The organism is Thorsellia anophelis DSM 18579, assembly GCF_900111395.1.
GTDB lineage: Bacteria > Pseudomonadota > Gammaproteobacteria > Enterobacterales > Thorselliaceae > Thorsellia > Thorsellia anophelis.
The window spans coordinates 57,672-115,342 of record NZ_FOHV01000006.1; the positions used below are offsets into that span (position 1 = coordinate 57,672).

Genomic DNA, 57,671 nt, shown 5'->3' on the forward strand with positions numbered 1-57,671 from the left:
CTTTTTTTGCTTGATCCTGTCCTATTACATAACTATCTAAATGCGCGCGTATTTCGTGCGGTGTTGGCAGTGGCTTTTGTGTTTCTTCTGCAACTGATTCTTGGATATCTTGACCAAGTATATCCATACACAAATCTACGCATTCATTACATATATAAACTGAAGGGCCAGCAATTAGCTTTCTAACTTCATTTTTACTTTTCCCACAAAAGGAACAAAACAACATTTTTGCCCCATTATCTTTTCCATCTTTTTTATCTTCTGACATGCTAAAAGCCTCTAAATATAGGTCTATTGTTTAACTGTACGGATACCTAATCTGGTATGTATCAATACATTTATTCTGGTCTTTTGGCAAGAACTGAATCTACCAACCCATAAGCAACAGCTTCATCTGCACTCATAAAATTATCTCTTTCAGTATCTTTTTCAATCTCTTCAATTGGCTTACCTGTGTGATGAGCCATTAATGAGTTCATTTTATGTTTTACTTTCATCATTTCTTGTGCATGTATTTGGATATCAGTTGCTTGGCCTTGATATCCACCAAGAGGTTGATGAATCATCACTCTGGCATTTGGTAAACAGTGACGTTTACCCGTTGCGCCGGCTGTTAATAAAAATGCTCCCATTGAACATGCCTGCCCCATACAAATGGTGCTAACATCTGGTTTGATAAATTGCATCGTATCATAGATAGACATCCCCGCAGTGATAACACCACCTGGAGAGTTAATATAAAGATAGATGTCTTTCTCAGAATTTTCAGCTTCTAAAAATAATAATTGGGCAACAATCAAATTTGCCATATGATCTTCAACCTGGCCAGTTAAGAAGATAATTCTCTCCTTAAGCAATCTAGAATAAATATCAAATGAACGCTCGCCACGCGCTGTTTGTTCGATGACCATAGGGACAAGAGCCATTTGTTCAGATAATGGGTTACGAAAAGATGACATAATTAATTCCTTAACTGTTAATAGTTTACGATCACAATCTATCCACTTAGAAGATAACTCATTAGAAATGAATGTTCAATGATTGAAGATAAAGTGGACAAATTAAATAGCAGTGGCAAGTAGTGTATATCGATTCAGTATAATTTTCTTCTTTTCTTTACATATTTAAATAGCAACCTGAAAACTCACTGTTAGATTGTCATATTTATGATATTCTCTAAAAATGAAAAAAGCCCGCTTTTAAATGCGGGCAGAAAAGTATCACTACTTAATCTTTAAAACTTACATCCCCATATTTGGATTTTGTTTTAATAATTCAGAAAATGAAGATGGAACTTCTGTAACTTGAGCTTTTGCCTCAATAGCATCAACTGCTTGCTGTTCAAGCGCTATATTACGAATTTCATTCATCAAATCTTTATTTTTTTGATAATGTTTTATCACATCAGCTGGATTCTCATAGGCTGATGCGATTTCAGTTACCATTGTATTGACTAAATTCTCATCTACTGTTAGTTCAAATTCTTTAATCGCTTCAGTTAACAAAATACCAATGCTTGCACGGCGCTTAGCTTGTTCAGTAAATAACGAATCCGGTAGGCTTGCAGGATCCATTTTCATATTACCAAATCTTTCCATTGCTTGTTTTCTAACACTGTCAATTTGTCTTTGTAAAACAGCCTTTGGAATCGAGAAACTATGATTTTCAAGTAAGCCATCAAAGATCTGTGTTTTCACATTATTTCTAATCACAGCTTTAAGTTCACGAGCCATATTTTTAGCTACTTCAACGCGTAAAGATTCAATAGTGCCATCTTTCACACCAAAACGTTTAATAAACTGTGCTGTTAACTCTGGCAATTCACGCTCTTCAACTTTTATCAGTGTTGTGTCAAACTTAGCTGCTTTACCTTTTAAGTTTTCAGCTTGGTAATCCTCAGGGAACGTCACATTGATTTCAAATTTATCACCTGCTTTTTTACCAACAATTTGCGATTCAAAGCCAGGAATCATGCGGTTTTCACCCATAAGTAAAATGAAACCTTCTGCTTTACCGCCTTCAAATTTTTCCCCATCCACTTCACCTACAAAATCAATTGTGACTCTAGAAGTGTCTGTTGCGGCTGCATCAATTTCTTTCCAAGTAGACTGCTGTTTACGTAAAGTATTTAACATATCGTCTACATCAGACTCAAGTACTTCAGCTACTTTCTTTTCTATTTTAATTGTATCTAAATTTTGAAGTTTAACTTCTGGGTAAACTTCAAATTCAACATCAAATTGCGCATCTTTATCTGATTCAAATTTTTGAACCATAAAAGAAGGATCGCCTGCTGGTAAAATGTTTTCTTTAGCAATATATTCTGCATAAGCCCTATACATTAACTTCCCAAATGTATCTTGCAATATAGAGGCACCATATTGTTGCTCAACAATATTTAAAGGTACTTTACCCTTACGAAATCCGTTAACACGTACTGTTTTAGAAGCTTTAATTAACTCAGCCTTCATCGCTGTTGCGATACTTTCAGCTGAAACCGCTAGGGATACACGGCGTAACAATTCATTTGTTTGATTTTCGCTTTCATTAGCAACTGCAGTAGTGTTTTCATCAGCAACTTGCATGATCTTTCCTCAAAAAGTTAATAATTAGTCAGTAAGTATAATAGAGCATTAACATCAATTACATAAAATTGAAAATGCATGAGTTAAAAACAACATCAGCATGCTTTTACAAGAAAAAAACAGCTCTTCGTTTTTAATATAATTAATCTAGGGGCAGAAGTATAGCGATTTAACATGAAATAGTCGAGAATCAATTTAAATCGCGCACTGTTTTTTTCCATGATTCAATTAAATTTCACTTATTCAGTAACTTTATCTGGCAAGTAACCTTGCCAGATAAGAAAAACTCACCTTATTTTGTTATTTTTTTGTATTTCATTCTTTTAGGCTCTAGTGCATCTGCACCAAGGGTACGTTTTTTATACTCTTCATATTCTGTAAAGTTTCCTTCAAAGAATTCAACCTTCCCTTCATCTTGATAATCGATGATATGGGTTGCTACTCTATCTAAAAACCAACGGTCATGTGATATAACCATCGCACAACCAGGAAATTCTAAAAGTGCATTTTCTAGCGCCCTAAGCGTTTCAACATCAAGATCATTAGTAGGTTCATCTAACAGGAGTAAATTCCCTCCAACTTGAAGTAATTTTGCTAGATGTAGACGGCCACGTTCACCACCTGAAAGTTCACCCACACGTTTTCCTTGATCAACACCTTTAAAATTAAAGCGTCCAACATAAGCACGACTTGGAATTTCAAAATTACCAATTTTCATGATATCAAGGCCGCCTGACACTTCTTCCCAGACTGTTTTTTTACCATCCATTTCATCTCTGAATTGATCTACAGAGGCAACAACAACAGTCTCTCCAAGTTCAATTGTTCCACTATCAGGTTTTTCTTGTGATGTGATCATCCTAAATAATGTTGATTTACCCGCACCATTTGGCCCAATGATACCAACAATCGCACCTTTTGGAACTGAAAATGAAAGATTATCAATCAGCACTTTATCTCCATACGATTTAGAGAGTTGATTAACCTCTAGCACTTTATCCCCCAAACGAGGTCCTGGTGGAATAAAGAGTTCACTAGTTTCATTTCTTTTTTGATACTCAATACTGTTAAGCTCTTCAAATCTTGCCAACCGTGCTTTACCTTTTGATTGACGGCCTTTAGCACCTTGCCTTACCCATTCAAGCTCTTTCTCAACAGATTTTCTATGAGCAGCTTCAGCAGAAGCCTCTTGAGAAAGTCGTTTTTCTTTTTGCTCTAACCAAGAAGAGTAGTTACCTTCCCATGGAATCCCCTCACCACGATCTAACTCTAAAATCCAGCCTGCTACATTATCTAGGAAATATCTATCATGCGTAATTGCAACAACGGTGCCTTCGAAATCATGAAGAAAGCGCTCTAACCAAGCAACCGATTCAGCATCTAAATGATTTGTTGGTTCATCTAATAAAAGCATATCTGGTTTTTCAAGCAACAAACGACACAATGCAACCCTTCGACGTTCTCCACCTGATAAATTTGCAATTTTAGCATCCCATGATGGTAATCTTAGTGCATCTGCCGCTCTTTCTAATTGAGCTTCTAGATTATGACCATCATACGCTTGAATAATGGATTCTAAACCTTCCTGTTCTTTAGCTAATTTATCAAAATCAGCATCTGGATCAGCATAAAGGGCGTAAACTTCATCCAGGCGCTTTATCGCATTGACTACTTCAGCTACCGCTTCTTCAACTGATTCTCTAACGGTGTGTTCTAAATTTAGTTTTGGCTCTTGTTCTAAATAACCAATTTTAAGGCCTGGTTGAGGGCGTGCTTCCCCTTCAAACTCTTTATCCACTCCAGCCATAATTCTCAGCAGTGTAGATTTACCAGCGCCATTAAGACCTAAAACCCCTATTTTAACGCCCGCAAAAAAACTTAATGATATATTCTTTAGTATGTGCTTTTTTGGGGGGACGACTTTACCTAATCGGTGCATCGTAAAAACGAATTGCGACATTGAAACCTCACTTGGAAAAGAAAAAACACAGACTCACCACAAAAATATACTTTTTATAGTCAGTTTGCCTGTGTCAGTTAAAAATTTTCACTAAGTCTAGCGTGTCAAAAAAAAATGTAAAGCAAATTAGCTATTATTGATTAATATAGAAAGTATTTTGGAGTTTAAGTATAAAATAAACAATAGATTTATTACATGCCAATTTGTTAACCATTAAAGTTCCACGATAAAAGGATAAATTAACCTATTTTTTTTAAATTTATCACCTTAACAGAACACACCTTAACTAAATGATAAATAAATAATTAATATAATAATAACACTAAGCTAATTTGAATATCATTAACACATCCCACACAAATTTATTCACTTATTGTTAAAACCTTTTGATTGACACACTGGTATAAAGCGTTATGTAAAGGCATGTTAATATTAAGTTGCTCCGCTACACGTAAAATATATCCTGTAATATAGTCAATTTCAGTCGGTCTTTCACCTACATAATCTTGATACATTGATGAGTAATTATTGGAAGTTTTTTCAATAACATCTAAAGCATTCTCAAATAGGTCAACTCGTTCATCACTAAAAAGTTCTCCTACCCTAGTCAGCTTTTCAAATAATAATGTTAACTCTAAAGCAAGCCCTTCTATCTCAGCTCGATAATTCAAAAGCTCACCATTTTTGCATTGGTATTTTACTGTCAAAGGGTTGATGAGTGCATTAATTGCTAATTTATGCCATTGTTGGCTTTTAATATTATCTGTCCATTTAACATGGGGAAGTGACTTATTAAGAGTTTTTAGTAAATTACTATCTAGAGGATGTGATGAATATTTTCCATTATTTATAACAGGTAATTGACCTATATGAGTTATGCCGCTTGCAGCGTGAATAACGGTTTTACCTTCGATATAAGCTGCTTGTGTTGTAATACCATAGTAGATTTGATGTTGGCGATCTGGAAATAGAGCACTAATTTTTTCACTTATTCCCATCCCATTATGCAAAACAATAATTGGAGTATTTTTTTTAATAAAAGGAAGGCTCTCTTGTAGTGCTGATACAATAGAAAATGCTTTTAAGGTCAGAAGAACAATTTCTGCTTTCTGTAATTCAACTAAATCATTTGCCTTACATGTTACTTCTGTTTGAATCTTACCTAAATCGCAAATAGTATAAGAAATCTGACTTGCATTCTTATCTTTTATCCAGGAATGGATAAAATGGTCTTTTAACGCGAAATAGTGCAACCATATTTTACCAAGCGCTCCTGCACCAATTACTGTAATTTCCAATTGACTCCACCTTTAGCTACATAATTAGCGAGTATTTAATTGCACTAAAATCATTTTATTCAAATAATCCAGCTATCAAAGAGTTATTTTGCAATCAACAAAATTTAGTGTGTAAAGTTGACAAGATATTATACAAATAAGTGCGCCTGTTCTATTTTGTAACATGCTGACTTTTATTAGTAATTCAAACAGATCAAAATACCTGAAGTTACCTTTAAAAACAAAATAATTTGCTTGCTTTAGGGAATAATAACTATTAAAAATATTGAATACAAATGATTTTAACTATTAAAATCACTCAAACTTGTAAATTAAATACAATGAACTAGCACTAATCGACACATATTGTTACAATGAGCGTTAGAATAGCTTACGAGCTTCAATAACTTTTACAATTCAACCTATTTAATATATTAATATTCAGCAAATAATTACATCCGAGGATAAATTTATGCATACTTATTTCAAAAACCAGAAAGGAATCATAGCTTGTTTTGCGATGCTATTTCTCTCTCAATTTGCATATAGTGCTCCGACAACGCTTGGATATTACCAAGCAGGTCCTAATGAATTTCTTCCGGATACTAGACCTGCATGGGTAGGTCAAGGTAATGAAATACTTCAGAATAGCCCATTTACTAATCCAGATATTTTTTGCAAACTCCAAGGTGATGGATTTAGAACTTTTTCTTTAGGCGAATTTCAAGGAAGTTATAGATATTGGAACCTTTTTGGGAACTCGACTGCTTATAACCCTCAACATTGGAGCAAGTATTATAATAATGACATTACACAACCCCGTCTTCCAAACATGGCAACATTAACAACAAGACAAGTGGGTGCTTTATTTAATGAATGGGGAGATTTAAATCAATATGGTAATGGGTGGGATAAACCGAATTACTGGGCAGTAGATACAACAACTGTACCGCAACGGCAAGCTTTAACAAATACAGGTACCGGGGTAGGTGGTTCAGGAAATACTGCTTATGGTGCTGTTTGTGTTTCTGACTTAATTCCAATCAAGGCCTTAAATAATACACCAACATAAATTCAATTATTTAATTCAAATTATACAAATATTGTAACCTATGCTTTACCACACAAAATTATTATTTGTATTTTCCATAAAAGGTGACCTATCAAACGGTCACCAAATTTTGGTATAAATTATCCAATTTTTCACTCACAATTCCTAACTTATATTTTCCTTTTTTGTTAGATTCAATTACTCATAATCTATGTTTCAAAATAGTAGGTTAAACTTAATTTGATATGAACACCTCTTATTTAGCATGCTTTTTTGATTCAAAATACTAGCTGATTTTGTTGTTCTAGTATAAGACTGTCACATTAATTACACTAGCAGTGTTCTTAACTAGCTTTTAAAGCAAAATTACTTTAAATTTCTAAATTGTTTTTCAATATCATAAGCATTTGAAGTAACAAAACGTTCAATCTCATTTAAACGTTTTTTACTGGTTTGCAATTCTGCCTCTGCATTGTTTAACACACTTTTAAAGGGCTTTTTTCCATGCAGGCTAGCTTCATGGCCTGGTGCATCTTCAAGCACATACATCAAAATTAAATAAATTACTGTTGTAATAAAGAAAAAGCCAAAAAATAGAAATAACACAGCAATTAGTCTTACCAGTTTTGGCGAGACGCCTAAGAATCTTGCCACACCGGCACAGACTCCCCCAATAATGCCTTCATTACTGACCCTATAGAGTTTCTTACTCATAATTTCCTCCGCCAATTTCTTATGTTACTGTCCAAGAATGTTTCAATCTGAAAGATTTGATTGTCTAACTTCATAATACTATTTGATAACCGCTCTAATTCGTTCATTGCGCTTCTACTATCTGTTGGCACACTGAAAATGTCATCTTCACGAATTCTTGTAAAATGTGCCTCCGGAAAATCTTTTGCAATAATTGACTGCAAAGTCATTACCCGAGCTGCCGTTTCTCGGCGCTGCTTTTCAAGTCGCTTAAGGGCCTCTATATCTGAATCGTTAATATAACTTTCGCTATTTTTACTACTTTTCATACCAAAAATTAACGTTAACGGTATAACCACAAAAATGAGTATTGGTACTAATATCACAACCAAGATTACGCTAAAAATTGCCATAAGCCCTCCGTTCTAATGATAATTAATTTATGACTCTTAATGCGTGCTTACGCACGCATTAAGTTGGGCTTATACGCCTTGCATTTTTTTCTTTAACTCTGCAAGTTCATTTTCTATTTCTTCATTTGCTTGTAGTTCAGCAAATTCCGTTTTCAGATCTTTAGTTTTACCAAAGTTCATTGCTTCAGCTTCTGCATTCATATGATCAATTCGACGCTCTAATTGCTCAAAACGAGCCATAGCAGCTTCAGTTTTACCACTATCTAAACGTTTCCTTGCCTCAAGTGAATTACTTGCTACTTCTTGGCGTAGTGTTAACGTTTGTTGACGCGTTCTGGTTTCGGTCAATTTTTTCTCAAGTTCACTAATTTCACCTTTCATACGTTCAAGCGACTCTTCTAAATTAGCTAAATCTTTTTTAAGTACATTGACTAATTCAATAATACTTTGTTTTTCTAACAATGCTGCGCGGGCAAGATCTTCTTTATCGCGACGCAGCGCTAATTCAGCTTTTGACTGCCATTCAGCAGCTTGAGCTTCACCCTCTTCAATTTTGCGCTCAATTTGTTTTCTTTCAGCAAGTGCTCTTGCTGATGTTGTTCTAATCTCTACTAATGTATCTTCCATTTCTTGAATCATTAGACGCAGCATTTTTTCTGGATCTTCTGCTTTGTCTAATAATGTTGTGATATTCGAATTAATGATATCAGTAAAACGTGAAAATATGCCCATGATAGACTCCTTAAGATTGTTTTAAATTAGCTATGGCTAGCATCATACTTGTATTTGGCAATATTATTTTTGCCCAGTTATTTTATTGATGTCAAAAAGCGCTTTGCTGACACTAATCTTATATCAAAGATCGTGCCAACTTTTTTTTAAATCAGTTTCATCAATCACCTTAAAAAATAAATTCATTAACAATCAAATTAATAGCTGATTATCACAAGAGGATAAAAATTTAATCATATCGTTTAGCTCACTTTTTAAAGTACATATCCCTATTTCACTCTCTCGCATATTGGTAATTTAAACCATTAATTGGCTAAAATAGCCATTTTATGGTATATTTAAAATATATTACCACCCAAATAATGCAATGCTTCATTATGATGTTCGTGGATTCTCTTTATGAGGATGCTTCTACTCATATTCACACAGGATTTGACTCAAGGCTGACAAATGAATTTTAATGACTCTTTAATTGGTGAAGATAACGCGTTTTTAGCAGCGATAGAACAAACGTCTAAAGCTGCTTCTTTGACTAAGCCTGTATTAATTATTGGAGAACGTGGTACAGGTAAAGAACTCATTGCACAAAGACTTCACTACCTATCTAAGCGTTGGCAAGGGCCTTTTATTACACTTAATTGTGCTGCATTGAGTGAACAATTACTAGATTCAGAATTATTTGGACATGAAGCTGGTGCATTTACCGGGGCCCAAAAACGCCATCAAGGTCGATTTGAACGAGCCGATGGCGGCACGCTTTTTTTAGATGAGCTAGGTAATGCGCCAATGCTAGTTCAAGAGAAATTACTTAGAGTAATTGAATATGGCCAGCTAGAACGAGTTGGAGGCAGTCAGCAACTTAAATTTAATGTACGGCTTGTGTGCGCAACAAATGAAGATCTGCCAAAACAAGCTAAACTTGGGTATTTTAGGGCAGATTTACTCGATAGATTAGCATTCGATGTCATTCATCTACCGCCTTTAAGAGAACGCAGATCAGATATATTGCTTCTAGCTAATCATTTTGCAATTGCTATGTGCCGTGAATTAAGCTGGTCATTTTTTCCAGGATTAACCCAAAATGCAATAAATGAGCTACTTGGCTATGACTGGCCTGGTAATATTAGAGAACTAAAAAATGCCATTGAGCGATCTATTTATCGTCATGAAAATCAAGCAAGCCCTATTGATAATATTATTATTGATCCCTTTAAGCCACTTAAAACAAGTGTAATAAGAGAATTTGAAGCATCAACTAATCTAGACCAGCCCAACCTAGAACCAACAACGACACTCCATGAATCTAATGTTATATGTGAATCTAAACATCAATCATCCATACCCAATATATATGAAAAGAATACTGAGCGCCCCAAACAACTTCCTATTAACCTTAAAGATCACTTAGAGAAAATCAGATCTGAATATGTAGAGCTAGCCTTACAAACAGCGAAATACCATCATAAGGAAGCGGCGCAATTACTTGGTTTGACTTATGACCAGTTTAGAACTATTATCAGGAAAAAAATATAATCGCCGTATATTATTTAGCTAATCTAGTTGTTAATCATGATATTATCTAGCTGAGATTGCTCCCGGGTAAGCAATCTGCAATTTAGTATCAGATTAATCGCAATCAATTAGTTCTAGAGAATCTAGTATAAAATCTACTGGAGATAATTATGTTCAGTCAAGAAGATAGAGATGCATTGATGACCCTAAAGTACGTTGGGGAAAAGGTTATTGATAGACTTGAAGAAATTGGTTTTAGCAGTTTTGAACAATTAGCTGCATCTGATGTACAGTCCATTTTGAACGATGTTTCAGCTGCACTAAACAGCACTTGCTGGAAAAATAGTCCCCAAGCTAAAATGTCAATCACTAATATAATTGAGTATGCTAAACAAAATATTGATACACAAATCAAAGATATGTTATGAATATATTCACACCATTTAAATATCTGACATGATATTATTGCTGATACAACCTATAAGCCCATCTAAAGCTACTTAATTGATAAGCACCATCTGATTTTTTCGTTAAACAGTGATATAATAAGAAAATAGAATATAGCCATTTATTGTCTATATTAACTTGTTCCATTACTCACACGGCTAGTTTAAATAATGAGTATTAGCCAGCGTGTACTAGAAAACGATGTACAATTTAATATTCAACAAGGTAGATTGAAGTAATAATCTGATAATCTTAATCATAATTTTTGAAAATTACTTTGGTTTGTAAGTATTCTACTGCCTGAATTATAGTTAAATTTCTATTAGGAGTTATAAATGCCTTCATTTGATATTGTGTCGGAAATTGATTTACAAGAAGTACGTAATGGTGTTGAAAATGCCTTGCGTGAGGTCACCAATCGTTTTGATTTTAGAGGTGTGCTTGCACAAATCGAATTAAATGATAAAGATAAAACCATTAAAATTACAAGTGAGTCTGATTTCCAAGTAAAACAGCTTATTGATGTCTTAAAAGATAAACTACTAAAACGCGGAATTGAAGGCACAGCCTTAGAAATCCCTGAAGATTCAGTCCATAGTGGTAAAACTTTTAGCATAGAAGCTAAATTAAAACAAGGCATTGACACCCCAACAGCTAAGCTGCTCGTTAAAACTATCAAAGAGAGTAAAATTAAAGTACAAACTCAAATCCAAGGTGAGCAAGTGCGTGTAACAGGCAAGGCAAGAGATGATTTACAGGCAACCATTGCACTGATTAAACAAGCTGACCTAGGTCAACCATTTCAATATATTAATTTTAGAGATTAATCCATAGAACCTCACCATTAGCCTGCTTAACGAGATTTTGATTTTAATATTATTAATACAAAATCTCGTACTTATATAGAGTAAAACTATAAAAACTAGCCCTTTTATTTATACCAAATCCCACGCATTAAATTTATATTTTATTTTTTTAAATTACGTATTTAAATGAGATAATCTCATTTAATTGTATCGCCTGAAATATCAAATCAACACCAAAACAAGTAATTCACTTGAGTTAGTCCCTATTGTTAGCTCATAATAGCGAAATAACTTACTCTGACAGTTACTTTCATCCTAATATTTGATACTGATTAATCCAATTTTTATTTTATCCTTTAAGGAGGGTAATTCATGGCGAAAAATTATAAAAACATTGCATCTTCCATTCTCGACCATATTGGTGGGGCTGCGAATATCAGTAGTCTCGTACATTGTGCTACTCGGTTGCGTTTTAGCTTAAAAAACCAATCAGCTGCTGATATAGAAGCCATTAAAGCTATTGACGGTGTCTTAACGGTTGTTGTATCAGGTGGACAATTTCAAGTTATCATCGGTAATGAAGTCCCTGAAGTCTTTGCTTCGATTAACCTACTCATCAACTCTAATAGTCCAGGATTAGAAAAACATGCCAGCCAACCTACCGATGCGGATAAAAAAACCATTATGGGTAGACTAGTGGAAACAATCTCAGGAATCTTCGCTCCTACTCTAGGCGCTATGTGCGGTGCAGGGTTGATTAAAGGATTGATTGCTATTTTACTCATGACAAAAGTTTTAGACGAAACGTCAGGTACGTATATTATCTTATATGCTCTATCCGATGCGCTCTTTTATTTCTTGCCAATCTTACTTGGATATTCAGCAGCTAAAACCTTTGGTGGAAATGTATTTGTCTCAATGGTTTTAGGTGGCGCTCTAATACACCCTGCCATTAGAGATGTAGTAAGCGCTGGTGACCCAAAACAATTTATGATGTTTAATCTGACGCTGATTGATTACGGTTCTTCTGTACTTCCGATAATTTTTGCCGCTTATTTGAGCTCACATGTTGAACGTATACTAAATCAGATTTTACCTGCAGCAATTAAAAACTTCGTTGGTCCTATGCTGGCGATTTTAATTGTAGGACCGTTGGTGTTTTTATTAATTGGCCCAACCGCAGACTTCTCAAGTTTTTACTTAGCGACTAAATATCAAGCTCTTTATGCTTTAAATCCAACTATTGGCGGCGCAGTAATTGGTGCATTATGGCAGCCTCTTGTGATATTCGGCCTACATTGGGGCTTTATTCCAATTATTATTAATGACTATGCCACGGTCAAAACTAGTTTCTTAGATCCTATGACTCAAATCGCTGTGATGGGCCAAACTGGTGCTGCTTTTGGCATTTTAGTTAAAATGCTTCTTAATCGCGATACTAAGAATGCTGGTCTAACAGCATCTTCAACAGTTTCAGGTGTATTTGGCGTAACAGAACCAATTATTTATGGTTTAACCTTACCAAGAAAATCCCCGTTTATTATGGGCATTATAGGTAGTGCTGCAGGTGGGGCTGTCGCTGGCACGCTGGGTGTTAAAGGATACACGTTTGGCGCACTAGGAATATTTTTCTTAGCCTCAACCATCCCAGAAGAAGGCATTGGTGCCAGTTTTTATGCTGCTGTATTTGGTATTATCACGGCTTTTTCAATCAGTGCTATATTGACCATACTCACATACCGCCATAAAAAATCATAACTGGGTATATTATTTTATAATTAAGGACTTGACGATGAATAACAACACTAAATTGCGTATTTCAGATAGGGATTTTTCTAAACGTTTTCCTAAAAATTTTTTATGGGGAGGGGCAACAGCCGCTAATCAAATTGAAGGCGCGTATCTTACAGATAATAAAGGGCTGACTATTGCTGATATATTACCTGGTGGAAAAATAAGACTTGAGTGGTTAATGGAAGAAAGGCCACTTGAAATTTTAGCTGATACTCATACCTATCCAAACCACGTGGGAATTGATCACTATACCCATTATAAAGAAGATATTGCGCTATTTGCTGAAATGGGATTTCAGTGCTATCGTTTTTCTATCTCTTGGGCTCGCATATTTCCCACAGGAGAAGAACAACAGCCAAATGAAGCCGGATTAGCTTTTTATGATAGCTTAATAGATGAAATGCTAAAGTATGGTATTGAACCAGTTGTAACAATCTCTCATTTTGAAATGCCGTTACACTTAGCTAAAAAGTATAAAGGCTGGCAATCTAGAGAATTAATCTCACTGTTTGAACGTTACTGTGACGTACTTTTTACTCGGTTTGGTGATCGAGTAAAATATTGGATGACGTTTAATGAAATCAATAGTGCATTTATGATGCCATTGATGAGTCTTGGATTTTCAACAAGTGGCAATAATTTTCAAAACCCCAAAATATTCCAAGCGCTCCACCATCAATTTGTAGCAAGCAGCCTTGCTGTTAAATTAGCTAAACAAAAAATGCCTGAGTGTCAAATTGGTTGTATGATGATTGCAGCACCCTTTTATCCTTATAGCTGCGATCCTAAAGATATTCTGTATGCTTATGAAATCGAGAGAATTTGGAATTACTTTTGCTCTGATGTACAAGTACGCGGTAAATATCCGGCATTTATTGAACGTCATCTGTTTGAAAATGGTATTGATATTGATATTAAACCAGGTGATTTAGCTTTATTAGCTGAACATACCGTCGATTATATTGCTCTGAGTTATTATAATAGTTGCACTGAAAAATACCCAACAGGTAATGAAAATCGTGTTGGTGGTAATATGATGAGCGGAGTTGAAAATCCCTACCTGCCGACCAGTGAATGGGGATGGGAAATTGATCCAACTGGTCTTAGGGTCAGTTTAAATCAAATTTATAACCGCTATGAAAAACCATTATTTATCGTGGAAAATGGCCTAGGTGCTGTTGATACGGTTAATCCTGATGGTTCGATTGAAGATGATTACCGTATTTCATACCTACACTCCCATCTTATTGCAGCCAGTGAATCTATCAAAGATGGTGTGGATTTGATGGGCTACACTATGTGGGGCTGTATTGATCTTGTCAGCGCATCAACAGGTCAAATGAGCAAACGCTACGGCTTTATCTATGTTGATAAACAAGATGATGGTACGGGTACTTTTGCCCGCAGTAAAAAGAAATCATTTGATTGGTACAAAACAGTCCTCCAAACGAATGGTGAATCTTTGTAAATTGTCACTTTTTTAATGTATGGATACTTAATTGGAAGTCATCGTATTAGGTATCCATAATCGAGCTAAATTTGCGTAATGAGTGCCTGTAAATGATTTCTCTGCATTGCATATGTGAGCTTTAGGTTAAAGATTGACTTGTTCTAACATATATCTAATTTTTCGAAAAAAGGAATTGAATGATGTTCAATTTTATTAAAAACTTATTTGATCAAATTTTCCCGTTAAAAGATGATCCAAGACGAGCTATGGAACTTGTATACCAGCATACTATCCGTTTTGGTAAAGCGATAACACCTATTATCGCCGTAGAACAACAAGATGAAATTGGTATTGCCTACCAATTAAATAATGGGCTGCAAAATTATTACTCTGATGAAGTGAATCAGACGCTAATTGAACTTGGTTTAGATCCAAGTCTTGTCACAGAAAACCAACTTAAACAATATGGTTCTGAATTATTTAAAGCGGCCGTGAGATCTATGTTATCAGACTGCGGACTTTTTTATGAGGTAACGTCAAGCAGTGGGCGATCTATTGTTGAAGCCTTTGATTCTCACTTGATGAATCATGATTTAGATTTTTCAACCCTATTTCCTAATCATACAGAATCTTCAATGGCGGCAATGAGCGCAGCTAAAGCTCTGTCTCTCTATATTGATGCATTAAAGCAATATGGTATCTTACCAATTGCCATATCACTTAAAACTGGCTATCTTTTAAGTACAATTAAAATAGATAAATCTCCTGAATTAGAGTCAATTAAACAACAATTCGGTATTGAGCTAGGAATAGAGCCTTTCTTGCATCCCCTATATTATGAGAGCCTTAATGTTCAAACAGACGATGATGAGAGCATTCAAAACAACGCACCACAAGATGAGTCAGATTCTGAGATAGATAATCATCCTACCTTAGCAAATACACCCCATTTTTTCGATGATTTACCTAGTTCTAAATTAGCTGCTCTTTCGTTTATGCAACAGATTCGAAAAGCGCATGATGATCTTTATCCATTACTTGCTCTATCAACGAGTGAAATCAATGAGTTTCATTTGGCCTACCTTGAAGTAAGAACAGATATTTTTACTGAAATTGAGAATGATGTTTGGAATTACTTGCTTCATACCTATCAATCTATTAATGATACTCGCCTAGAGTCATTAACTGACGAGATGATTAATGCTTACTTAAATGAAAATACCCTTTTCATGCAATTAAGCAATTTTATGATATCTATTCCCTATTCAATTCAGATTGATTTAATGGATGCTTTTACATTAATTGAAGAAGTCATAGGAAGACTCGAACAGCAAAACATTGCAATTCCAGCAAAAATCCTCGCTCTTTTAGAAGAAGCAGAAGAATCGACACATTACGAATCACTCATGACACAATTACAAGCAATTTTACAGAGCCTAAGGATGTCGCTTGTGATGTTTGAGACAGGAGAAGATCACTCCTTTTACTTTTTGGTTAAACAAACAAACCTGGACCAAATTTTAGAGTTATCACGTGTGGGCCTACTTTCTGTTCATCAGTTCAAAGGTAGTTTATGATTGAATAGGAGCGATATTTCATATAGGTATATTCACAGTTATTTCACTATGAATATACCTATATAATGCATGGATTAACCATTTATTGAAACTGAACGGTCTAGATTTGTTCATAGAGTAAGTTTGTACTTTTTGTTATTCAAGCGTAGAACGTCCTTGTGAATAAGCATGTGCTACAGTTGAATAACAAAAATTTAATCCCTTTTATTTTAGTAATTGAAGGACTAATTCAGGGCTTTGATTTGCTTGACTCAAAACTGACATTCCTGCTTGTTGTAGTATTTGAACGCGGCTCATATTCGAAACTTCAACTGCATAGTCAGCATCTTCTATTCGGCTTCTTGCGGCTTCTAAATTGATTTTTGAAGTTGAAATGTTTTGCATTGTCGATTCTAATCGATTCATCACCGCCCCTAGCTCGCCACGATATTCATCAATTTTTTTCATGGCACTATCAAACTCTTTAAGAGGCATAGCAGTTTTTGCACTGACAGATTCTCCACCTACAGAGAAAATCGCATCTCCTACATCGATAAATAACTCATCAAAAGATCCAGTAAGATACAAGGGAGTGACTCGAATGTATAAAGTAGAAGGTGATGGAGATGTGGTAAAAAATGTGATTTCATCTAATCTATCAGTAATATGCCAGTAAACATTTTGTCCTTCATAAAAGCCTAATTCATTTGCTTTGTCTGAGGCAATAAAATTAAGCACATATTTATCGTCTATTTTTCGCACCCCAACATTAGGTGCAACTTTAAGCATAGCAGTCGATATCTATTCTGAAACAGCAAAGCCATTTGACCCAACAGGCCAGGGAAAATTATAGCTAAAACGAATGGGTTCAGCTAATGAGTTAATCAGACTTGGGGCTAAATTAGGCAAGATAGAGAGTAATTCAGCTTTAGTGAAAGATTCAATCGCAGCGTCATCTCGAATAAGATTAAGGCCATTATTGGGAGCATTAACAGCAATTTCGGTAGATATTTTACCAAGTATTATAGAATTCATATTATCTGGTAATTTAACTGTAAATTCACCATTTCCCTGATAATCTCCTTTTACAACTTTGATAAGTAAAGATGTCTTTGGTGTATTATCTGTTGGTATTCTTAATGCTTTAAATTTCTCATCATTAGGTGATACTACAGGTTGGCTTATGTCAACTTTCATATAATAATTGCCATCACCGCCATGATAGAGCTTTTGATCTGTATTTAGTGCATCAGCCGTAAGTCCACTGCTTTGGGCGTATGTTGTGATTGCATCTTGCGCGCTTACATCACTGATTTTCAATTGATTTGGCGACAATCCACTATGGCTAGTCAATTCATCAGCTTGCTCTTGGGTAAGCGATTTAAATTCATCTAATCCATTAACATTGAAATAATGTATTCCGAGCTCTTCAGTACGCATAGCTCTAGTCTTAATCGATACAGTCTCGTTATCATTCACACCGGTCTGTAAGGTTAAATTACCATTGCTATTGAGCACTGTTTTACCATTAAATTGTGTTTGCTCGACAATTCTATCAATCTCATCTAAACGCATACGTATTTCAGCTTGAATAGTATTAAGATCCTCTTGGCTGTTACTACCATTTTTCGCTTGGACTGTTAATTCTCGAATCCTGTGGAGATTACTATTTGATTCAGATAATGCCCCTTCAGTTGTTTGAGCAATAGAAATACCATCTGATACATTACGTTTTGCTTGGGCGAAACCACGAATATTCGTCGTCAACCGATTGGCAATCCCTTGACCAGCCGCATCATCTTTTGCACTATTTATCCGTAAACCAGATGCAAGCCTTTCAATAGCGGAGGCGAGTCCTCTTTTTGAAATAAATAAATTATTATTTGCTACTATTGATAAAAGGTTAGTATTGATAACAGCCATTTTTAATTCCCTAGAAAATACACATTACACAAATAAAGTGTAAAAATTCATTAATAAATCAATTAGTTATAATAATCTCCATTATAACAATTAAATATAAAACTGTAACCATCATGTGAAAAATTAATTAAAACTGTAAACTTATCAACAAATGCACCTTGAAATATTAAAATATGATTCAGGCATAATAGTAGTTTTAAAAAATAAACTAAAAAATCGGGTGCTCACTGATATTAAACAATTGAAAAAAATTGAAATATACGTTTAAGATGATATACAAATAAATACTCTCCCCTAAACACATCTGAAATAATAATTTTATACTATTGATAAAAAATTAAAATATTTACTTTTACACACAAAAAATCGAATGAGTTAGTTAAATCATACTTGTTCGCTCTTAGTGTATTAAATGAATCATCATGAAAATGATATTAAGAAGTGAGCTGCTTTATAATTTTTTGTGACCATTTGTAATGTTATTTAAACCTCAAAATGCTATAATCAAGACATAAATAAATAACATAACCGATTTACAGCTTAACTCAATATGTCATGAAATCAATGCAACAAGGCAATCAATGAGCATTCTTTTTACTATCATTCTATTACTATTTGCTGTTGCCGTTTCTTCGAGCATCGTTAAGATTCTGCCCTTTAATTTTCCTGCACCTCTGCTCCAAATTATAATTGGTGCAATTATTGCTCTGCCCCCTTTTAAAATCGATATCGTGCTTGAACCTGAAGTATTTCTTTTCATTTTTCTACCGCCGCTTCTATTTACCGATGGTTGGCGTTTCCCTAAAAAAGAGTTCTATTACCTAAAAAGACCTATTCTAGCCTTAGCGATTGGTCTAGTCTTTTTTACCATTTTATTGGTGGGCTATTTTATTCATTGGCTCATCCCCATCTTATCGCTTCCTATGGCATTCGCATTAGCAGCTGTCTTATCCCCAACAGATGTTGTAGCTGTGAATGCCATTAGTGGGCAAGGAAAGATTCCTTCTAAATTGAAATTAGTGTTAGAAGGAGAAGCGTTACTCAATGATGCAACTGGATTGGTTGCATTTAAATTTGCATTAATTGCAGGCGTTACTGGTGTCTTTTCATTACCTAATGCATCAGCGCAATTTGTATTAGTTGCCTTAGGCGGGTTTATTATAGGGGCTTTTGTCGCATGGTTTATGTGTGCGGTACAACATCAACTCGCCAAGTTTAGTCATGATGAGCCAGGTATTCAGGTCATTGTACTATTATTAATCCCGTTTATTGCCTATCAATTTGCTAATTTCGTTCAAGTCTCGGGAGTACTTGCTGCTGTCGGTGCTGGAATGGCAATGACTTATAGTCAAAATATTAATAAAACGTCAACAGCATCAAGACTCTTAAGTAGTAGCATTTGGACTATGCTAGAATTCGTGTTAAATGGTCTAGCTTTTATTTTATTAGGCTTGCAACTACCTAAAATTTGGTACAAAATCTATGTTAGTGAAATAGATAGTGGGGTTACTTCTATTTGGCAATTAGTGCTTTTCGTTGTAGCGATCTATATTGCAATGTTAATTCTTAGGTTTTTATGGGTATTTGTTGCCAATCGTATAAAAAATCAAGACTTTACAACTAAACCTGAACTTCCAAAAATTCCAGTATTACTGACTGCAACGTTTGCAGGTGTAAGAGGCGCGATTACCCTAGCTGCAATCATGGCTATTCCTTTTATCGCTAGTACTGGGGCACCATTTCCTAATCGTGAACTGCTAATTTTTATTGCAAGTGGCGTGATATTACTTTCTTTAATTGTCAGCAGCATCGTTCTACCAAGAGTCGTTAAGCATTTTGTGGAGCATGTCACAGATCCGATTCATCAAGAGATACTTTATGCCAATAAACTTCTCTCTGAAGAAGCGATTGAAGCCATCAAACAGCATCAAGAAAAATTAAATGAATTCATTCAAGATGAAACTGAATTAGAGGCGATTAACAAAGTCGCTGATAATTTAATTCAAATTTACGAAAGAGAAAGTAATTTAACAGAATCTGAGATTGATAAAACTAGATTAGCTGTATGGGCTCACAGTTATGAAGCACAATTACATATCACAGCGATTAAAGCAGAGCGTAAATTGCTCGATAAACTGCATTTACAACACAAAATCAGTGAACCCACATTTAATCAATTATTAAGAGATATGGATCTAAGAGAGACATTAAGTGAATCAAGACAGCAACGACAATTCTCTGAAGTGCCTAATCATGAAAATTAGGCTGGGTATCATTATAATTGTGTTTTCATCCTGACAGTACCCTTTAAAATAGGTATTAGTTTCATCTGCATTATGATGACTGATTGAGATAACGATAAGATGGGAAGAGGGATTAGTATGCTTAAGTCCCCCCTAGCACTATTAACTTTCTTTTTTCATCAATACTAAGTGTCGTTATAATCTATACGAGTAATCATTTATATTCAATTAGGACTACTCACTTTCGCTATAATATTTTCCAGTCAAACATCATGATATTTTGCTTTTTATATAACGCTCAAAATCGCGATTTTTATTCTAAATCCTACTCTACACCTCTGTAATATGAACAATCTATCGTTCTTATTATCAATACCCTACTCACTGATTGCACTTGTCGCACCGATTGAAATATCGCATAAGCAAAGAGCGTGCTATAATCTATTAAAGTAATGCAAGTTATTTGCTTGCAAACACATTTAACTTTTAGGAATAGACATGCAAACATTTTTTGCCACCTGTGCTCGTGGTTTTGAAGAGCTATTAAAACAAGAACTTGAATCTTTCGGTGCACAAGAGTGCAAGCTTACTCAAGGCAGTGTATATTTTTCATCTTTATCAAAAGAAAATAATGAATCCCTGGCATTAGCATACAAAAGCCTATTACATACTCGTTTTGCTTCAAGAATATTACTCCCTCTTAAGACAGTACCTGCATATGATGATATGACCTTGTATCTTGGCATCAAGCAAATGGACTGGCCAAATATTATAGCGGAAGATGCAAGCATGGTAGTGCATTTTACAGGTGAAAATGAAGAAATTAGGAATACTCAATATGGCGCGCAGAGAGTTAAAGATGCCATCGTTGATAGATATCTACAAGATAAATTACCAAGGCCGCATATTGATAAAAATGACCCAGACATTCGTGTTCATATTTATTTAAACAAAGATGAAGCACATGTTTCTTTAGATCTCAGTGGTGAAGCATTGAACCAAAGGGGGTATCGTACACAAACAGGCGCAGCCCCCTTAAAAGAGACATTAGCAGCTGTAATAGTAAAACGCTCAGGATGGCAGGTCACAACCCCATTAATTGATCCATTTTGTGGTTCAGGCACGCTTCTGATTGAAGCTGCTATGATAGCATCTAATATGGCAGCTAATTTATTAAGACATCATTGGGGCTTTTTTGCTTGGAAAGGCCATAACCCTGAGATTTGGCAATCAGTAAAACAATCAGCACTAGAGACAGCTAATTTAGGTAGAGAGGCCTTAATTAAACAGTGTGAATCTACAGGTCCATTATTTTTTGGATTTGATAATGATCCGGTAATGATAAAGCATGCATCTAAAAATGCAGAACAATTAGGATTAAGAGGGGTATTTGAGTTTCAAATTGCTGATATTACAGAGTTGAGCAATCCGATTGTCGTAAATACATCTGATGAACCAAGCCACCAGATAACAGGAACCCTATTAATGAATCCTCCCTATGGTGAGCGTTTACACAGCGAACCTGAGTTGATTGCGCTTTATAGTCAAATTGGACTGCAAGCTAAATCTCATTTTCCAGGTTGGCAGTTATCTGTCTTTACTTCATCAGATATGTTATTAAGCTGCTTACAATTAAGGGCAAGCAAGCAATTTAAAGCCAAAAATGGTCCGCTTGAATGTATACAAAAAAATTATGCATTAAGTAGTAAGAAAAAAGCGGTTGATTCAAATAATAACAAGCAATCTCATTCGGATTCTAATGCAACTTCAAATATTGACAAAACGATTCAATCTGAATCAAATAGAGCAATTATTGCAGTGGATTTTGCTAATCGCTTGAAGAAAAACTGTCAAAAATTAGATAAATGGGCTGCTGCTGAGGGAATTGAATGTTATCGCATTTATGATGCTGACTTACCAGAGTATAATGTGGCCATAGACCGCTACGCTGAATATGTCGTGCTTCAAGAATATGCTCCGCCTAAAACAGTCGATGAGCAAGTCGCACGTAAAAGGCGATTTGATGCGATTAATACAACTTTGGCTGTACTTGAACTGTCACCGCAGCAACTCATTTTAAAAACGCGTGAACGCCAATCTGGTCAAAAACAATATAACCGCATGGCCCAGAAAGAAAACATGATTGAAGTGAATGAATATCATGCTCAATTTTGGGTTAATCTAACGGACTATTTAGATACTGGCTTATTTTTAGATCATCGTCTTGCACGAAGAATGCTGGGCGAGATGGCGAAGGGAAAAGATTTTTTGAATTTATTTTCCTATACGGGAAGTGCCACGGTTTTTGCTGCTTTAGGTGGAGCGAAAAGTACCACTAGCGTAGATCTCTCAAATACCTACTTGAACTGGGCGGAACGTAACTTGCAACTAAATGGTATCAGTGGTAGACAACATCAACTGATTCAGGCTGACTGCTTATATTGGCTCTCAGTCATGCAAACTGAATTACCACAATATGATTTAATTTTTGTCGATCCCCCTACCTTTTCAAACTCAAAAAGAATGCATGAGTCTTTTGATGTACAACGTGATTATATCGAAATATTACAAGGCCTTAAGGCTTTACTTCGCCCAAATGGAACGATTTTATTTTCCAATAATCGCAGAGGGTTTAAGCTTGACAATGAAGCAGTGAACACAATTGGTTTTAACGCAACAAATATTACTGATAAAACACGTTCATTAGATTTTGCACGCAACAAACACATTCACCAAAGCTGGCTAATTAAACATAACGATTAACCCACTTTGTTTTTAAACTTGATTTAAGGAAGTATTATTCATGTCATTAATTAGTCTTTCAGGCGCCTATCTTGCATATAGTGATGCCCCTTTATTAGATAATGCTGAACTCCATATTGAAATGGGAGAGCGCGTGTGTATCGTGGGCCGTAACGGTGCGGGTAAATCCACGTTGATGAAAGTCATATCAAAGGAACTTGCATTAGATGATGGACGCATCATCTATGAAAATGAAACCGTTATTGCAAGATTGGAACAAGATCCGCCAAGGCACATCAGCGGTACCGTATTTGATTATATTGCAGAAGGTGTATCAGAGCAGGCTTCTCTTCTCAGTCGTTATCATGCTGTCTCGCATGAAGTGGCAACAAATTACAGTGAAGCATTAATGGATACGTTATTTGAACTTCAGGCCCAATTAGATCATCATAATTTATGGAGCTTAGAATCGAGAATCAATGAGGTTATCTTACAACTAGGGTTAGTTGCAGATGCTGAGTTATCCTCTCTCTCTGGTGGCTGGATGCGTAAAGCCGCGCTAGGTAGAGCCTTAGTGAGAAAGCCAAATGTATTATTACTTGATGAACCGACAAACCATCTTGATATCACTACTATTGAATGGTTAGAACAATTTTTGAAAAGCTTTAATGGAGCCATTATTTTCATTTCGCATGATAGGGCTTTCATTCGTTCAATGGCAACGCGGATTGTTGATTTAGATAGAGGTGTTTTGACAAGTTGGCCTGGTAACTATGAACTTTATCTGGAGGGTAAAGAAGAACAATTACGTGTAGAAGCCTTGCAAAACGCTGAGTTTGATAAAAAATTAGCTCAAGAAGAAGTTTGGATTCGCCAAGGTATCAAAGCAAGAAGAACACGTAATGAAGGCCGTGTTAGAGCACTAAAAGCCTTACGTAACGAGCGGGCCGCTCGCCGTGAAGTGCTCGGTAAAGCGAATTTAAATGTCAATGAAGCAACGCGCTCAGGTAAGATAGTATTTGATTTAGAAAATGTCTATTTTGAGCGTATTGATAATCAAACAGGAGAAATGAGGCGTTTTGTCGATAACTTTACGGCTAAAGTCTTAAGGCAAGATAAAATTGGACTCATTGGCCCTAATGGTTGTGGTAAAACAACGCTAATCAAATTGCTTTTAGAAGAACTCAAGCCTACATCAGGTCGTCTACATGTTGGAACAAAACTAGACGTTGCATATTTTGATCAATACCGCGCTGAACTTGATCCTGATAAAACCGTGATGGATAACCTCGCTGAAGGTAAACAAGAAGTCCTTGTTAATGGCAGGCCTAGGCACGTCTTAGGCTATTTACAAGACTTTCTATTTCCACCTAAACGTGCGATGACACCAGTTCGAGCATTATCAGGCGGCGAGCGTAATCGTCTATTACTAGCAAAATTATTTTTAAAACCAAGTAATTTACTCATACTGGATGAACCTACTAATGATCTGGATGTAGAAACATTGGAATTGTTAGAAGAATTAGTCGATGGATATCAAGGTACCGTATTACTAGTCAGTCATGATAGGGAGTTTATTGATAGTTGCGTTAGTGAATGTTGGATATTCGAAGGTGAAGGCAAAATCAGTTCTTTTGTCGGTGGATATTATGATGCTCATCAACAACGAACACAATCTATTGCAGCTAAGGCTGAATTAAATAACCAATCGAATGCAGCTGAGAAATCAAATAATAAGATTAACGAACCCAAAAATACAGTTCAAGCAAAAAGCCAACAACCTGCTAACCAAACTAAACGTCGCTTAAGTTTTAAAGAGCAGAAAGAGCTTGAAATGTTGCCAGCTGAATTAGAACGGTTAGAATCTGAAATTGAAACACTTAATGAGTTGGTAAGCGCAAGTGATTTCTTTTCAAAACCACACACGGAAACAGAAGCGGCGTTGAAACTACTTGCTGATACACAAGCTGCTTTTGATAAAGCTTTTAGTCGCTGGGAAGAGTTAGAAGCAAATGGAATTTGAATTACACTTCCCTAAAGGGAAGTTTTTTGTCGTCATAGTTGATTAACATCTATCAGTTCTTACAAGAAAATCAAGTAATTGACGGTATTCATCAGTAATGTTAGTTGACGTCAGCCTGTCAATTAACTTGATCATTAGATTTTAAGTAAGTGACTTTTTCTTGAGTGACATGCCGATTACGGTAATTTTTGCCTTGAGTGTGCCTTATCTTATCGACAAAATGCATAAAGTACACAAATCGATAATGTTGTTTGTTCTACTGAATCACAAGGTAAAAATTAGCAAATCGTAAAGCATGGGTAGATGGCTGCTATTTAAGCATAATACCATCGGTGATCCAAAATCATATTTTAAGGAAAGCATATCATGAGTATTGAATCGATAAATAAGCGGATTTATGATCTCAATGGCGTGATTTTATCTAATAACGTGCAAACGCATCAAAATCCATTAATGGAGCGAATGTTAAGTATTGAATTTAAATTTGGTTTTTATCTAAAACCAGTAGATACTCCATGGGCGAAAGCACATGAACAGGAACCTATTGTAGATATAGGGGATTTTATTGAACCATTAATGCCTTTATATTTAGAAAATCAATCACTCTTTTTTCAAAAAATAGTTGATAATTATTTTCCTGATAATCAGCTTGATTGTGAACGTTGCGGGCAGATACATTGGCTACCTAAATTATTTACCCCATTAACTATTGGGAGTGGTGACTATGAAGAGTGGATGTGGATGTTTACTGATGAAGCAATAGATAAAATCAAAGCTTTTTTTCAAACGGAAGACAATATTGAATTTTTATTACTAGCCACATCAGATGGTTATCCTGATACTTATTTTATTTCACTCTCTGACCAAAATATCAATAATCCTACCATATATGGCACAGATAGAACCGGGTATTTTTCTGAAATCGATGTGATTGGGTCTTTTGAAGAATTTCTTAATCAATTATTTACCCAAGATGAATTAATCCAAACCATAAAAACAGCGCTAGATAATTGTGAGGAATCATATTTGTAATCTAAGAAGTTCAATACGTGATTGTTCAGTTTTTGTCTATGAATAGTGAGCGACACCGTCTCTGTTACACTAAGGTGTTTGACAATAGCTGCTCTTGTCAATAGACATTTTAATTGGTCATTAACAGATTGCAGTAGGAAGAAAGAACTAGATATTTTCTGATACCCCAAAAGGTGCTGATGCAAGCGTGTTAATTTTTAACTTAATGCCTAACAAATCAAGTCAATCCCTATGAATGGCTTACTCATGTCTTTACATAATTACCACAACGTGAAACGAGTGCTAATATAACAGACTTAGCGCCATTTAATTACGCAAAAGAAATAGCAGCTAAAAATGTCAATGTGTAGTTAAATTAGCGCTTACCTTGAAAGCATACAGCCCTTTTAAAAGAACAATTTCGGATAAAAATTACCGAAAAAGTGTTATTGTAACGATTATATGACACTGCGTCGTTAAAAAGCCAAATACCACATTTTAACGAAGCTATTAACATTTCCTAATAGTTAACGTTCACAGCATGCACGTAAAATGGGATAGAGTATCAATATTCGTTAAAGCACGAATATTTGAATCTACTTCCTGATTGCTAATGGGAATTACGTAATCTTAATGCTGTTGTTTCTGTAAGGTTAGGAAATGTTTATTTAGTATGTGTTCCATATTATCTAATGCATAACATTCGAATGAAACATCATATTTGGGTAAATTTAAAACAGTTAATGCTTGATTAGCCTTTTGAATTAACTTAGTTTTATTAAAATGTTTTAATTGTCTTTTGACTTCAATAAATTCAATAGTCTTGTTTAAATCATTTATTGCAATCAGGTCGATTTCATTTTCCCCTTTTCTATCCCAGTATCCACCAATTCTATTATATTGCTTTGATTCAACTAAAATTGCTTTAAATAAATCTTCAAGTGCCTTACCTGAAAATTGATGAAAGTCACGCTTAATCATTGCTTGAACATACTCAAAGTTACCAATTTCAATCGCTGACCAATTTGCATAGATGAATCTAAACCAAAACATTAAAAATGGATCTTTAATTTGATATCTGATATCCCTAGAATTGTCTTTCGAAGTAATTGGTCGAACCTTATCGATAATATTAAACTCTAAATCTAATACTTGTAAATGTGGACCTATCCCCTCTTTTAAAAAATCTTCTATGCGTGTTCGGGTGGTATTGCCTAATGATATTGCATGCAGAATTGAGAAGTAAATTCTATGTTGCTTACCAAATTCCTCTATCAAGCGATGCATTCCTTCATTAATCAATGGAGAACCATGATTAATTAATTTTTCTAAAGGATCTGTTTTCAATAGGCATAACCATTCTAAATATTTAGGGATCCCACCACTCAGCATCCACCACATAAGATAGTTATCTGGTGTGTATATGTTGTTATCATGCATTATTTGTTTAATGTAGTATGGTGTTAAAGGTTTAATGTTTATGAAGTAATCATGTCTATTAAATAAGGGTTCCTGATTATTTTGGAATAAATTGATCATCATACTATAGCGTGAACCACAGCAGATTAGATGAATTTTTGATTCGCTCTTATTAGAATCCCATAGGTTTTGCAAGTCTGAATATAATCTGTTATCAATAAATGTGATATCTTGAAACTCATCGATTGCAAGCAATAATGGTTCCGATTTAGCATACTCAAACAAAAATTCAAATATATCTCTTAAAGATTTTGGTGCGAAAAATTTAACCTTAAGTACGTGAATGATGAGTTCGGTAAATTCAGTTACCAATTGATTTTGACTTTTTTTAGAAATGAAAAAATAAAGGTGTTTGATAGGCTTTTTATTAGTATTATCAGTCTTTACGCACTGAATTTGTTTTATATGCTCTTTGATTAATTTTGTTTTACCAACTCGCCGCCGACCAATTATTACAGTCAAACGCCCTTTTGTTGTGGCTACATTTTGGGTAATAGATGTAAGTAAATCCAGATGTCCATAGCGATTATAAAATTTGTCCATAAATTACTTCCTAATAAAATTGTCCCTTACTTTTGTAATAGATCATTATTATGATCTACTAGTCAATGTATATGATTTAATATATGATTTTAATAATAAAAATTACTGTAATATAAATTACCGTAACTTTTATTACAGTAATTTATCAGGGTATTATGATACCTGCTTTGTAGTTAAGATGGTGGTAGGCCGACCAGTAGCGGCTAGCAAGAGCAGGCATTAAATCAGCCCTAACTCATCAAGGTTATTGAACATTAATTTTGCACTTCTAAGGCGTGTTTTAAAACCCTTGTAACAGCTATTTCTTTAATTATTTCAGCTTATCACCTAATAAATATTCAATAGCACTATCTAATCGGATATGAGGGAGATAATCATGTTTCTCAAGTTTTGGTGGTGCAAATTGCACAAAGTTGAATTGTTGAGATTGCCAAAATTCACCATTAGGGCAGTATGGGGGAACATCTCCAGGAAAGAGAGTAACACTCTGGTTAGACTCAGTATCATAGCCCTTTATGACAGGCGTAATGTGGGAGCCCTTAGTTAACTTTCCTTGGATTGTTGCTCTAATAGAAGCGATAACTTTACTGTCTATATCAATACCAGAAAATCCAATATTTGATTTTGCGTCTTTGACGAGTGAATTAAGTAACTTAAGTAAATTAGGTTGTTGACAGCTAGTAATATGATCAGCTTTAGTGGCTGCAAATAAAAGTTTATCAATACAAGGTGAAAATAATCGACGCAGAATATGGCGCTTTCCATAGTGAAAACTATCTAAAATTTGAGTCAAAGAAAACTCTAGAGAATTAAAAGCCTTCTGACCTTGATTTAAAGCTTGTAAACAATCTATTAGCACAACTTGCCTATCAAATTTTGAAAAATAGTTTTCATAAAAAGGTTTGATAATTGAATGGCAATACTCTTTATAACGTGTTTGAAGCTTATGGAGTAGACTTTCTTTAGGCGGAGAGAGCCAATCACTTTCATTAATCGCATTTTGATGAATTGGCCAAGGAAAGAAAGCTAAAACAGGCGCATCTTGATACTCTCCTGGTAACACAAAACGACCGGGTTGGATAAAATATCCCCCTTGTTTTTTTGCTTCATACAAAAGATCGGTATACTCTTTGGCTAATAATGCAACTTCTTCATCACTCATAGGATCAAGTAAATTCACTTTACTCAACTTATCTAACCATGGCTTGTAATTAACTTGATGCAACGTTGTTTGATGATGAGTGAAAAATGTTTCTGACCAGCTCTGGTAGGTTTGTGAAAGCATAGGCAAGTCAAGCAACCATTCGCCAGGGTAATCGATAATTTGTAACTTTAGTGTTCCAGTTTGCTTAATAAAACGTGTCATGCCTGTTTTAACTTGGTATTTTAGGACCAAGTTAATCTCACTTACTCCACGAGTAGAAACTGGCCATTTGGGGTCATCAGCATATAAATTTGACATTGCTTCGTCAAAAGCAAAAGGTGGGACGGTTAATTTTGATTGTGCTGCTTTTTTAACACCAAGTAACCTACCATCAGCATAAACCGAAAGCAACGGCAATTGCTGGCTTTGAGTCGCATAAATTAATTGATGTACCAGGCTTGTAATAAAAGCGGTTTTACCACTTCGGCTTAACCCTGTTACTGCTAAACAAATATGGTTATCAAGTGTTTTATCAATAATTTGTTGTGTTTGTCTAGTAATAAAATTCATTGTGCACTCTCATTAAATTACATCCATGTCTAGACAAGTAGGTACTTTGCCAAACTATACGGTCTTATTTTGCCAACATCCAGCGAAATACCCAATAATTATCATCTTGAAGTCATGATTACAATTTTATTTAGTTAACGGATTATTCAGCCATGTTGCGACATCTTTAGCAAAATAGGTCAAAATTCCGTCTGCACCAGCACGTTTAAAACAGAGCAGTGATTCCAATACAACAGACTGTTCATCTAACCAACCCTGTGCAAAAGCAGCTTTATGCATAGCGTATTCACCAGATACTTGATATGCGAAAGTAGGAACCTTAAAAGTCTCTTTGCAGCGTCTCACAACATCTAAATAAGGCATACCTGGTTTAACCATGACCATATCTGCGCCTTCTTGTATATCAAGCGCGATTTCATGCATTGCTTCATCGCTATTAGCGGGATCCATTTGGTACGTTTTTTTATTACCACCTTTTAAATTACCGCTCGAGCCAATTGCATCTCTAAAAGGGCCATAGTAACTTGAGGCATACTTTGCAGAGTAAGCCATGATCTGGGTATTAACAAATTGTTGTTGTTCTAGCCATTGACGGATAATACCGATACGACCGTCCATCATATCACTAGGGGCAACAATATCAGCTCCCGCTGCGGCATGGGATAACGCTTGGCGCACAAGTACTTCCGTTGTGATATCATTTACAACATACCCATCTTCATTAATAATCCCATCTTGACCATGAACAGTGTATGGGTCAAGCGCAACATCAGTGATAATACCAAGAGAAGGAACAGCCGTTTTAATCGCACGCACGGCACGTTGAACTAAACCATCGCTGTTATAAGATTCTTCAGCAAGTAAACTTTTTTTATCTGCTTCAATCACTGGAAATAACGCAATAACAGGAATTCCTAATTTAGCAAGCACTTCTGCTTCTTTAACTAATAAATCAATACTCATTCTACAAATACCAGGCATAGAGGTAATAGGTTGGCTAATACCCTGCCCTTCAATCACAAATACCGGATAAATTAAATCATTAACTGTTAATTGATTTTCAGCCATTAATCGACGACTAAAATCATGATAACGCATTCTTCTCATACGTTTAGCGGGAAATTGGCTCATATTCATATTATTCTCTCTTATGGATTACGTTAAATCACTAATTATATTTTTAATTTTGGGAATTAGGTAATGACCTAAATTATCCGATTTCATCAACTTCAGGTTTTTCTTTGATATAAAAACGCGCAAATAGCAAAGATATCTCAAATAATAGATACATAGGTATCGCTAATAAGGTTTGAGAAAAAATATCAGGTGGGGTTAAAAACATACCGATAACAAAAGCCCCTACAAAGATGTAAGGCCGTTTAGATTTCAAACTTTCAATGGTGACAATCCCAGTCAAGCATAATAATAACGTGGCAATTGGGATTTGAAAAGCCAAACCAAATGAAAAAAATAGCGTTAATACAAAAGATAAATATTGATTAATATCTGGCGCAACGAGGACATCTTGTGGCGCGGTTTGAGTAAAGAATGAAAAAATCAAAGGGAATAGAACAAAATAGGCAAACATGACGCCCAAGTAAAATAATCCAACGCTACTGATTAATAAAGGTAAAACCCTTTTACGTTCATGGCGATATAATGCTGGCGCAACAAATGACCAAATTTGATACAGTACATAAGGCATCGCGATAAACAAAGAGACCATGAAGGTAAGTTTAATAGGAGCAAGCCAAGGCGACGCAATACTGATGGCTTGAAAGCTTGTTCCCTCTGGTAACTTCTCAATTAAGGGGCTTGCGACAATATGGTAGATATTATTTGAAAAATAGATAAGCACCAAGAATACAACCATAATCGCACAAAAAGATCTGACTAGGCATGCGCGAAGGGCAACTAGATGTGATAAGAAACCACTTTCAGCTTGATCGTGAGACTCATTATTTTTAGTATCATTCACACTCATAAAGATTTGTCACTCTTTGAGTTAAGGTCAAGTTTACTATCAATATTTGAATGTTCAGCAGTATCTTTAGATTCATTAGCTAATGAATCTAGTTTTAAATCTTCATGTATTGAAGAATCTAATGTATGGTCTGCTGAAGCATCAATTTGACTCTCTCTTGGGGGATGGCGGTTTTGTTTAAGAAAAATAGGATCAGTTTCATAATTATAATGCAAAAAATCCTCATCGGCTTCATCATCCTCAACAATCAAAACACCATCTAAATAATTCAATTGTGTTTGGTTATCAGATTGAACATCCCTATTATTATTCGCTTCAACTGAATGAGTTGATTGATTTGAATTATTAAGTTGTTGTTGCAAGCTCGCTAAAGTCAGTTTAAGGGCATTGATTTCATTTTGCATGACTTCTGTTGACTCTGTTTTTAATGCAGCGCGAGTGGACTCACTTAATTTCTGAATTTCTCCTTGAAGCTCATTGATTTTAAGCTCTTGTGCAAGGGTATGTTGAACTCCACTGCTGAGTTCTCTTAATACTTTTACCCACTTTGCCACTGTTCTAATCGCAATGGGTAATTTTTGAGGTCCAAGCACAATGAGTCCTAATACTAAAACAAGTGCAATTTCACTAAATCCAATATCAAACATTATCTTTTACACCCTATTTCAACCACAGCGATTATATTAATGTTTATCCCTATTAGACTGATTACTTGGATTGTCTTGTGAGTTCTCTTCTTTTTTAGCTATAGTAATATTGTGATCCTCATTTTGAGCTGGTGCGTCGGATTTATCCTCATCTTTAATTGATTTTTTAAACCCTTTGATAGCAGCACCCAGATCGCTTCCTAATGATCTCAGTCGTTTAGTGCCAAATAAAAGTGCAATGATTAAAATAATAATCAGCAATTGTGGGATACTTGGTGCCATATTGCACTCCTTAAGTTATGTTGATTATGATAAATGCTCTTAGAAATTTAAAATATGCCTAATGATTAAGATTAAAATGTTTACCGTATACATTCCAGCTTAATTATGTTTGAAATTGTAAAGCATCTAATGGTGCTTCCAGTATAGCATATTTGTTTAAACTCAACATCTCACTGATAATACGCTTTACGCCCGCTTTTTACATTGATAGAATTTTGCCTTATGTCATATATAACTATTTGCTAACAAATGATTAATTCTCTGTTTGCTGATCAATAGCCCATTTATAAAGTGCATTTTTTTTAACATCATAAATTTCAGCCGTCAAAGCAGCCGCTTTTTTGAGTGGAAGTTCCTTCATTAATAAATTCAGTGTACGCAGCACTTCTTTTGAAAATATACTATCCTGAGCGGTGTCATTTTTCTTGGCCCCATCGACTAAAACAACAAATTCTCCTCTTTGACGATTCGCATCTGCTTTTATCCAAGCAAGTAACTCACAAACAGGCGCGCCATGAATAGTTTCCCAAATTTTCGTCAATTCTCTAGCAATCACAATATAACGCTCAGCGCCAAAAATAGCCTGCATATCTTCTAATGTTTCTAAAATTCGATGAGGAGACTCATAGTAAATTAACGTTCTACTTTCTTCGCTCACTTCCAGCAATGCTGATTGTCTTGCTTTTGATTTCGCGGGTAAAAACCCTTCATAACAAAATTTATCAGATGGCAATCCTGCACCTGACAAGGCTGTAATGGCAGCACAAGCGCCAGGTAAAGGAACGACACGAATCCCTTCTTCATGGCATTGCTTAACGATGTGATACCCCGGATCATTAATGAGTGGTGTGCCTGCATCTGAAACTAAAGCAACATTCACACCTTGTTTTAATTGACCAATTAAAACTGACGCTTTTTGTTGTTCATTATGATCATGAAGCGCCATCATTGGCGTTTTTATCATAAACTGCTGAAGAAGTTTTCCAGTATGTCTGGTATCTTCAGCTGCAATTAAATCAACAAAATTCAGTGTATCAATTGCTCTTTGAGTCATATCGCCTAAATTTCCTATTGGCGTGGGAACAATAAAAAATTGTCCTATCTTAGCGTCTAGTTGCTCTTTTTCTAGAGAATTTTGCATCTTAATTCCTTATGTTAGCACTTCTAATATTGAGTATACTTATTTTGAGTATATCCATACTTAATTAATTGATCATTCAATTTATAGCGATGAGATAAACGCTTTATCGATTTATTATAAATCAATTTCATCTATTCAAATTTGCATTATTTCCTTTTAAATAGCATAAAATCAATTAAACTATTAAAAATAAGTGCTATTTTAAAATCAGCCTCTTTCGAGGTGTATATTTTCAACTCAATACAGTCTATACTCTCATATAATCTAATTCGAATATTCATAGTTTACTACATACGGTACTTTCATTATGTTTTTATTTATCAAAAAACACTTAAAGGTTAACAATACACTTTTAACTATTTTATTTACCGCGTTTGTGATTGTCGGTTGTCAATCTACATCGAGTCCTATGTTGAGTGATGGTCCTTTGCAAGCCTCAACTGCTTACGATCCAGAACTATCAGTGGCAACTGGTGAGATGAAAGATGCGCTTTTATTGAAAAAAAGCGCTGCATTAATTCAGGAAAATAATCCTGCGGCAGCTAAAACAACTTTAAGTGAGTTAAACCCTGAACTTTCCCCAAACTTAACAAGCCAAAAACAACTTGTTGATATTGAGCTTGCCATTGCCCAAGGGCAATTTGCTCAAGCTAAATCATTAATTGAAAGTATTCAAAAAACATCTCTTTTGCCCTATGACCAATATAGACTGGCCAGAGCTAAAGTTAAAAGTTTCAATCAACAAGCAAATGTAGATGCATTACGTGCTTATATTGCACTAGCACAAGTTGCACCATCAGAACAAATGCAAGCGATCGTTGATGAGTCTTGGCGTGTCACTGCTAATATCTCTCAAACTGATCTCAAGAATATCATTATCACAAGTGATGAATTTATTATCCAAGGTTGGTTAGAGCTGCGTAATATTTATGAAACGTATAGAGACAATAGTCAAAATACAGCTCTGATGGAAACAGCAATAGAAAATTGGCGTATTCGTCACCCTCATAATCCTGCTACAGTTAACTTCCCTTCTCAATTTTTAACACCAGGGCAAATGCCTGCAGGGTTTGAAGGTGGGATAAGCTCAACTAATCAGGTTAATTCTGATGCAAAAGTAGCATTACTATTACCCCTAAGCGGAAGCAAGCAAGTGACAGCCTTTGCTGAGGCGATACAAGATGGTTTTGACTATGCTAATAGTGCAAGTGGTACGGGTAATACATCGATGGCCGTAAGCGCCGGTATGTCAGTGATTGATGAGCTAACTGGCGCAGCTCCCTCACCTCAAATAACAACTGGCTCAACACAATATATAAACTATAACGTGTATGATACCAACCAAAAAGATATCAATGCTATTTTAATTGAAGCTGAGCAAGCAGGTATTACTACTGTGGTTGGTCCTCTTTTAAAACCTGATGTTGAAAAGCTTGAACAATATACTGGCCCAATAAAAATATTAGCCCTTAATGCTCCTGAAGTATTATCAAGCAATCCAAATATTTGTTATTTTGCACTTTCACCAGAAGATGAAGCAAAAGATGCAGCTAATCACATGTACAATCAAGGTAAACGTTCTGCGCTATTATTAGTGCCTTATGGCAACTTAGGCGATAGAATTGCCAATGCATTTAATTCGCAATGGCAACAACTCACAGGTACAACAGCAGTAGTAAGAACATTGCATGAAACTAATGATTTAAAAATTATGGGCGGTTCACGTGATCCTTTAGATATTTCAGGTCCGGTACAACAAGCAAATATTGATGCTATTTATGTTGTAGCTGAACCCGAAAAGTTACTCCTAGTTAAACCCATGATAAGCTCTGCTACTGGAGGCAAACCCAACATTGGTATTTTTGCAAGCTCAAGAAGTAACAAAAATAGCCTTGGTCCTGATTATAGAATGGAAATGCAAGGCGTTCAGTTTAGTGAAATTCCCCTACTTGCCAATATCAATTCGCCAAGTTACCAATCAGCCATGGACTCAATGAATAATGATTATTCTTTGATTCGTTTACGGGCTATGGGGGCTGATGCTAATCGGTTAAGCCAGCAATTTGATACATTAAGTACTGCGCCTGAATTTACTATGCAAGGTGATACAGGTCTTATTACAATTGGCGCTAACTGCGAAATACAGCGCAAACTCAATTGGATTGAGTATAATGAAGGCTTAATTGTTAACGTTACACCCAATTAACACTTCACTATAAAACTAACATCACGACATTACTAAGCTTAAATCAGCCTTGTAATGTCGTGATAAAAAACATTGCTGCTTAACTTATCAATAATATAAAAGCTCTATTTTGACCTGTTCTAACACTTTCTTTAATTTTTTTATCGTCATTTTTTCTTCAAAAAATAGCTCATGGATATTTTTCATTTTTCCTTCAATATATTTCACATGATCGTCTAATACTTTGGTTGTTTTTTTATCACTCTTCTGACGAAAACGACGCCATACAATCCCTTCATGTGAATTATCATATTGCTGTCTGCGATTTTGCTCTTCAACTTCTCTTAATTTATTTTTAAGGCTCAAAATAATTGCCGTGTATGTTTCATCTGACAACTCTAAATCAAATTCTGGCAAATATTCAATTGCCATTTCAATAATAACGTAGATATCTTTATTTTTTTTAGCTACCGTCAATTTTTGCATGAGATCTGAGTATAGTTGTCTATTTTCCTCATCAGCAATTTTATCTGGATGAAATTTATGGGCAAGCTGTCTATATATTTTATTGATTTCTTCATTTTTTAGCATTGCTTTCACTTCTGGCGATGGAGTAATATTCTCGTCAGAGTCGCCCTCACTATCATGACCTGATTTATCAAATGAATTAAATCCTGTAAAAAACTGCTCGAATATATCTGGTTCATTTTCATAAGCAAATGCATCTTCTTTCGCTTGTATGATATCCTCATCTGTAAAATCAAAGGTACCTTTCTCATTTTTCTCATTGCCTACCTCTTCATCAACCTCAAAAAACATATCACTAAAAATATCATTAACTCGGTCTGGTGTTAAAATTATTGCTAACCATTGTCTTTTAGTAAATTCAGGTACTTCACCATACATTTCTTCTATAAGGACTTTAAACATTGTAATTGCATTATTGAACTCAGAATACTCATCCTCGCTATCATCAAATTCAATATCAAGATGACTATTAAACTTTTTAAATCTTTCTTTTACATATTTATTCTGTATTTCTTGAGCATCTTCTACTGTGATAACTTTCTCACCGACATTAAAAGGATTGCTAGCAATTTGTTCATATAGCTTGTCTATCCAAGTATTTAATACTTCAAAACGGTCTTCATTTAATGATTTATATGGAATAAATTTAAGCAACTCATAAATACTTTCTTTTACAAGTTGGGTATATTGGTATTCAATCATGCCTAATTTAGCATTTACTTGCTCATAAAAAGCCTTTTTATCCTTTTCGTAATTCTGGTATTTAGCTTCTGATTTTTCAATTTTTTGCCATAATTTATTCACTTCATTCCATTTATCTTTAGACTTTTCTGTTATTTGAGCATGGTTGACGATTTGGTTTTTAAGTTTAGACACGTGTCCTCCTTGTAATTATATGACTTTCTTTTACAGCTAGCATTTGGGAAATGCATTAGTTATTTTATCTAATAACTTATTTTTTCTTAGAATTAGGTTTATTTGTGTTTTTAAGGCATTCTTGCCTAATCTCAATGTCACAAGCAATCTCTAACCACTCTTTTGCACTTTCGAACTCAGACATTTTTTTGTAGACATCTGCTAATAAAAAAGCAGCGTCGGTATTGTCAAATTGATAATATGCTTCTTCACCATAGATTCTCGCAAGATAATAGTCATGGAAAATAAAGTCGACATCGCTATAATATCTAGCGACACTCATTATCGCTTCTTCGTTTAATTTATTAGCGGCAATACGATAATAATAAAAAGCTTTTTCATCATCAGCTACTACTCCTAATCCTTCTTCATACATGTGACCTAACCAATCAAGCGCTGATACATGCCCTAATTTTGCTGCCTGTTCAAAATAATGATGGGCTAATTGATAATTCTGTTCATGCCCATAGTCACCGTCATAATAAATATATCCTAATGTGCCTGCGGAATCTGGATCACCTAACTTAGCAGATTTTTCGAAAGCGTCCATTCCTTTTTTGATGTCATTATTTTTGCCTAAGTGTTCTAAATAGAGTTTACCAAGGTAATAAAGTGCAATTTTATCTTCTTTAAACTCATCCGCCTCTAGTATATCGAAAGCAGATTGGTAATGATTTGGTAATTTTGTTCCATGATAAAATCGGATAGCAACATATTGTCTTGTATCTATATCCCCCCACTTAGCGGCTAATTTAAAGTAATCGGAGGCAATTTTGAGCCTTGACTCTGCGTTATTTTCATCTGTTATTAAATAAAGTTCCGCCAACCCTAATGCAGCGTCTACATTTTGAAAATGAAGTAATTTTTTAAAATAAAATGCTGCTTTCTCAGCATTAAAAAAAACTCCCTCTTCAGAGTATAGATTACCTAATTCTAAATACGCATCAGTGCAGTCTGCTTTTGATGCTAATTCTAAATAATATAGCGCTTTTTCAGTATTTTGTTCATAATCATCTTGTGCAAATAGCATCCCTAATTTTATTAATGCTGAACTATCACCTTGCTTTGCTGCTAGATTAAAATATTTTGCAGCTGAATAAAAATAATCATCCGTGTTAAAAGAAAGCTGATAATACCCTAATGTTAACAATGCATTGATATCCCCATTTTTTCCAGCAATCTCTAATTGCTTAATCTCTTTTTCATCCAATTTATCCACCTTAAAACTCGCAATTTGTTCTTGCGAATGAAGGCATTCTTTAGGTTGAGCAATTGTTGTCACTGGATAGAGACAAAGGCATCCAACTAGCAAATAAAATAGTAGAGTTGATATTTTGATACGATAAGTTGCATCCATTTAAGCGATACCTTAATTAGTTAAAAGTAACAGTTAGCCGCTGTAGGAGATTAGTTCGCCTGGCAAGTAAAATTAATAATAATTGCATTATACGCTAAAATTTTCGTATAACGTCATCTCACCCAATAAAATAACCACAAGATAAGTGCGAATTTAAAATGCTAAGTAAGTATAGAAATTGGCGCTTATCTAAACATTATTATCTATTTCAACAATGCTATATTTTCCCGTCTTCTTATATCTAAGATATTTTGTATCAAGCGTATAGTGTTTGCTTTGACGTCTAACGATTTTGCTACTTTGGCAAAATCTGATAACACCTCAACAACTTCAGTAATTATCATTCTAGCATCATTCCAAGATTCAATACCTGCTACTGCAGCAAGCTGTTGAATTGACTTTAAAGAGGGAGTATTACCATATCCACAGAACGCTGTGGCATGTTGATTAAATGGATGAGGACTGAATGTCACATCAAAAAATGGGGCTACATGCCAATTTCCGTTATCATCTTGTAGAAAACTCCAGTTTTTACTGTGATCATCTTGATTAGAGGCGAATAAATTAAACATAGCTCTCCGGAATTGTAATTTGCCAGCTTCAACAGATTGACATAGCTGCCTACTCAATTTAATTAAATCTTCATAATCTAAACTGGGTGAGCGATAATCTGCATCGAGCAATCCACATGCACTGTGAAGATGGAATCTACCGTTGTTTTGGTTAGTACAATCAAAACGTTTAACGGCAAGCCATGCTAATGCACCACTTTTTTCAGGTGCCTCGATAAGCGACCAAGTTTGTGGTCGGCATTTTGCAATATCTGCTAATTGCAAATAGACTCCTTCACATAAACCTTCTTCATGACCCAATGGTAAGTTTTGAGAAGTAAATTTAATTATCCAAGCTTCATCATCTTTTTGAGGAATAACTCGATACACTCTGTTTTGTGTAGATCTCATTTTTGGAATTGAATGCTCTAAATCTTCTGGTCTCAAATAAATTTGCGCTTTGGGCCTTGCTCCGCCTGAAGTACCTACATTCACAAGCATTCCTAAAATATCCACCAAATCATTTTCTGATGCAAGATTACGACTAAATTGGCTATCAAACAGTGATTGAGCACTCAAACCTAATGTTGCAAGATTGTATGTATCTAGCTGATTAGGCTGATATTGCGATTGAGGTAAAAATGAGAGTGCGCCGATTGCATGTTCTCCCACAAATGCAAGTCGATCCATTGCTGTAACTTGTGTAGGTAAAATGCCACACTGACGAAAAAACCTATCTTGTAATGACAATCCCCAATCATCAGGCAAACTATCAGCATAGACACCATGCAAACCGAAGTGTGGCAGTTTAGGTGCAACCTGTAAACTCGTATCGCCTTTTAACAGAAATGGTGATAAATTGCCATAACGATCTAAATATATTTGGTCATATTGAAAATAAACGGCAGTATGATTCTGAGCTAATGTCCCAGCAAATACTGTTTGACCATTAGTAAGTTTCCGATTAACACTCAATTTTCTAATAGGCTTAAAATTCATCACCTAGTACATCTTCAATTGTTTTTGGTATATTAAGATCAGTGTATTTTTCAGGTTGAGTAAGTGCAAAGAGTCGGTTTAAATCATCTAAACATTGCCAAAGAAGCAAAAGTTGGCGAAGTGAAATTTTCCCTGTGAGTTCGAATTTTTTAATTGTGGACGCAGGTACTGTACTGCGCGCAGCTAATGCTTCGCGTGAAAGCTTTTTTGCTTCACGTAGCTTGCGAAGATGCTGCGCTAAAGCTCTACTAACATCAATATCATCTAAAAGTAATACTCGCATGAGTGTATCCTTTGTTTTTAATCACAGGTAAAGTTGCTTTGATGTTATTAAATGACCATACTAACAAACGGATATCATAATATCCAAATTTAACAAAAAAAGACTTATAGAGTGATTATACCACCTAAATTATTTAAAAAGAAAAATCTGAAGTTAATCCTATAATGAACTAAAATAGCGACAATATCCCGATAAAAATGATGAGTCGTATGGATTTTTTCCGTTCTCAAAGAAAAAAATATAATTTTGAATGGTTTCTAATGCTTGACATATCTATTTTCAAGGAAAATTAAGATGCAGGTTTTAGCATGGCTTAACACCCACTGAATGATAATGGGAATAACACCTACCATTAAATATCGTGGATTCGTATAATAATTAGATAGACTTGTAGATGATTGCAGTTTTTTAATGATATATGAGTTCATTCACTCAAAAAAATGCTAAGCTGATGCTTGAACTGACCTATTTTAATCTTTCATTTATTACTATCAATAGGAGTAATAATGCGTTCTTTATCTACTTGGCCTTACCCTAATATTGTGGCTCACCGTGGTGGGGGTAATTTAGCGCCCGAAAATACACTCGCCGCTATAAAGAAAGGGTATGAGTTAGGCCATACAATGATTGAGTTCGATGTCACACTTTCTAAAGATGACATTCCCTTCTTATTACATGATGATACACTCAATAGAACAACTAATTCACAAGGTACACCGATAAATTTCACCTGGCATGAATTGTCTAAATTAGATGCTGGAAGATGGTTTTCGTCTGAATTTAATAATGAACCTCTTGCTCAGTTATCTGAAGTCGCTGATTTATGCTTATCGTTGAATATACAAGTCAATATTGAAATTAAACCACCTAAAGGTCTTGAGGAAAAAACAGGCCGAATTGTCGCTCGCTTAGCCGAAACACTCTTTAAGCAAAGTAAAATGCCACCACTTCTATCCTCTTTTTCACCAGAAGCATTAAGAGGGGCTAAAGAGGTTGCTCCAAGCTTACCAAGAGGCTTATTGATGCATCGTTTTAGATCGGATTGGTCTAATCTAGTGAATGAACTTGAGTGCTACTCTATCCATCTAAATTACAAACTGATCACCCCAAAACGCTTAGCTCTGTTCAAAGCAAAAAACTTATTTACGCTTGTCTACACTATTAATGATATAACAAAAGCAAAAGAACTATTAGCTATGGGGGTCAATGCAATTTGTACAGATTGTATCGATATAATAAAGCCTACATTTTAATGTGCTTTTAACGCTATGTTCATTAGCACAATACGTAATCCGAAAAATTATCAAAGCAAGTTCAATGCCAGAATGAATTGACATCCCCCCTCTCTAAAGGAAAGGGATATAAGGAGTAATCGATAAAACATTCAATGCGTTAAAATTTAAAAAACAATCAACCCTCACTTAATTAGGGCAGTGAAAAATCACTAAATGGATGTTAGTAACGTGATGCCATCACATCAAGATGAGTCGTCTACTTCAATAATATTATGATTTGCTTTAATCACATTCGATTCAATCAACCTAATCCTAAATCGTTAGTACCAATCCGTCACTGGCAGCTTGTATGCCATTTGGCAGGCCATTTAATTTAATCCACGCATCTAATTCATGTGAAATATGCGTTAAATACGTATAGGTTGGGGTAATACTATGTTCGATTTCAATGACCTGATTCAAGCAATTATGATTACGACTAGGATTAGACCTTGGTGGATCGTTACAATCAATTATCATCACATGTGGTCGATTTGTTTTTAAATAATCCATTGTTGAAGTAGGTAAACCTGCAGTATCTGTTAAATAAACTAACCTGCGTCCCGTACTGGCTGAAGTAATTTGATATCCAAACGTCACTTTTGAATGCTGCAGGGGTAATGGCATGATCTCCATCCCAAGAATTTGATAAGATTCAAATGGCACTAAAGGTTTCTCAAATCGAAGTAACCCTGGATGTTTATACAAATCATCACAGCCAAGCTCATCAGGTGGCCCATAAACAGAAATAGGATGCCCAGCTCCCCACCTTAAAGGGAACAAACCTTGTACATGATCCATATGGTAATGAGTAAGTAAAAATCCATTAATTTGATCTGATGTATATCTATGGTGCAAATCATGAAGACTCGCATCTAAGAAAAGATTTTTTAGATTTTGTGAAATCATAGCACTAGAGGGTTTTCGCCTTGCAGGTTGCATAGCTTTAGCTTCAATGCATACCTGGCACTCGCATCCAAATACGGGCACTTCAGCAGCATTTCCAGTTCCTAAAAACATAAATTGCATATCACCCTCTTTCATTACAAAAAATCCAGCTCAATTTAGACCAGTGCATCTCTGCACCCTTTTGTTTGTGAATCGATCAATTTAGTGAGCGAATATAATTTTTTTAATGCAGACTCAATATGGCTGTCATTTTCGATAAAATGGGTATACGCAGGTAAGGTATCTGCATAATGTTTCGCTCTTGCTAATCTTGCATCTATCTCATCTATAGACTCTCTACCACGTTCAATTAGTCTCTTTTTCAATATAGGCTCAGGCACAACTAAACAAATTGCCACCAGATTTGGGCCAAAAATAGATTTTGCTTCTGGTAAGTAAGCTCTTGAACCATTAACAACCACGTCATGTCCTTTCTCTATCCAACTTTTCACTTCTTGCCCAATTCCATATCTCAGACCATTAGCTTCCCAGTCCATACAAAATAAACCAGATGCTTTTCGATACATGAACTCAGCTTCCGTTAACATGACATGGTTCTCATTGCTATTTTCGAAAGCGCGAGTAATATATCGATGAGCAACTAATAAAGATCGAAAACAAGACGTTTTATCTGATATTTCTGTCTGCTTTATATGATTGATCAACGTATCCTTACCAGAGCCGGATGCTCCCATCAGATAGATAAGCTTAGCCATTAAAATACCTGTTTCCCTTTACACCAAACACGCTCAATCATCACTTCAGAGGTATTTTCTATTTGATGTAGATGTGGTCTGAACATAACTAGATCAGCTAATTTACCTTCAATGATTTCACCTCTATCAAATAACCCTAAAGAAGCAGCTGGATTATAGGTAACCAATTGAATTGCCTGAGGCAGAGTAAATGAATTAGTGGGATCACTTGCCACTTTATATGCAGCTTCTAGTAAGCTTTGTGGGTAATAATCAGAGGAAAGAATATCTAATGCTGACTGTGATGCTAAAGAACTCGCTGAGATATTACCTGAATGAGACCCCCCTCTAATGATATTAGGCGCCCCCATTAACACTTTAATACCCCGCGCTTGTGAAGCTAATGCCGCTTCTAATGTGGTTGGAAACTCAGCAATCGAACATCCTATCTCTTTTGACTCTAAAACATGCTCACGCGTCGCATCATCATGACTTGCTAATGCAATATTAGCTTCTTTGCATAGATTAGCAATTGTATGTCTGTTTGTATGAGAATAGGTTTGGGCTTTTGCACACTGCACTATTTCATACTCAGCCATTTTTTCATCTGTAAAATGATATTTACCTTGAAAATATTCTCTATATTTTTCAATTGAGGTATATTGACGCTGCCCTGGCGAGTGATCCATAAGTGAAACTAAGGAAATATCTTCTTTTTCGATTAAGTATTCAAATAAGGGTAATGTAAATTCACTTGGTAACTCACAGCGTAAATGCAATCGGTGTTCAGCGCGATTAAGATTCATACTTTGGGTATAATTAATCACATCAAGCATTTTCGTTAAATTATTAAGTCTATGCCCGCCATCACGTTCATCCCCAATGGAAATGGCATCTAGTACAGTTGTGATACCACTGGCAATAATCAACGCGTCATGACTTCTCATTGCACTAAACGCAGGCCAATCAACCTTAGGTCTTGGAGCGAAAAATTTATCCAAATTATCGGTGTGTAACTCTACGAGCCCCGGCGCTAAATAGGCTCCCTCTAAATCGATAGCGTCCTTCACATGAGTCCTACCTGTTTCTACCGATTTAATCAAATCTTGTTCAATTACAACGGTGCCATGAATGACTTCATCTTTCATTATTATGTGTGCGTTTGTTAATATCATGCTTTTATTCCAAAAATATGCTGAGGATTAATGGGCGCTTTTTTGCATAGAAAAAAGACGCGTTGCTACCTGATCGCGCGTTTGAGTATCATGAAAAATACCAATTATCGCCGCTCCCCTAGCTTTGGCTTGGTTGATTAAATTAATCACTACCTCAGCATTTTTGCTGTCTAATGATGCAGTAGGCTCATCAAGTAATAAAATGGGATAATCCACAATAAAGCCACGTGCGATATTAACGCGCTGCTGCTCCCCTCCTGAGAAGGTCGATGGTGCAAGTGACCATAAACGTTCAGGTACATTTAACTGAGTCAGCAAGTTAGCGGCCTTATCACGAGCGACCTGCATATCCGCCCCTATTTCAAGTAAAGGTTGCATCACGATATCAATTGCGCTTACACGAGGGATGACCCTTAAAAATTGACTCACCCACCCTATTGTTGTTCTACGCAGTTCAATAATGGCTCTTGGAGATGCGCTAATAAGCTCGGTTTGCATACCTTGGTGATGGATAATTATTTCACCCTCATCAGGTTGATAATTGGCAAAGAGCGATCTTAATAATGTGGATTTCCCACTTCCAGAATGCCCATCAAGTACAACGCATTCACCGTAGTTAACCGATAGATTAATCCCGCCAAGCACTGGGATTTTTGCACTTTGTTGGTTATGTAAAATAAATGTTTTTCCTACATTTTTGACTTCTATCGCTATATTCATTTGATTCTCTTATTAAAAGGATTAACCATGTTTTGCATTAATTTTGTAATATTGAAGAAACTAACAGCTGGGTATATGGATGTTTCGGATCGTCAAGCACCCTATCGGTTAACCCTGTCTCAACAACACGACCTTGCTTCATCACCATTAATCTATCTGCTAGAAGACGAGCAACGCCTAAATCATGGGTCACAATTACAACGGCAATCGACAAGCTGCTAACAAGCTGCCTTAATAGATCAAGCAATTTAGCTTGCACAGACACATCTAACCCACCTGTAGGCTCATCCATAAATAAAATAGTCGGTTTCATCACTAGGTTTCTTGCTATTTGCAGTCTTTGTTGCATCCCACCTGAAAACGTAATGGGTAAATCATCAATTCTATCTTCTGGTATTTCGACTTCTACTAACCAGTTTTTTGCTTGTGTACGTATATCGCCATAATGCCTTTGACCAATCGCCATTAACCTTTCCCCAATATTTCCACCAGCAGAGATATAGGGTCTTAATCCATCTAATGGGTGTTGGTGAACGATTCCCCATTGAGTTCTCAATAATTTTCGTCTCTGACTTTCGCTCATGTCATACAATGAAACTGCATTATTATCTTCATTGCGATACAAGACTTCTCCAGAATCTGGCGTCAAACGCCCAGATAATGCTTTTAAAAGCGTGGTTTTGCCTGAACCTGACTCTCCGACAATTCCTAGCACTTCTCCTGGGTAAACTTCACACTCGATTTCCATAAATCCTTTGTTAGGCGCAAACAGTTGGGTTAAATTCTTCGCCCATAGCAAAGGTTGCTCAGCATTAACTGGATTCAGTAGTTGATTGGTGGGTAATTCAATAGTATTACCCTGTGTTGATGTCGCTAAATTAGATGATTGCATATTTTATCGCCTTGTTCTTTATAATATATTTTCAATAATATCTAATGAAGATTATTTCATCATTGCGTATTGACTTTTGACTGACAGTAATCTGTATCCGAACAGACATACATTCGAGTGCCTTCATCATCAATAACGACTTCATCAAGATAAGTGCCAGATGTTGAACAAATTGCACAAGGCTCATCCCATTTTTGAGGTTCAAAAGGATAGTCATCAAAATCTAAACTGGTTACTTTTGTATAAGGTGGTACAGCGTAGATACGCTTTTCACGACCAGCACCAAATAATTGCAATGCTGGCATATAATTCATTTTAGGATTATCAAATTTAGGGATGGGCGAAGGCGACATGATATACCTATCATTCACTTTGACAGGATAGTCATAAGTCGTGGCAATATGCCCAAAGCGAGCAATATCTTCATACAGTTTGACCTGCATCACGCCATACTCTTCTAGAGCATGCATTTTTCGAGTTTCTATGTCTCTTGGCTCGATAAATCTTAATGGTTCAGGGATCGGCACCTGATAGACAAGTGTTTGGTTTTCGTTGATTTCAGCTTCAGGGATACGGTGACGAGTTTGGATAAGCGTTGCCTCTTGGGTCTTAGTTGTAGTTTCAACCCCCGTGACTTTCTCAAAAAAATGGCGTATAGAAACCGCATTAGTTGTATCATCAGCACCTTGATCAATGACTTTTAATACATCGTCTTGTCCAATAATACTTGCGGTTAATTGTATCCCGCCAGTTCCCCAGCCATAAGGCATAGGCATTTCTCGGCCTGCAAAAGGCACTTGATATCCAGGAATCGCAACCGCTTTTAAAATTGCTCGTCTTATCATACGTTTTGTTTGCTCATCAAGATAAGCAAAATTATAGCCTGCTAAAGTCTCTTCTTTCATAGGACTGACCTTTTTATTCAATAATGCGTCTAGTTAATCACTTCTTCAATTTTGCAATCAGATAATGTATTTCTAGTGTTTTTTTACTTTTGCTTTGCTTCAAAGTACTCTTTTTGCAATTGACGGACTAATGATAGCTCCGCTTGAAAATCGACATAGTGAGGCAATTTCAGATGTGATAGAAAACCTGCTGCATCAACATTATCAGCATGTGCTAACACGAATTCTTCATCTTGCGCAGGTCCTAAAACAGGCTCTTGATACTCAGCTGATTGCAATGCCCTATCTACAACCGCCATAGACATGGCTTTACGTTCAGCCGCGCCAAACACCAATCCATAACCTTGAGTAAAATGAGGTAGCTCATCTTCTTCTGCTTTAAAGCCGGTTATCATTTCACATTCTGTTACCGTGATTTCACCAATAACAATTGGAAAGCCTAGCTCTTCAGGTTCAATGGTTATTTCAACCTGGCCTGTTCTAATTTCACCTGCAAAAGGGTGGTTACGCCCATACCCTCGCTGAGTCGAATACCCTAATGCCAACAAAAATCCCTCATCTCCTCTGACTAATTGTTGTAATCGTGATGCTCGGTTGCACGGATACATGACAGGCTCACGAGTCACATCAGGTGGGATTTGTTTGTCGTCTATTTCACCTTTGATTAATTGCTCTTTGGCTAATAAGGTAGATACCTTTGGCAAATGAGCACCCATCTCGGTTTCATTTTGTGCCAAGGTACGTTCAGATAATCTTTCAGCAGCAGCTTTTAAAGCTTCATCTAATCGTGAATCTTCATATGGTTGCATTTGCTCATCATCAGATTCAGCAAGCAGTGCAAAATCAAGTAATCTATGGGTGTAATCATAGGTAGGCCCAAGTAATTGCCCGCCAGGGATATCTTTATAAATCGCCGATATCCTACGATTCACTTCCATTTCATTAGTCTCAATTGGATTGGCTATCATGAACCTTGCTAAGGTCGTACGGTAAGCCCTTAACAAGAATATCGCCTCGACTAAATCGCCGCTAGATTGCTTTATCGCAAGGGCAGCGAGTTCTCTATCATAAAGACTGGCCTCGTTCATGACTCTGTCAACGGCTAAATTAAGTTGTTGACTTATTTGAGTGACATTAAGAGAAGAAACTGTGGTATCTCCCCTGCGTTTTTTTGCAAGTAAGCGATGTGCACAATGAATTGCACGTTCACCTCCTTTTACGGCTACATACATGAGATGACCTCCAATTGTGTCGTACGAGCAATCCCTAACATGCTATTTTGATGTGTCAAAATGAAATCAACCCCTTTGGGAAAGGCTTTTCTGCCTTCGACCAAATAAGTCAATATATCAACAGGTAAGGCTGTCGTAATCATTCGACTTCCTAGGATACCTGGACCAGTTAATCGTAATGTTGTTTGACCAAGTTCTTTTAAGACAGCTTTATCAGTAGGCGTAGAGTCATTATTATCTGTCACTTGAGGTAATTGCTTAGTTTGAATAATCACAAAAGCGGAACTTTCAGGTGAAATATCGGTTCCAATATTAAGTTGCTCAAGAGATTCTAAATCAATCGATTCATCTAAAAAGGCAAAATGAGCATCACAGAGTTGTTCTGTTAGTTTGCTTTGGGTATGAAATGCAACGCTGCGACTGATATCGCTAAGTGCGAGTGTTTTATCAATAAAGACTGGAGTATCTTGATCGCATAAGGCTAAAAGGCAAGCAACACTGGCATTATTTAAGGTCGGCCAATTAAAATGCCAATTTTCATAGGTATTAATTTTACCCGGTTGGCTTAAACTATCTAAGACTTGTTTAAATCCTATTTGAGCGTCTAAACAAGGAGAGTGAAATCCTGTGTAAAGTGTCATTCGTCTTCCCCTCTAACTAACGTGAAAAAGTCAACTCGACTCGTTTCAATTTCTGCCTGTTTTTGTAGTTTTATTTTTTCCAATTCACGTTCTAAAGGATGGATGACAGATTCTAAAAGTTGTGGTTGATAAGAGGTCTCTTGCATCAATGCATCAATCAGAGCATTAAGCTTAGCATGATGTTTATCCCGTCCTATGACATAGCCAAATCCATATTGCCCAGTACTAAGCTGAATCACGGCCCTGGTCATTGTGGCATCACCGATATAAAATCGATTACCCCCCCCTCCCATTTTCCCTTGCAATTGAACAAGGCCAATTTCTGGCGCTCTAATCACTTGATAAGCGACATCAATCTCTAGGGTTTCGTATAATTTTGTGAGCGTTTCATAATCACTCATTGATAAGACCTTCATCCAGTATTGTCTTAATGTGACATCGGACATCAAAGACTCCTAATGCTACCCATGGTAGGTTTGATTAATTTATTAAGGTAATAAGATAGACATTTAGATCAAAGCACTGTTTGACTAAAATAATTTTAGTCACGACAACGCATTTAAAATTGCTATAAATAGATTAAAAATCATCTATCTAAATGAAATATTAAATGAATTAAATGACAATTTGATTACGAGTTAATTAAGAATAGGTGGCATTTTTATGTCAATTTTATGACAATGCATCTAGGGGGATTAGTAACAGCTTTTAGCAAATATAATTTTACTGATGATAACACCGCGAATTGAAGTCGTGATATCAATCAGATAATATCAAAAAAGATGAATATCATCTGATTGACACAGAATTTTAAATACTACCAATAATGTTTGCTTAGTATGTAATGAACAAAACTAAAGTACTACGCTTTTATACAGTCCTCTACGATGACTTAACACTCACTACTTTCATTGCACGATAAAGCCTTATCATTGCATGCAGGTAACATAGAGCTTTTCATTTTCCAAATGACCTTGTATTTCACCTGTTTCAAATTCTAGTGCTTGAAAACCTACTTCATTAGCCGTTTTGTCTTGACTCCAATAGAAATTAGAATTTCCAGTACCATATTTTATGATTGGCCAACCCAATTGAGTATTAAGCTGGCTGTCTGGGTAGGCATGATATAGTGTTTGCAGTTGTGATAGGGTCGGTAATTTATCGCCACATAATAATTGAGCCTCTCGAAAAGTATATTTGCCCCAGATCTCAAAGCCGATTGAATCACTCGTCTCAACAGGGAATTCTTTTGATAACTTTGGCCGTAAAAATACTAAATTATCCACAGTGACCCTATCTGCCATATGCCCCCAATTTTTTGCATATTGAGAATCTGGACTAGTTAAGACCGTGAATTTTACTGAATCAGTTTTAAGCGCATTATGCGAGCTTACTTGAAATGTGGACTCACGGCCTAATGTATAAGCCTCTGTGATAGTAATTTTCAAGACTCCATTTTCATCTGTTGTGAAATGGGCAGCACTAGATCCTGGCCTACCATTAAACCTAAGGTATTTAACAAAACTCTCTACGTTTTGTCTATTCACTGATTTTATCGTATTGATACTAACCGGCATATAGGGCATGCTTTGTCTAAATTTATCTCTGACCACAATAGTCATATCAATTGAACCATTTATTTTAGCTGTATCTTCTGGTAATTGAATATCTAATAAGGACGCACCGATAAACGACACTTTTTTAAGGATCTGGTCATTCATAGGGGATATTGCAAATACTTCTATTTCAGTGTATTTACTGCTGACTAATATCCTCCCCTCCCCATTACTATCCGTATCGATATATTGTTCTGAGAGTCCCTCTGGATAATTTGATACAAACTCTATCCTTTGATTAATCATTGGATTACTTCGAGTGTCTTTGAGTGTCACAATATAAGGTAGCGATTCTAATCCGTTGGCAATAGCCGTTAAATTTGGGTCAACCGCTTCAAAGGTAAACTCTCCAATTTTTTGTGGTACCTCGATTTCATATGTTTGAAAATCACCTGTCACAGCATAACCGTCTTCAATATTTTTACCTATTGGTAGAATCGTCACTTCACTTATCGCTCCTATATTCTCTTGCGTTAAAACAGGGGAATAGGCATCAACAGGGCCATTTAAATATTCCTCTTTTGCAATTGCCAAGGTTTCGCCCTTTTTACCCCACCAAATTCTGGACCAATCGTCATAATTTTTTTGTTCCAAACCATTGTTAGGTGGTATAAAGTTATACTCAAGAGCTATCTGTGTTCCTTCCAAAAAGTATCCATTGAACGTCACATCCTCAATCATTGGTTTGCTTGGGGGATCAAATACAACTCCTCCGGCATTTGCTAACAAATTGTCAATCGGCTTTATCTTATGACTTGTAAAATGAGTTTCTACTAATCCAGGTTTGCTAGGTGCATCTTGGCCAAAAAAATACCCAAGATCCCACACTCGAATTGGTGTACCTTCATTAGGTACACCAAAATTCGATATAGGTTGGTAGATAAATCCAATCCGATAACCAGCGGCATCTTTTGGGATAACTAAACCGGTTGTGAATTGGCTTTCTGGAATAAAGCCACTTGGCAGGATATGACCTGGATGTGTGTCATTATTTATTTCAATCGCCTCTAATTCATCCCAGCTCCTTACACTGTCAAATTCACCAGAAATAGGGTTAAGTTTATACCATTTCAAATCATGGTTTGCGGTTAAGCAAGAATCGCCATCCTCATCTGCAAATCTAAAATACGCTTGATTAATCGATTTTTCACAAAATATTGTCGGTATGTAAACAATTGCCCCAACAGTTGGAATTGCCACCCCTTTAGCATCAAAAACAGTTGGTTGATAAAGCTTTGCACCTATTGAGGCTTGATAAGGTATATGTCCAAGCAATCCAAAACTTTTATTGCTGCTAACAGATAACCAATTTGCATGACTATTTGTCGTCATAATAATGGTACAGAATAATACTATTAATACGTTCATTTTCATGTTATCGTCCCAGATAATAAATCTTCCATTTCCTTGAAATAACAACCCAATTAAAATACCAGACTGGAATTAACCTATATTCATAATCTGATACACCTATATCTTATTTACAATTAAAATAATTTAAACCACCATTTTTTATTATATATTTCCAATAATTCATAAAAATAATTATCCACCTAGCTAAAATCATCACTTACCAAAAATAGATAACATCAAAGAATAAAATAAAAATAATGCTTTTTCAATATAGCTGTTTTCAATCTTTCTAAATTCAATTAAATAGGCACATGAAAATATCATAAGAAAACAATAAAATTAATCATCCCAAATTAATAGAAAAAATCAAAACTCAATAAAAACAATTAAAAAACAAAATTCTAATAAAAAATATCTTTATCTACGCTGCAATAAATAACATCAACTATTAATCCGCACAGTTAAATTTAAATAAATTTGTAAATTTAAAATAATAATCGGGGCTTTGCTTAATTTTTAATTCTTCGTTTAAACTAGTCATCATATTTAATCATTTTTTAAATAGCACTATTTATTCTATACGTGCGAAATTTAATTTAAAATAAGCAACAACTTACAAAATCTAATCTAATAGAACAAATTGAATTGGGCACTTTTTTATCATTTAAGTAATTTATGACTAATCCGACTAAATAAGCTGAGTGAATTAGCTCTATTCTTGCAACAGATGGAGAAGGGATGAATCATGTTAATGCATGCACTGATGACATCATAAATGTCTTAGTGTACTGGTAAAGTTATGTTTGATGCAACTGATAGCATATCATCCAACACCAAGGTAAATAAGTTTGAAAGGAAATAAATTGAAATTGAATTTGCTCTCTACATCTCTAACATACTGAATATTATTTTGATATATATGAAGAAAACCAAATGAAGCGGCTAAAGTATAAATTTGTGAGTATCATACACTGATGGGCAAAAAGCATCTATAATCGTCAAAAAAAACGGGTTTCATAGCCATCTTCAGCTACTTAAACCCGTTTGAAAATTATAACGCATATACGTATCTAGATTGAACCTTTCCGTTTTGTGTATAAACTAATTTAAAGCTCGCTGGCATATCATCAGGATTCACCACTAAAATACCATTAGAAATAGTAGAACTCATTAAACAATTCTCAGATGTTGCATTAAAATTAAACAGACCTGGATAAGCGGGGTCCTTAATCTCACCAAAAAGAGTACACTCCCCGCTGTTAATTTCGATGAACGAACTATTATTGATTGAAAAACGCGCATTTTCATCATTACTGAGATTAAACACATAATCTCCCATAGCGATATCAACCACCGCATCATTGATAGGTTCAATTGAGACAATTGTTAGTTGCTTAGCTGGTAAATTTACATCAGTTGTATTGAACCACACCCCGTCTCGCTCTACTAAGCTAACTGTTGGAATACCATTGCTGTCATTTAGCATCAATCTTTTATTACCTGAAGTGCTCACGCTTAACATACCAATTTGAGGTAACTGATTACCATTTGGTGCCAAAGTAACGCGATATGCTGTATTATTGTCTAAATTGACAGAATTGACAGAATCAGGTAACTCAACATTAGGCGCAGCATTACTGGTATAGTTATCTTCACTGTCACATGCAGTTAAGAAAGTCGCAAAAAATACAGGTAATAAAACTTTCGATAGTTGAACCATTTTCATGATATTCCCCTTAATTATTGTGCATCTGTTTTAGAAGAAACATCGTTCATATACACTTTCAACCACTCTTTAGCAGCGGCATTACCCTCAAAACCATGCTGCATCATTGTAAAAGTCACAAATCCTTTTTGATAAGCAACTGATTCATCATTGGCTTGATCTTCAGTTGCAGTTGAAGAGATATCAAATCCAATATTGGCGCTACCATTTTGATTCACTGTGAATTTCAGGTTGTATGCATTGAATGTACCAAATTGTGTGACTTTCCAAGGTAATTCTAGTGCCCTATCGCCTGCTTCAAACATCGGATAGTTAATATTAAGCCCATATCCTTCTGGTAATAAACGACCTTGGCTATCTACTTTACTTTCTAAATCTTTGATAATTTTAGAGGTTAAGAGTGCGACTTCAGCGGCTAATTCATCGTTATTCGTGGTATTAGCATCAGCGCTGATTGCAACTGCTGGTATCCCTCTTGATAATGCAAATTGTGCGTTACCAACTGTGCCTGAACTATTAACGATTGAGCCTACATTTTGCCCTTCATTGGCACCTGAGATGACTAAATCAATTTTCGGGTTTGCTCCCCAAACTTGTGGAGCAACCACATCTAATCCATACATCAAAGACATGATTGGCGTACCATTAACATAGTAGATATTCTCCTCGCCGTTTACTTCCCCAAACGCAGGCGCGCCAGCAGGAGCTGCATCATTAAGACAAGCTTCTGTTAACGTTGTTAATGTATCAGAGAAATTGATGGACCCACCCTTACCGCTTTGATTTTGGCAAGGAACAGAGGCAATCACATTATGCCCATCTTCGGTTAATTTCGCGTAAATTGCTTTTAAATTCGAAGTGTAGCCATCATCATTCGATAGAACGATATTAAGTGCGCCGGCACTTAAGCTCACTTGGGTTAAGATAACACCTGAAACCATTACTGCTAACTGTTTTAATTGCATAATTGTCATCCTTTTGATTGAGTTTATGTACATTCCCAATATTTATAACTAATTACAAATATTGGCATGAGTAATTTACTCATTACTTTAAGCACGAAAGATGACAACTAAATGAAGAGTTTGTGACATATTTGTGAATTTATCACAAAACTCGTTATCCCATAATATTAATTGGAAGAAGGTTATTGAATTATGATGGGAAGCAATTAATGCTTTAGTCTGCTCTATAGCGTTACAATGATAAGGAATGGTTTCACATCAACCTAGTTACTAAATACTTGGATTGACATATCACACTGATCTGTCATGGCTAAAACTAGTATAACAATTCAGTCGTTCTATAAGAGGGAATTTTACTCTCCCTACCAAGCTATTTTGATAAGGAGAGTAAATAAAAATCAAATGCGGTATAACTTAAATGGAATACTTAACGTAATAAAGATAACACGTTTTGCGGAACTTGATTCGCTTGTGCTAGCACTGATGTTCCTGCTTGCTGAAGAATCTGAGCCCTACTCATATTAGATACCTCGACAGCATAGTCAGCATCTTCAATGCGGCTACGAGAAGAAGTCAAATTGTTGACTGTCGTACCTAAGTTATTAATAGTCGAATCAAGACGATTTTGGATTGCCCCTAAATCCCCTCTTAAATTATCAACTTGAGTAATGGCTTTATCAATTGCTTCAAGCGGCATATAAGTCGATCCAGCAAGCAAATTTGCAGCTGTCAATGACTTAACATCAAAACCTATGTAAGCAATTGAGTTATCAGAATTATATGTTGTTTTAGACGTATCTAACGCAATTAGGTAAGTTTGACCTAATTTTAATCCTTGCGCTTCTAATATTCTGGCATCTGGGCCTGTATCATTACCGATACCAAGCGTAACAGAGGTAAATAAATTACCTGCTTCATCTGCAAATAACTCTCCTGTTGCCGTCCCTACAATTAAAAGCTCATCAGGATCATATCCAATAGTCGCTTTACTCACCCCAAATTGTGCGGCTAAATCCATGGCTAGTTGCCCAAGATTAAGACCATGAGTGCCATCATCCCCAACCATCACTTTTCCCACGTTAGTGGTTTCACCAAATAATTTCTTTAATGTTTGCTCCTGAAATTTCTCGGCATTAGTCGTAGGAACGGCGGGTAAGTCTAGAGATAACATCCCAGATTTCGTATTATCTCTTCCAACAATAATAGGAAGATTAGTTGGGTAGGCTTTACCCATAATAATCGTTTCTGCTCTTATGCCTTCAACGCCAATTGCACCATTAACATTAAACGTTTCTAATCCTAGCGTTTTACTATTAATTTCTTTTAAGCCAATCGAAATCGTTTCATTGTCATTTGCCCCAACTTGTAAATTCAAGTTAGAGTCTTTAGCAAGTACATCGACACCATTAAATTGAGTTTGTTCCGATATCCGGTCAATTTCAGCTAATCTTTGTTTGACCTCTGCTTGAATAGAATCGAGATCAGTTTGTGAATTAGAACCATTTGCCGCCTGAACCGTTAACTCTCTGACTCTTTGAAGGTTATTATTAATTTCATTCAAAGCACCTTCAGTTGTTTGAGCGATTGAAATGCCATCCATCGCATTTCTTCTTGCTTGTGCAAGACCTTTAATATTTGAAGTAAATCGATTAGCAATAGCTTGACCTGCGGCATCATCTTTAGCACTATTGATACGCATACCAGAGGATAATCTCTCTATCGCTGTACCTAGTGCAGATTGTGAGCGTCTTAAGTTTAGCTGAGTACTTAATGACATCACATTTGTATTAATAATCGACATTTCGAAATCCTTAAAAATTGATCTTACTGATAAGATTCATTATCACATTTAATCAATCATGCTAAATACGACAAATAAAGCAACATAGTTTCTAGATATTTAAATTAGTTTTCATTATTCCAATAACACAATTATGTTACATAATATTTCAAGCGCAACCACCCTGTCAAGGGGTATCCAAAGCAAAGGAGAGACTAGATAAATGCAGCCCCATCGATATCTTCATAAGTCGATAATCATTAAGTTATTATTAGAATAAAGCGCAGAAACCCTTCTATCATTAATTTTTTGTTACAGTTACATTAAATATTCAAATAACTCTTTTTTGCAGAATTAAGATCCAAATGCCCTAATTTAAACTGCCCTCTACGGTGTGACAAAGTCATTGTCAACGCACCTACTTAAATACTTATTAACATTCATTATCTTTTCAATATTGATACTTATCTATTGTAGCAAATGCTTTTTGGCAATTATTCTAATTTTCTGTTTTTAATCCTGAAAATACGCCCTATTGTTAAGGCAATAGGCGCTTTCAACTCTTAATGTTAGCTTACACAAGCACTTCAATCGGACATCATGAACAACTTAATTTTTATCAAACTCATCATCATTTATAACAATAATGCTTGTTGATCTTCTAAAACTCTCAAATGATAATGAGAATAATTATTGTTTGCATTACTATTCTCATTTAAGCTATTATGTTGATGAGTGGCGATATTCACATTTATCTTGGTATTTTTTTGAATTTATTTTTTCGAATTTATTTTTTTAAGGAACTAGGCATGAAAATTAAGACAAAAATCAATCAACCTGTATTTAATATCGCTACTGCGATCTACATCAGTACTCTTTGCGTATTTCCAGCGATAAGCGACGTTTCCACCATTCAAGAGCAA

The 57,671-nt window shown here is 35.6% G+C and carries 47 protein-coding genes and 1 pseudogene (2 of these 48 cut by a window edge); 14 read left to right on the forward strand and 34 right to left on the reverse strand.

The features are described 5' to 3' along the window. The 5 genes and pseudogenes from clpX to BMW37_RS04985 all read right to left on the reverse strand — a co-directional run. A pseudogene (gene clpX, locus BMW37_RS04965) lies at positions 1–268 on the reverse strand (ATP-dependent protease ATP-binding subunit ClpX); its annotated part reaches 992 nt to the left of the window's first position; the annotation flags it as partial. A 70-nt stretch (positions 269–338) separates the two neighbouring features. Next, on the reverse strand, positions 339–959 hold the full coding sequence (clpP, locus tag BMW37_RS04970; RefSeq protein ID WP_093318272.1) for an ATP-dependent Clp endopeptidase proteolytic subunit ClpP: 621 nt from the start codon (positions 957–959) through the stop codon (positions 339–341). A gap of 282 nt (positions 960–1,241) precedes the next feature. Beyond that, the gene (gene tig, locus BMW37_RS04975; RefSeq protein WP_093318274.1) at positions 1,242–2,585 is read right to left on the reverse strand and encodes a trigger factor; all 1,344 of its coding nucleotides are present in this window, start codon (positions 2,583–2,585) and stop codon (positions 1,242–1,244) included. Positions 2,586–2,877: 292 nt separating this feature from the next. Next, complete coding sequence (gene ettA / locus BMW37_RS04980) at positions 2,878–4,545, reverse strand: energy-dependent translational throttle protein EttA (protein ID WP_093318277.1); 1,668 nt, start codon at positions 4,543–4,545, stop codon at positions 2,878–2,880. Between the two features lie 362 nt (positions 4,546–4,907). After that, positions 4,908–5,843 (reverse strand): ketopantoate reductase family protein, encoded by a 936-nt coding sequence (locus BMW37_RS04985; protein ID WP_093318279.1) that lies wholly within the window; start codon positions 5,841–5,843, stop codon positions 4,908–4,910. A 451-nt stretch (positions 5,844–6,294) separates the two neighbouring features. Between BMW37_RS04985 and BMW37_RS04990 the strand changes: the two genes are divergently transcribed. After that, positions 6,295–6,894, forward strand: coding sequence for a hypothetical protein (locus BMW37_RS04990; protein WP_093318281.1), 600 nt, complete (start codon positions 6,295–6,297; stop codon positions 6,892–6,894). 345 nt (positions 6,895–7,239) lie between these two features. On the opposite strand, the gene BMW37_RS04995 is transcribed toward BMW37_RS04990, so the two are convergent. The 3 genes from BMW37_RS04995 to pspA form a co-directional block, all read right to left on the reverse strand. Next, entirely contained in the window at positions 7,240–7,587 is a 348-nt protein-coding gene (locus BMW37_RS04995; protein ID WP_093318283.1) for a PspC domain-containing protein, read from the reverse strand. Further along, entirely contained in the window at positions 7,584–7,979 is a 396-nt protein-coding gene (locus BMW37_RS05000) for a hypothetical protein (protein ID WP_093318285.1), read from the reverse strand. Before BMW37_RS05000 ends, BMW37_RS04995 begins: the two co-directional genes overlap by 4 nt. Positions 7,980–8,048: 69 nt before the next feature. Next, positions 8,049–8,711, reverse strand: coding sequence for a phage shock protein PspA (pspA, locus tag BMW37_RS05005; protein ID WP_093318287.1), 663 nt, complete (start codon positions 8,709–8,711; stop codon positions 8,049–8,051). Positions 8,712–9,161: 450 nt separating this feature from the next. Here pspA and pspF point away from each other — a divergent pair, with 450 nt between their 5' ends. From pspF to BMW37_RS05035, 6 genes are all read left to right on the forward strand, one after another. After that, entirely contained in the window at positions 9,162–10,244 is a 1,083-nt protein-coding gene (pspF, locus tag BMW37_RS05010) for a phage shock protein operon transcriptional activator (protein WP_093318289.1), read from the forward strand. 149 nt (positions 10,245–10,393) lie between these two features. Next, positions 10,394–10,651 (forward strand): helix-hairpin-helix domain-containing protein, encoded by a 258-nt coding sequence (locus BMW37_RS05015; RefSeq protein WP_245711028.1) that lies wholly within the window; start codon positions 10,394–10,396, stop codon positions 10,649–10,651. Between the two features lie 354 nt (positions 10,652–11,005). Continuing rightward, the gene (locus tag BMW37_RS05020) at positions 11,006–11,497 is read left to right on the forward strand and encodes a YajQ family cyclic di-GMP-binding protein (RefSeq protein WP_093318293.1); all 492 of its coding nucleotides are present in this window, start codon (positions 11,006–11,008) and stop codon (positions 11,495–11,497) included. A gap of 351 nt (positions 11,498–11,848) precedes the next feature. After that, the gene (locus BMW37_RS05025; RefSeq protein ID WP_093318295.1) at positions 11,849–13,234 is read left to right on the forward strand and encodes a PTS transporter subunit EIIC; all 1,386 of its coding nucleotides are present in this window, start codon (positions 11,849–11,851) and stop codon (positions 13,232–13,234) included. Positions 13,235–13,268: 34 nt separating this feature from the next. After that, the gene (locus BMW37_RS05030; protein WP_093318297.1) at positions 13,269–14,738 is read left to right on the forward strand and encodes a glycoside hydrolase family 1 protein; all 1,470 of its coding nucleotides are present in this window, start codon (positions 13,269–13,271) and stop codon (positions 14,736–14,738) included. Positions 14,739–14,920: 182 nt separating this feature from the next. Next, positions 14,921–16,297: a hypothetical protein gene (locus BMW37_RS05035; RefSeq protein ID WP_093318299.1), complete on the forward strand. Its 1,377-nt coding sequence runs from the start codon at positions 14,921–14,923 to the stop codon at positions 16,295–16,297. Between the two features lie 204 nt (positions 16,298–16,501). Here the strand turns inward: BMW37_RS05035 and BMW37_RS05040 are convergent, their stop codons facing one another. Together BMW37_RS05040 and BMW37_RS15800 are read right to left on the reverse strand one after the other, a co-directional pair. Further along, entirely contained in the window at positions 16,502–17,065 is a 564-nt protein-coding gene (locus BMW37_RS05040) for a flagellin (RefSeq protein ID WP_093318300.1), read from the reverse strand. 12 nt (positions 17,066–17,077) lie between these two features. Continuing rightward, positions 17,078–18,199 (reverse strand): flagellin N-terminal helical domain-containing protein, encoded by a 1,122-nt coding sequence (locus BMW37_RS15800; protein WP_093318302.1) that lies wholly within the window; start codon positions 18,197–18,199, stop codon positions 17,078–17,080. Positions 18,200–18,780: 581 nt separating this feature from the next. On the opposite strand from BMW37_RS15800, the gene BMW37_RS05050 reads away from it, so the two are divergent. The 4 genes from BMW37_RS05050 to BMW37_RS05065 all read left to right on the forward strand — a co-directional run bounded on the left by BMW37_RS05050 (position 18,781) and on the right by BMW37_RS05065 (position 26,239). Further along, positions 18,781–20,463, forward strand: coding sequence for a Na+/H+ antiporter (locus BMW37_RS05050; protein WP_093318304.1), 1,683 nt, complete (start codon positions 18,781–18,783; stop codon positions 20,461–20,463). A 477-nt stretch (positions 20,464–20,940) separates the two neighbouring features. Continuing rightward, positions 20,941–23,205, forward strand: a complete 2,265-nt coding sequence (gene rlmKL / locus BMW37_RS05055; protein ID WP_093318306.1) for a bifunctional 23S rRNA (guanine(2069)-N(7))-methyltransferase RlmK/23S rRNA (guanine(2445)-N(2))-methyltransferase RlmL — start codon at positions 20,941–20,943, stop codon at positions 23,203–23,205. 40 nt (positions 23,206–23,245) lie between these two features. After that, positions 23,246–25,207, forward strand: a complete 1,962-nt coding sequence (locus tag BMW37_RS05060) for an ABC transporter ATP-binding protein (protein WP_093318308.1) — start codon at positions 23,246–23,248, stop codon at positions 25,205–25,207. Positions 25,208–25,573: 366 nt separating this feature from the next. After that, positions 25,574–26,239 (forward strand): hypothetical protein, encoded by a 666-nt coding sequence (locus BMW37_RS05065; protein WP_093318311.1) that lies wholly within the window; start codon positions 25,574–25,576, stop codon positions 26,237–26,239. A 609-nt stretch (positions 26,240–26,848) separates the two neighbouring features. Here BMW37_RS05065 and BMW37_RS05070 read toward each other — a convergent pair. The 7 genes from BMW37_RS05070 to rsmI all read right to left on the reverse strand — a co-directional run bounded on the left by BMW37_RS05070 (position 26,849) and on the right by rsmI (position 34,008). After that, on the reverse strand, positions 26,849–28,240 hold the full coding sequence (locus BMW37_RS05070) for an ATP-binding protein (protein WP_093318312.1): 1,392 nt from the start codon (positions 28,238–28,240) through the stop codon (positions 26,849–26,851). Between the two features lie 310 nt (positions 28,241–28,550). Continuing rightward, positions 28,551–29,954 carry a YcjX family GTP-binding protein gene (locus tag BMW37_RS05075; RefSeq protein ID WP_093318314.1) on the reverse strand — a complete coding sequence of 468 codons (1,404 nt, stop codon included), beginning with the start codon at positions 29,952–29,954 and terminating at the stop codon, positions 28,551–28,553. 126 nt (positions 29,955–30,080) lie between these two features. After that, complete coding sequence (gene hemB, locus BMW37_RS05080; RefSeq protein ID WP_093318316.1) at positions 30,081–31,091, reverse strand: porphobilinogen synthase; 1,011 nt, start codon at positions 31,089–31,091, stop codon at positions 30,081–30,083. 73 nt (positions 31,092–31,164) lie between these two features. Further along, positions 31,165–31,938, reverse strand: coding sequence for a twin-arginine translocase subunit TatC (tatC, locus tag BMW37_RS05085; protein ID WP_093318317.1), 774 nt, complete (start codon positions 31,936–31,938; stop codon positions 31,165–31,167). Further along, a complete protein-coding gene (tatB, locus tag BMW37_RS05090; protein ID WP_093318319.1) occupies positions 31,935–32,585 on the reverse strand; it encodes a Sec-independent protein translocase protein TatB in 651 nt (216 codons plus the stop codon). The genes tatC and tatB overlap by 4 nt, the downstream gene beginning before the upstream one ends. A 36-nt stretch (positions 32,586–32,621) precedes the next feature. Then, positions 32,622–32,867, reverse strand: a complete 246-nt coding sequence (gene tatA / locus BMW37_RS05095; protein ID WP_093318320.1) for a twin-arginine translocase TatA/TatE family subunit — start codon at positions 32,865–32,867, stop codon at positions 32,622–32,624. A gap of 253 nt (positions 32,868–33,120) precedes the next feature. Next, positions 33,121–34,008, reverse strand: a complete 888-nt coding sequence (rsmI, locus tag BMW37_RS05100; RefSeq protein ID WP_093318322.1) for a 16S rRNA (cytidine(1402)-2'-O)-methyltransferase — start codon at positions 34,006–34,008, stop codon at positions 33,121–33,123. A 307-nt stretch (positions 34,009–34,315) separates the two neighbouring features. Here rsmI and BMW37_RS05105 point away from each other — a divergent pair, with 307 nt between their 5' ends. Continuing rightward, positions 34,316–36,214 carry a penicillin-binding protein activator gene (locus BMW37_RS05105; protein ID WP_093318324.1) on the forward strand — a complete coding sequence of 633 codons (1,899 nt, stop codon included), beginning with the start codon at positions 34,316–34,318 and terminating at the stop codon, positions 36,212–36,214. Between the two features lie 87 nt (positions 36,215–36,301). On the opposite strand, the gene BMW37_RS05110 is transcribed toward BMW37_RS05105, so the two are convergent. The 4 genes from BMW37_RS05110 to BMW37_RS05125 form a co-directional block, all read right to left on the reverse strand. After that, entirely contained in the window at positions 36,302–37,597 is a 1,296-nt protein-coding gene (locus BMW37_RS05110) for a J domain-containing protein (RefSeq protein WP_093318326.1), read from the reverse strand. A 76-nt stretch (positions 37,598–37,673) separates the two neighbouring features. Next, positions 37,674–38,993 carry a tetratricopeptide repeat protein gene (locus tag BMW37_RS05115; RefSeq protein ID WP_093318328.1) on the reverse strand — a complete coding sequence of 440 codons (1,320 nt, stop codon included), beginning with the start codon at positions 38,991–38,993 and terminating at the stop codon, positions 37,674–37,676. A gap of 203 nt (positions 38,994–39,196) precedes the next feature. Continuing rightward, on the reverse strand, positions 39,197–40,543 hold the full coding sequence (locus BMW37_RS05120) for a type II toxin-antitoxin system HipA family toxin (protein ID WP_093318329.1): 1,347 nt from the start codon (positions 40,541–40,543) through the stop codon (positions 39,197–39,199). Continuing rightward, on the reverse strand, positions 40,533–40,826 hold the full coding sequence (locus BMW37_RS05125) for a helix-turn-helix domain-containing protein (RefSeq protein ID WP_093318334.1): 294 nt from the start codon (positions 40,824–40,826) through the stop codon (positions 40,533–40,535). The genes BMW37_RS05120 and BMW37_RS05125 overlap by 11 nt, the downstream gene beginning before the upstream one ends. Before the next feature lie 506 nt (positions 40,827–41,332). On the opposite strand from BMW37_RS05125, the gene ugpQ reads away from it, so the two are divergent. Beyond that, positions 41,333–42,079, forward strand: coding sequence for a glycerophosphodiester phosphodiesterase (ugpQ, locus tag BMW37_RS05130; protein ID WP_093318337.1), 747 nt, complete (start codon positions 41,333–41,335; stop codon positions 42,077–42,079). A gap of 294 nt (positions 42,080–42,373) precedes the next feature. Here the strand turns inward: ugpQ and phnP are convergent, their stop codons facing one another. The 13 genes from phnP to BMW37_RS05195 form a co-directional block, all read right to left on the reverse strand. Then, positions 42,374–43,129, reverse strand: coding sequence for a phosphonate metabolism protein PhnP (phnP, locus tag BMW37_RS05135; protein ID WP_093318412.1), 756 nt, complete (start codon positions 43,127–43,129; stop codon positions 42,374–42,376). A gap of 35 nt (positions 43,130–43,164) precedes the next feature. After that, positions 43,165–43,764, reverse strand: a complete 600-nt coding sequence (gene phnN, locus BMW37_RS05140) for a ribose 1,5-bisphosphokinase (RefSeq protein WP_093318339.1) — start codon at positions 43,762–43,764, stop codon at positions 43,165–43,167. Then, entirely contained in the window at positions 43,764–44,918 is a 1,155-nt protein-coding gene (gene phnM, locus BMW37_RS05145; protein ID WP_093318341.1) for an alpha-D-ribose 1-methylphosphonate 5-triphosphate diphosphatase, read from the reverse strand. Before phnM ends, phnN begins: the two co-directional genes overlap by 1 nt. 27 nt (positions 44,919–44,945) lie before the next feature. After that, positions 44,946–45,638: a phosphonate C-P lyase system protein PhnL gene (gene phnL / locus BMW37_RS05150; RefSeq protein WP_093318342.1), complete on the reverse strand. Its 693-nt coding sequence runs from the start codon at positions 45,636–45,638 to the stop codon at positions 44,946–44,948. A gap of 37 nt (positions 45,639–45,675) precedes the next feature. Continuing rightward, a complete protein-coding gene (gene phnK / locus BMW37_RS05155) occupies positions 45,676–46,530 on the reverse strand; it encodes a phosphonate C-P lyase system protein PhnK (protein ID WP_093318344.1) in 855 nt (284 codons plus the stop codon). 59 nt (positions 46,531–46,589) lie between these two features. Then, positions 46,590–47,435, reverse strand: a complete 846-nt coding sequence (locus BMW37_RS05160) for an alpha-D-ribose 1-methylphosphonate 5-phosphate C-P-lyase PhnJ (RefSeq protein ID WP_093318345.1) — start codon at positions 47,433–47,435, stop codon at positions 46,590–46,592. 83 nt (positions 47,436–47,518) lie between these two features. Beyond that, a complete protein-coding gene (locus tag BMW37_RS05165; RefSeq protein ID WP_093318347.1) occupies positions 47,519–48,667 on the reverse strand; it encodes a carbon-phosphorus lyase complex subunit in 1,149 nt (382 codons plus the stop codon). Next, positions 48,658–49,308: a phosphonate C-P lyase system protein PhnH gene (gene phnH, locus BMW37_RS05170; protein WP_093318348.1), complete on the reverse strand. Its 651-nt coding sequence runs from the start codon at positions 49,306–49,308 to the stop codon at positions 48,658–48,660. The genes BMW37_RS05165 and phnH overlap by 10 nt, the downstream gene beginning before the upstream one ends. Beyond that, positions 49,305–49,754: a phosphonate C-P lyase system protein PhnG gene (gene phnG / locus BMW37_RS05175; RefSeq protein ID WP_218139461.1), complete on the reverse strand. Its 450-nt coding sequence runs from the start codon at positions 49,752–49,754 to the stop codon at positions 49,305–49,307. Before phnG ends, phnH begins: the two co-directional genes overlap by 4 nt. A gap of 483 nt (positions 49,755–50,237) precedes the next feature. Beyond that, positions 50,238–52,298 carry an adhesion domain-containing protein gene (locus BMW37_RS05180; RefSeq protein ID WP_093318352.1) on the reverse strand — a complete coding sequence of 687 codons (2,061 nt, stop codon included), beginning with the start codon at positions 52,296–52,298 and terminating at the stop codon, positions 50,238–50,240. A gap of 1,030 nt (positions 52,299–53,328) precedes the next feature. Further along, a complete protein-coding gene (locus BMW37_RS05185; RefSeq protein ID WP_093318353.1) occupies positions 53,329–54,003 on the reverse strand; it encodes a hypothetical protein in 675 nt (224 codons plus the stop codon). Between the two features lie 14 nt (positions 54,004–54,017). After that, positions 54,018–54,968 carry a 5'/3'-nucleotidase SurE gene (locus BMW37_RS05190; RefSeq protein ID WP_093318355.1) on the reverse strand — a complete coding sequence of 317 codons (951 nt, stop codon included), beginning with the start codon at positions 54,966–54,968 and terminating at the stop codon, positions 54,018–54,020. A gap of 427 nt (positions 54,969–55,395) precedes the next feature. Beyond that, complete coding sequence (locus tag BMW37_RS05195; RefSeq protein ID WP_093318356.1) at positions 55,396–56,769, reverse strand: FliC/FljB family flagellin; 1,374 nt, start codon at positions 56,767–56,769, stop codon at positions 55,396–55,398. Between the two features lie 788 nt (positions 56,770–57,557). On the opposite strand from BMW37_RS05195, the gene efeO reads away from it, so the two are divergent. Beyond that, a protein-coding gene (gene efeO, locus BMW37_RS05200; protein ID WP_177168583.1) for an iron uptake system protein EfeO crosses the window boundary here: on the forward strand, positions 57,558–57,671 show its 5' end (the start). Its footprint extends 765 nt past the window's final position; 114 of the gene's 879 nt are visible here — the first part of the coding sequence; its start codon is at positions 57,558–57,560; its stop codon lies beyond the right edge, outside the window.

Coding starts and splice junctions, on each gene's coding strand:
- clpP (WP_093318272.1), bottom strand. CDS start 959: ATGTCATCTTTTCGTAACCCATTATCTGAACAAATGGCTCTTGTCCCT.
- tig (WP_093318274.1), bottom strand. CDS start 2,585: ATGCAAGTTGCTGATGAAAACACTACTGCAGTTGCTAATGAAAGCGAA.
- ettA (WP_093318277.1), bottom strand. CDS start 4,545: ATGTCGCAATTCGTTTTTACGATGCACCGATTAGGTAAAGTCGTCCCC.
- BMW37_RS04990 (WP_093318281.1), top strand. CDS start 6,295: ATGCATACTTATTTCAAAAACCAGAAAGGAATCATAGCTTGTTTTGCG.
- BMW37_RS04995 (WP_093318283.1), bottom strand. CDS start 7,587: ATGAGTAAGAAACTCTATAGGGTCAGTAATGAAGGCATTATTGGGGGA.
- BMW37_RS05000 (WP_093318285.1), bottom strand. CDS start 7,979: ATGGCAATTTTTAGCGTAATCTTGGTTGTGATATTAGTACCAATACTC.
- pspA (WP_093318287.1), bottom strand. CDS start 8,711: ATGGGCATATTTTCACGTTTTACTGATATCATTAATTCGAATATCACA.
- pspF (WP_093318289.1), top strand. CDS start 9,162: ATGAATTTTAATGACTCTTTAATTGGTGAAGATAACGCGTTTTTAGCA.
- BMW37_RS05015 (WP_245711028.1), top strand. CDS start 10,394: ATGTTCAGTCAAGAAGATAGAGATGCATTGATGACCCTAAAGTACGTT.
- BMW37_RS05020 (WP_093318293.1), top strand. CDS start 11,006: ATGCCTTCATTTGATATTGTGTCGGAAATTGATTTACAAGAAGTACGT.
- BMW37_RS05025 (WP_093318295.1), top strand. CDS start 11,849: ATGGCGAAAAATTATAAAAACATTGCATCTTCCATTCTCGACCATATT.
- BMW37_RS05030 (WP_093318297.1), top strand. CDS start 13,269: ATGAATAACAACACTAAATTGCGTATTTCAGATAGGGATTTTTCTAAA.
- BMW37_RS05035 (WP_093318299.1), top strand. CDS start 14,921: ATGTTCAATTTTATTAAAAACTTATTTGATCAAATTTTCCCGTTAAAA.
- BMW37_RS05040 (WP_093318300.1), bottom strand. CDS start 17,065: ATGCTTAAAGTTGCACCTAATGTTGGGGTGCGAAAAATAGACGATAAA.
- BMW37_RS15800 (WP_093318302.1), bottom strand. CDS start 18,199: ATGGCTGTTATCAATACTAACCTTTTATCAATAGTAGCAAATAATAAT.
- BMW37_RS05050 (WP_093318304.1), top strand. CDS start 18,781: ATGAGCATTCTTTTTACTATCATTCTATTACTATTTGCTGTTGCCGTT.
- rlmKL (WP_093318306.1), top strand. CDS start 20,941: ATGCAAACATTTTTTGCCACCTGTGCTCGTGGTTTTGAAGAGCTATTA.
- BMW37_RS05060 (WP_093318308.1), top strand. CDS start 23,246: ATGTCATTAATTAGTCTTTCAGGCGCCTATCTTGCATATAGTGATGCC.
- BMW37_RS05065 (WP_093318311.1), top strand. CDS start 25,574: ATGAGTATTGAATCGATAAATAAGCGGATTTATGATCTCAATGGCGTG.
- BMW37_RS05070 (WP_093318312.1), bottom strand. CDS start 28,240: ATGGACAAATTTTATAATCGCTATGGACATCTGGATTTACTTACATCT.
- BMW37_RS05075 (WP_093318314.1), bottom strand. CDS start 29,954: ATGAATTTTATTACTAGACAAACACAACAAATTATTGATAAAACACTT.
- hemB (WP_093318316.1), bottom strand. CDS start 31,091: ATGAATATGAGCCAATTTCCCGCTAAACGTATGAGAAGAATGCGTTAT.
- tatC (WP_093318317.1), bottom strand. CDS start 31,938: ATGAGTGTGAATGATACTAAAAATAATGAGTCTCACGATCAAGCTGAA.
- tatB (WP_093318319.1), bottom strand. CDS start 32,585: ATGTTTGATATTGGATTTAGTGAAATTGCACTTGTTTTAGTATTAGGA.
- tatA (WP_093318320.1), bottom strand. CDS start 32,867: ATGGCACCAAGTATCCCACAATTGCTGATTATTATTTTAATCATTGCA.
- rsmI (WP_093318322.1), bottom strand. CDS start 34,008: ATGCAAAATTCTCTAGAAAAAGAGCAACTAGACGCTAAGATAGGACAA.
- BMW37_RS05105 (WP_093318324.1), top strand. CDS start 34,316: ATGTTTTTATTTATCAAAAAACACTTAAAGGTTAACAATACACTTTTA.
- BMW37_RS05115 (WP_093318328.1), bottom strand. CDS start 38,993: ATGGATGCAACTTATCGTATCAAAATATCAACTCTACTATTTTATTTG.
- BMW37_RS05120 (WP_093318329.1), bottom strand. CDS start 40,543: ATGAATTTTAAGCCTATTAGAAAATTGAGTGTTAATCGGAAACTTACT.
- BMW37_RS05125 (WP_093318334.1), bottom strand. CDS start 40,826: ATGCGAGTATTACTTTTAGATGATATTGATGTTAGTAGAGCTTTAGCG.
- ugpQ (WP_093318337.1), top strand. CDS start 41,333: ATGCGTTCTTTATCTACTTGGCCTTACCCTAATATTGTGGCTCACCGT.
- phnP (WP_093318412.1), bottom strand. CDS start 43,129: ATGCAATTTATGTTTTTAGGAACTGGAAATGCTGCTGAAGTGCCCGTA.
- phnN (WP_093318339.1), bottom strand. CDS start 43,764: ATGGCTAAGCTTATCTATCTGATGGGAGCATCCGGCTCTGGTAAGGAT.
- phnM (WP_093318341.1), bottom strand. CDS start 44,918: ATGATATTAACAAACGCACACATAATAATGAAAGATGAAGTCATTCAT.
- phnL (WP_093318342.1), bottom strand. CDS start 45,638: ATGAATATAGCGATAGAAGTCAAAAATGTAGGAAAAACATTTATTTTA.
- phnK (WP_093318344.1), bottom strand. CDS start 46,530: ATGCAATCATCTAATTTAGCGACATCAACACAGGGTAATACTATTGAA.
- BMW37_RS05160 (WP_093318345.1), bottom strand. CDS start 47,435: ATGAAAGAAGAGACTTTAGCAGGCTATAATTTTGCTTATCTTGATGAG.
- BMW37_RS05165 (WP_093318347.1), bottom strand. CDS start 48,667: ATGTATGTAGCCGTAAAAGGAGGTGAACGTGCAATTCATTGTGCACAT.
- phnH (WP_093318348.1), bottom strand. CDS start 49,308: ATGACACTTTACACAGGATTTCACTCTCCTTGTTTAGACGCTCAAATA.
- phnG (WP_218139461.1), bottom strand. CDS start 49,754: ATGTCCGATGTCACATTAAGACAATACTGGATGAAGGTCTTATCAATG.
- BMW37_RS05180 (WP_093318352.1), bottom strand. CDS start 52,298: ATGAAAATGAACGTATTAATAGTATTATTCTGTACCATTATTATGACG.
- BMW37_RS05185 (WP_093318353.1), bottom strand. CDS start 54,003: ATGAAAATGGTTCAACTATCGAAAGTTTTATTACCTGTATTTTTTGCG.
- BMW37_RS05190 (WP_093318355.1), bottom strand. CDS start 54,968: ATGCAATTAAAACAGTTAGCAGTAATGGTTTCAGGTGTTATCTTAACC.
- BMW37_RS05195 (WP_093318356.1), bottom strand. CDS start 56,769: ATGTCGATTATTAATACAAATGTGATGTCATTAAGTACTCAGCTAAAC.